Genomic DNA, 57,671 nt, shown 5'->3' on the forward strand with positions numbered 1-57,671 from the left:
TCGTACCAGCTGTCCTGCCATTGACCGTCCACTAAAAGTCCCATGTGCGCTGCTCCTGGTGATTTCGTTCGACGCATCCGCGTCGCCATAACGACATAGTGGACTCGCCGCCGCGCTTTGCCGTACCATTTTCCCGATGAACTCGTTCGAAGGAATAGAACATGTTGTCGGAAGACGAACTTGCGTTGCTCGAGGCCATTCGCGAAACCGGCAGCCTGTCGCGTGCGGCGGCGCGGCTGGGCCGTGCACCATCCACGATATCGCACGCCGCGCGGCAACTGGAGACGCGGTTCGACGCCTTGCTGTTCGATCGGCGTCGCTACCGTTTGCAGCTTACGCCGGCCGGGCAGTTACTCGCCGACGAAGCCGCGCGCCTGATGCTCGACATGTCGCGCATGAGTCAGCGCGTGCGGCAGATTGCGAGCGGCTGGGAAGACCGGCTCTGGGTCGTCACGGACGAGATTCTGGAGTTCGAATTGCTGATGCCCGTGGTGCGCGCCTTCGATGCGCTCGATTCCGGCGTCAAGCTGCGCTTCACGCACGAGGTGCTGAGCGGCACGTGGGAAGCGCTACGCGATGGTCGGGCCGATCTGATCGTCGGCGCGACCAACGAGCCGCCGTCGATACCCGGCTTGCGCTGGTTCGAACTCGGCGTCATGGAGTGGGTATTCGCGGTTTCGCCGCGCCATCCGCTGGCCGCGATCGACGGGCCGCTCAGGCGCGAACGGATTCTCGAACATCGCGCGGTGGTGGTGGCCGATTCATCGCGCACCACGGCGGGTCGCGCCTACGGCGTGATCGGCGGTCAGGCGTCGCTCGCCGTGCCGAGCATGCGCGCCAAGATACTCGCGCAACGCGACGGCCTTGGCGTGGGATGGCTGCCGCGTCAGCGGGTTGCGTCGTTATTGAAGAGCGGCGAACTCATCGAAAAGACGACCGCCGATCCACGCGAGCCGAACGTGTTGTACGTCGCCTGGCGCGGCGATCATGAGGGGCGCGCGTTGCAGTGGTGGCTGGAGCAACTGAAGCAGCCGCGTCTTGCGAAGCGCCTCGTGCGCGGCGTGGATATGGTCGTCGGCGGGTAGCGGGATTCGATGAGTGTGGGTGAGTTCCGCTTAACGTGGGATCATGCGGCTGGTGCGAGGCAATATGGTTTTGCACGAAGAGCGGATTAGAGGAGCAGGGCGATGATCGATGGACTGGTGGGCGGACGGTTGTATGGCGAGGCGCAGATTCGCACGGGGCAGAACGGCAAACGGTTTGTGACGTGCAAGGTGCGGGCGACCACCAACGATGGCGACACGATTTTCGTCAACGTCATTGCATTTGATGATGATGTGCAGAGTGCTTTGCTGTCCTTGGCGGATGCCGATAGTGTGGCGTTGAGTGGGGCGTTGACGCCCAAGGTGTGGACTGACAAGAATGGGTTGATTAAGGCTGCTATGGATATGGTGGCTGTTAGGGTTTTGAGCGCTGGCGCTTGATGTTGTTTGCCTGCGGCGGCGGTGTTTCTTTTGTTTGTGGTTTATTAGTGTTGCCCCTGTGCGGGGCGGCACTTACTTTCTTTGCCGCGGCAAAGAAAGGTAAGCAAAGAAAGCCGCTCACACCGCTAACCCTAAGCGGGCACCTCTCATAACGACACGGAGTGGCAGCCGATAGGGCCGACCGTGGATCGTCATTGCCAGTGGTACAGCAGTCATCCGTTCCGGCGACGCTGCGCGCGCCGGAGCGGTACTTCATCCAACCAATCACTTCGTTTTTTGCTTTACCAGCCGTCGGCTTTGCCTCGGCGAAAAGCTTAATTGGAAACCTTCGGTTTCCCTTTATGTGCCCCTCGGCGCGCGAAGCGCCGCCGGAACTGATGACGGCCTTGTCACTCACGCGGAGTGCGCGACGCGCCGGACGCTCCGGGGCCACTGCCGTAGAGAAGCGCCGCTGATAACGAATAGCATTAGCGGTTTGAGCGGCTTTCTTTGCTTAGCTTTCTTTGCCGCGGCAAAGAAAGTAAGTGCCGCCCCGCACAGGGGCGACGCTAATAAACCAATAAGAAAAGAGACACCCCCGCCCGCAGGCAAACAAAAAAAACCAGCCACCCGACACTAGTACAAAATCCAATCCCCAAACTAAAAATTCCCCCCTAATATCACTGCAAACTCGAAATCCGACCAGGGAAGTCATCATCATGCATCGCTATCGTTCGCTAGGTATCGTGACGGGCGCGGCGCCGCTCGCGAGCGCCGATGTCCTGAGCAAGATGACAACGGCTTGCCGGCAGTCGTCGCCGATGCAAACCTTCGACTTCGCCATGGAGTCGAAATCCTGGCAAGGCGCGCCCGACGAAAGCCAGGTGAGCGTGCCATTCAAGCTGCACGTGTTCGATGCGATGCGCGCGTTCGAACGTCGTGAAGTCGAGGCGATCGTGCTGCCTTGCTTTCTCAGTCACACCTTCCTCGCCGAACTCGAAGCGAACCTGGCGCTGCCGGTCGTCAATATCATGACGGCGCTCGGCACGCATGTGCGGCAGGCGTTTCCCTCGGTGCGGCGCATCGGTGTGCTGACCTCGGACGCGATCCGTCAGAACGGCCTCTTCGAACGCTATTTCGATGCGGCTCGCTACGAGGTGCTGCATCCCCGCAACAACGCCGGCGTGGATTGCGTGACGAGCGCGGTGTATGCGCAGAACGGCATCAAAAACGGCTTCCTGTTCGGCCGGCCAATCGAACTGCTGCGCGCGGCCTGCGCAGATTTGATCGCGCAGGGCGCGGACATCATTGTGCCCGGTCTCGCCGAAATCGGACTCGTGGCGCGGGCACTGGGGCCGCTGGAAGTGCCGCTCGTCGATTCCAACCTGGTTTATGCGCGATACGTCGCCGCTGCGCCGTTTCCGTCGTTGCGACGGCCGTTCAAGGTGGGCGTGGTGGGCGGCGTCGGCCCGGCGGCGACGGTCGATTTCATGGGCAAGCTCGTGCGCAATACGCCGGCCGCGCGCGATCAGGATCATCTCAAGGTGCTGGTCGAACAGAATCCGCAGATCCCGGATCGCACCGACGCGTTGATTGGCCACGGCGACGACCCGACGCTCGCGCTGTACGCGGCCTGCAAGGCGCTCGAAGAGCGCGGCGCGGACATCGTCGCGATTCCGTGCAATACGGCGCATGCATTCGTCGACGCCATTCAGCCGTCGCTCGGCGTGCCTGTCGTCAATATGCCGGACTGCACCGCCGATTCTTTGCGCGAATCGTTCCCGGGTTTGCGTGAAGTGGGCGTGCTCGCCACCACGGGCACGCTGGCGAGCCGCGTCTATGAAAAAGCGCTCGGCTCTCACGGCTTTGCGCAGATCGTGCCGGGCGCGGCCGCTCAGACTCGCCTGATGAACGCGATCTACGGACCGCGCGGCGCCAAGGCCGGCCACACTTCCGGCGAGTGCCTCGACGACCTCTACGCCGCAGTGGACGACCTGGTCGCGCAGGGCGTGCGGGTGATCGTGCTCGGCTGCAGCGAACTGCCCATGCTGTTGCGCGAGTCGACGCTCGTGCGACCCGGCGGCGTGATCGTGCGGCTGGTCGACCCGACCGACGTGCTGGCAAAACGCTGCGTGGCCCATGCGCTGGGCGCCGCCCAGACGCGCGAGGCCGAAGCTCCACGAGCGATCGCTTCAGTTTCCGACCGGGTCGGCGCGCAAAGCGCCTACAGCTGACGCGTGGGATCTTTGCACGCTTCCGCCACGATCTGCCAGTTTCCTATCCGCCTTGCTGCCGGCCTGCTACGACTGAAAGGCAGATGGCAGTAACGGTCGCTGTGACTGCGAGTAATGCCGAGTGCGTGCTCATTGGCACTGCGTTGTCGTTTTTGAAGTCAATCGTGATTTGCTACAATTCACGTGGGAGAGCTGCCGGACAGGAGTTGAAGGACGGTTCCCGGAGTCTCCCGATTTCCCTTTACGGGGAGTCGAAAGCATTGGGGCGATGCCGCATAGGCCAGAGTAAAGAAAATGCAGTGGAACATCAGCTTCGGCTGCGTTGATTCGTTCTTGGTCGACGTTTTCGACATTCAAGTGCTAGCTTGAATTTCTTGGCCAAAGCCCCTCGTGCTGAAGCCAGATCCAAGGTGTTGCTAGGCTCCCAACGGCGCATGATCTGCCCAGGTGCGTCGCGATGGTTTTGCGCTTTCGCAACAACGGCGTTGCGCCTTATCTCCATCAAAGCCCCCTCTAAACCGTCACCCCGCCTCGCCTATACGACAGTTATGTCAAGACGCTTTCCGAGCGCTTCGAATGCGTCGGAGATCGTGTCGATTTTGGTGGTGTGACTGAGAGTCATGATGCGGTTTACGTCTTGCGGCCGCGTATTGAGTCGGCGCGCCAGCTCGGACGGTGTGACCTTTTGCGCGAGCATTTCGTTCAGCAACAGGATTTTCGCTGACACACTCGCCGGCAGGGAGATCAATTCCTCTCCCTTTTTTGCCGTCGACGGCGTTGGAACCGGTCGCTTGTCTTCAAAGTAGAAATCCATTGCCGTTAGCAATGCATCAGCGCCCAAAGAACGAGCCCCATCGAGGGAATCGCCCTGCGTGATCGCCTCCGGGATATCACGGAACGTGACTACAAACCCATCGCCATCGCGTCTAAAAACCGCGGGATACCGCAACATATTGCACTCCATTGCTTGAGGAACGGTGCGAGGGAATGCCTCCCAATACCGCCTCTCATTTCAGACCAAGTTGTTTGAGAATCTCCGATTTGGTCCCTGGCTTCTGTTCTTTCGGTAGGTTCAGTGGAAGGGCGGTTGCTCACCGTTCAAGTAGGCCTTCAGGCGATTCGATTCGTCTTCCAATCTCGCTCCCCGTTTGGCCGGCCACCTTTTAAATTCACTTTGTTGCAGAGTCTGTCCGTGCTGTTGAGGACGCGACTATATTAAAACAATAATGTTTAATTTTGAGGCATAAAACATTTATGTTTATAAAGCGCCAAGCAAGCTCTCAGCCAGGTGCCACGCCGGTTATTGGCAGTGGGTGTCGACGGTGTTGCCGTATTTGGTGGCCACGCAGTTGATAGCCGGTGGCCTTTGCGACATCGAAGCGGCAAGCGCACCGAGGGCAGCATTTCTGTTTGTCGCGGCGCGCCGGGCTGTGTCGTCGAGGTCGTTGCTCAGAGCCGTCTGGATCGATGCCGCGTTCTCAGGTTGCTGCTGCATGGCGCCGCAGTATCGGATAATGCGATTCTTTTCCTCGCTCATGCGCTCGAAATGAGGAAGGACTGCATTACACCAATCCGCATACCACGCGCCGTCGCGCGCGCCTTGATGCAATACCACGTAGTCGTTTCCGTCGCGCGCCGCATTCTGATAGGCGTTCATTCGCCCGTCCATACCAATGCCTTCGATCGCGCACGCACCCAGCGCAAGGCAAGCCCCGACAGCCAGAAGAATTGACTTCATTTTAAGTTTTTGAAAGTTGGTCCTGCTGGAATTGTGCCCGATTTGCTTGACGCGCAGGGCGTCCGCTGATTCGTCATCGGCGCCCGTCGCAAGCAGCCAGTAGAGGTACCCGCGCGCGGACGACGCTCGCCCCTGTCGCTGGTTTCGACGGACACTCAGAGCGCGCGATCCGCCGGCAATGTCGCCCTCCCAATGCATCGCAACCGATGCACGACTGGTCATCTGTCCGCGGCTCGAAGTGAGACGTGAAAAACACCGAATACTGTATGGGTGTACAGTGTAGGATTCGAAGGCGCCTGATCCTAAACCCCTCATAAGTATGTGATTTTGCTAGTGTGCGATTGTGAGTTTCAGGGGAGAAAATCGGCGTGAAATTTCACATCAACTAACTGATCTGAAAGCAAAAATTGGCTTCCAATAATTTAATCCGCATTCGCGGCGCGCGTCAGCACAATCTGAAGAACGTCGATCTCGACGTACGAACCGGCGAGATGACGGTTGTCACCGGGCCGTCGGGCTCGGGTAAATCGAGTCTCGTGTTCGACACGCTTTACGCGGAAGGGCAGCGGCGCTACGTCGAGACCTTCAGCGCCTACGCACGGCAGTTTCTGGATCGCATGGACCGTCCGCAAGTCGACCGGGTCGACGGCGTGCCGCCCGCTATCGCGATCGACCAGACCAATCCGGTGCGCAGTTCGCGTTCCACCGTCGGCACCATGACGGAACTCAACGATCACCTGAAGCTGCTCTACGCACGCGCAGCCGAGCTGTTCGATCGGCAGACCGCGCGGCAGGTCCGTCATGACACACCGGAAACCATTTACGCCGAGTTGCTCGAACGCGCGGCGCAAGACGACCCGCGGCTGGTCGTCACGTTTCCGGTCGAACTGCCCGAGTCCGCGTCCGAACAGGAAGTGGAGCAGTGGCTGTCGGCCAGCGGCTATACGCGCGTGCAGGCGCAGCGCGAGGTCGATTCGCCCACGGGGCGGCGCAAGCTGCTCGACGTGGTGGCCGACCGTTTCCGGCTGAGTTCGGCGGATAAGCAGCGCGTGGTCGAGGCCATCGAGGCGTCGCTCAAGCGAGGTGGCGGGCGCGTCAATATTTATGTGCTGCCCGCCGCGCCCGAGGCGCCCGAAGCGAAAGAGGCCGAGCCGGAAATCTGGCGTTTTTCCACCGGTTTGCATAGCCCGGAAAGCGATCTGCGGTATGCCGATCCGCAGCCGGCGCTGTTCTCGTTCAACTCGGCCTACGGCGCGTGCGAAGTCTGCCGCGGTTTTGGCCGTGTCATCGGCGTCGATCTCGGGCTCGTCATTCCCGACGCGCGCAAGACGCTGCGCGACGGCGCGATCAAGCCGATGCAAACGCCCGCCTGGAAAGAATGTCAGGACGACCTGATGCGCTATGCGGCGAAAGCCGATATCCGTCGCGGCACGCCCTGGGGCGAGTTGACCGACGCCGAGCGCGACTGGGTCATCAACGGTTCGCCGGACTGGAACGGCAAGTGGCAGACGCATTGGTACGGTGTGAAGCGCTTCTTCGAGTATCTCGAATCGAAAGCGTACAAGATGCATATCCGCGTGCTGCTGTCGAAGTATCGCAGCTACACGCCTTGCGAAACATGCGGCGGCGCGCGCCTGAAAACCGAGTCGCTGCTGTGGCGTCTGGGCAGCAGGCAGAACGCAGACGACGTGCTGGAGCCGGCTAAACGCTTCATGCCGCGCGGTGTCGAGTGGCAACGCGCGCAACTGGAAGCGTTGCCGGGGCTGACGGTGCACGACCTGATGCTGTTGCCGATCGAGCGTATCCGGCGTTTCTTCGACGAAATCAGCCTGCCGAGTGCGCTGCTCGACGACGCGCTCAAACTGCTGCTCGCCGAAGTGCGCACGCGCCTCAAATATCTGTGCGACGTCGGCCTCGGCTATCTCACACTCGACCGCCAGAGCCGCACGCTGTCGGGCGGGGAGGTGCAGCGTATCAACCTCACCACGGCACTCGGCACGTCGCTGACCAAAACGCTATTCGTGCTCGACGAGCCGAGCATCGGGCTGCATCCGCGCGACCTCAACCGGATCGTCGAAGCCATGCATCGTCTGCGCGACGCGGGCAACACACTGGTGGTCGTCGAGCACGACCCATCGGTCATGCTCGCGGCCGACCGGCTGATCGACATGGGGCCGGGTCCCGGCGAGCGCGGCGGCGCCATCATTTACGACGGCGCGCCGGAAGCGATTCGCTCGTCGGGCACGCTCACGGGTGAATATCTCGGCGGCCGCCGCCACGTCGCGGACGCGGCGCACTGGTCGCAGCGTCCCGTCGATGCCGGCACGCCGCGCATCGTGCTCGCGGGCGCGACCGAGCACAACCTGCGCGACGTCACCGTCGAGATTCCGTTGGAACGGCTGGTGGTGGTCACGGGTGTGTCGGGCTCGGGCAAGTCCACGTTGCTGCAAGACGTGCTGTATCCGGCCATGGCGCGGCACTTCGGTCTCGCCACCGAATCCCCCGGCGCGTTCCGCAGCCTGACTGGCGCAGATCAGGTAACGGACGTCGTGTTCGTCGACCAGTCGCCGATCGGCAAAACGGCGCGCTCCAATCCCGCGAGTTACGTGGGCGCGTTCGACGAAATCCGCAAGCTGTTCGCCAAGGCGCCGCTCGCGCAGCAACGCGGCTACGGTCCCGGCATGTTCAGCTTCAACTCGGGCGACGGCCGTTGTCCGACTTGCGGCGGCTCGGGCTTCGAGCACATCGAAATGCAGTTCCTGAGCGACGTCTATCTGCGTTGCCCGGATTGCGACGGACGCCGTTATCGTGCCGAACTGCTCGAAGTGAAAATCGAGCGTGGCGAACCGGCGCGCGCGTTGAGCATTGCCGACGTGCTGGAACTCACTGTGAGCGAGGCCGCGGCCTATTTCTCCAAAGACGCCGAAGTGCTGCGAGTGCTGCAGCCTATCGTCGACGTCGGTCTCGAATACGTGAAGCTCGGTCAGCCGGTGCCCACGTTATCGGGCGGCGAGGCGCAGCGTCTGAAACTCGCCGGCTTCCTCGCGGAAGCGGCGCAGGCGCGCAGCGCGCGCAATTCGAAACAGCCGGTGGCCAAGCGTCTTTTCATGTTCGACGAGCCGACCACCGGGCTGCATTTCGACGACATCGCCAAATTGATGCAGGCGTTTGCCAAGCTGCTGGCGGGCGGTCATTCGCTGATCGTGATCGAACACAATCTCGACGTGATCCGCGCGGCCGACTGGATCATCGACCTCGGCCCCGAAGGCGGTGACGGCGGTGGGCGTGTGCTGTGCGCCGGCACGCCGGAACAGGTCAAGCAGTGTGCAGGATCGCATACCGGCGAAGCGCTGCTGCAATACGACCGCGCCATGAACACGGCGCTCGAACCCGAGTCGCAAGGTCTGCCATTGCAGAAAGCCTTGAGCGCGGCGCGTGCGCGCCGAGCCATCGAAGGCGAAGACGTGGTGCGCATCGTCAACGCGCGCGAGCACAATCTGAAATCGCTCGACGTCGATATTCCGCACGGCAAATTCAACGTGATCACGGGCGTGTCCGGTTCGGGCAAGTCCACGCTGGCGTTCGACATCCTGTTTCATGAAGGTCAGCGCCGCTATCTGGAATCGCTCAACGCCTATGCGCGTTCCATCGTGCAGCCGGCAGGGCGTCCCGAGGTCGATGCCGTGTACGGCATTCCGCCGACGGTCGCGATCGAGCAACGCCTGTCACGCGGCGGCCGCAAGAGTACCGTCGCGACCACTTCGGAAGTCTGGCACTTTCTGCGGCTGCTTTATGTGAAGCTGGGTTTGCAGCATTGCATCCACGACGGCACGCCGGTGACATCGCAGAGCACCGAATCCATCGCCGCGCAGTTGTTGCGCGATCACAAGGGCCAGCACGTCGGTTTCCTCGCGCCGCTGGTGGTGAACCGCAAGGGTGTCTATACCGATCTGGCGAAATGGGCGAAGGCACGCGGTAATACCCATTTGCGTGTCGACGGCGAATTTGTGCCGGTGGACCCGTGGCCCAAGCTCGACCGCTTCCGCGAACACACGATCGAGTTGCCGGTGGCGGACCTCGTCGTGTCGGCGAATAACGAAGCCGAACTGCGCGCGGCGCTCGACCAGACGCTGGAAATCGGCAAGGGCGTCATGCATCTGCTCGCGCCGCTCGACGGTCTGCACGACGCGATCAGCGGCGGCAAGGCAACCGCGAAGCTCGGCACCGTCAAGGTGCTGTCGACCAAGCGTGCCTGTCCGATGTGCGGCACGAGTTATCCCGAACTCGATCCCCGCATGTTCTCGTATAACAGCAAGCACGGCTGGTGCACGACCTGCGTGGGCACGGGCCTCGCCCTGACGCGCGAGCAACGCGCAGCTTACGACGACACGATCGTGGTCGAAGACAATCGCGGCCGCGAACAGAGTTTGCCGTCCGAGGAGCAGGAGCCGGAAGGTCTCGCCGATGAACCGTGTCCGGATTGCGCCGGTACGCGTCTGAATCCCACGGCGCGCGCGGTCACGTTCAACGCGCAGGCCATCGTCGATGTGGCGCAATGGACCGTCTCCGATACGCGCAAGTGGATCGAGACGTTGAAAATGAGCGGCCGCGACGCGGAAATCGCACGCGACGTGGTGAGCGAAATCGGCAGCCGTTTGCAGTTCCTGGAAGAAGTCGGCCTGGGTTATCTGAGTCTGGATCGCGCGGCCCCGAGTCTCTCGGGCGGCGAAGCTCAGCGCATCCGGCTGGCGGCACAACTCGGCAGCAATCTGCAAGGCGTCTGTTACGTGCTGGACGAGCCCACCATCGGTTTGCATCCGCGCGACAACCAGATCCTGCTCAATGCATTGCGCAAGCTCGGCGAGAAGGGCAACACGCTGGTGGTGGTCGAGCACGACGAAGACACCATCCGCCGCGCCGACCACATCATCGACATCGGGCCGGGCGCGGGCAAGCGCGGCGGCACGCTGATCGCGCAAGGCAGCGTGGCCGACCTGTCCGCGCAACCGGATTCGCTCACGGGCCAGTTCCTGGCTTCGCCGATCGTGCATCCGCTGCAAGCGCGCCGCAAAGTCGTGGCGCCGGGCAAACGCGCGGCCGCCGTGCCGGAAAACTGGCTGACGGTGCACGGTGGCAATCTGCACAATCTGCGCAACGTGACGGTCGGCATTCCTTTATCGCGGCTCGTCGCCGTGACCGGCGTGAGCGGCTCGGGCAAATCCACGCTGGCGCGTGATGTGTTGATGGCGAATCTGCTGGACGCAGTGGGGCGCTCGGTGCTGTCGTCGCCGGCCACGCGGCGCGCGCGCGCGGCGGCGGAAGAAAAGCCGGCGGCGAACCGTCGTTCGAGTGTACTGGCGCGCACCGCGCCGCGTGCACCGCTCAACGTCACGCATGCATGGCAGGGCTGCGAGTCGATCACCGGTTGGGAGACCATCGACCGCGTGCTCGAAGTGGACCAGACGCCGATCGGCAAAACGCCGCGCTCGTGTCCGGCAACTTATATCGGCGTGTGGGACGCGATCCGCAAGTTGTTCGCCGGTACGCTCGAAGCGCGTGCGCGTGGGTACACGGCGTCGCGCTTCTCGTTCAATACCGGCGAAGGACGTTGCCCCGCGTGTGAAGGGCAAGGCGTGCGAACCATCGGCATGAGCTTCCTGCCCGACGTCAAGGTGCCGTGCGACGTGTGTCACGGGCAGCGCTTCAATCCGGAAACGCTCGCGGTCACCTGGCGCGGCAAGAATATCGGCGACGTGCTCACCATGGAGATCGACGAAGCCGTGGAGTTCTTCGCGCCCATCTCCAACATCGCGCATCCTTTGCAATTGATGAAAGATGTCGGCCTCGGCTATCTCACGCTGGGTCAGCCGTCGCCTACGCTGTCCGGTGGCGAAGCACAGCGCATCAAACTGGTCACCGAATTGAGCAAGGTGCGCGACGACATCACACGTCGTGGTCAGAAGCCGCCGCACACGCTCTATGTGCTCGACGAGCCCACGGTCGGTTTGCACATGGCCGACGTCGCTAAATTGATACGCGTACTGCATCGTCTCGCGGACGGCGGCCATAGTGTCGTCGTCATCGAACACGATCTGGATGTGATCGCCGAAGCCGACTGGATCATCGACCTGGGTCCCGAAGGTGGTGTAGGAGGCGGCTCGATCGTCGCGGCTACCCATCCCGAAGGACTCGTGCAGGTGCGAGCAAGTCACACTGGCGCCGCATTGAAACCGGTACTCGCGCGCACTGAAAATGTTCGCGTTGCACCAGTCGAAGCAAATGAAGGCACCAATGGATAGCATGCGCGAATAAATCATTCACCATTAAAAGGCACGGCCTGCATTGCAATGAAGCAATGCAGGCCGTTTGCATTTCCGCTATTCGAATTGTTTAGCGACTTATAGCGAATTTGTTTAGTTCTCCATGTTCTGGCCATGCGTGCCTTATGAACAACACAGGCGCAATCTAGAGCGAAACATCTAATAGGAGAGGGCGTTCGAAATAAGTATGTTTTGATCAAAAAAAGTTTGACGCCCGTTTTTGTTTTGATATTGTCCTCATCCATTACGCGCTCTTACAACGATTAGCGCGCGGCCGGCGAGACATGCCGCGCTCTGTCATCGGGGCGCGCTCTACAGTCTTTGGGCCTTCCACGTCGATTCGAAAAGACAGTGACCACTTTGGTGGCCACGGCTTTCGCTCGCGTCGAAGTTCTCGCCGTCGTAGAGCGGTGCAGATGCGGTGCTGGTCTGCGTCGCTCGCGAGCGCCGTTCATTTCATACAAGTCTCTCTCGAGGTACTTCGCGCCGGATGAAACAATATTTGCTTATATCAAACAAATTTTGACTACACGATTCTGTCTTGCTATGTTTCCGCCACCCGATAACAAGGAACAAGCCGCGGTTGCAACGCGGGCCATAGGTAGAAAGATTCGCGCATTGCGCCACAGGCTCAAGCGCACGTTGGAAGACACGGCAACGGCAGCTGGCATTTCGAAGCCGTTTCTGTCGCAGGTGGAACGTGGACAGGCCGCACCGTCGATCACTTCTCTCGTCGGCATTGCGCGCGCATTGGGTGTGACAGTGCAGTACTTCGTCGACACGCCGACTGAAGCCGGTTCGGTCTGTCGAGGCAACGAGTTGAAGTACTTTGGATTTGCCGATTCGACCAACCTGTTCGGCAGGCTGACGAATCTGTCGGACAGCAGGAAGCTGGAAGCGATTCTCGTGAAGATGCCGGCGGGCCAGCAGCCCTCGGAAGTCACGACGCATGCCGGCGAAGAATTTTTGTACGTGATGAGCGGGGAGATTTCCCTCACGCTCGAAGGTACGACCTTTGTGTTGCAAGCGGGTGACACCGCGCATTACGAGTCGACGGTTCCACACGCGTGGGCCAACACCGCAGGTGAAGAGACTGTGCTTGTCTGGGTCGGTACGCCGAGATTGTTCTAGACAGATAGACGCATAGACACAGCGAAAGTTGCAAAGCAATCAGTAAATAAACATTAGGTGTACATAGCATCGATCTTTGCGTTGCTGCAGAGAAGCGCTTGATGGAAGTCGCATGCCGGTGAGTGTCGCAATCGATCCGGTGTGAAATGGTTTCGAAAGAAACTCTCTGGTTTATTGCAAGAAATTAGGACTGCTTTTTTATAAAGCCGGATTGCCCGTGCACGCCCGGATCGTTTATGCGTGATTTGAACGGAAAGGCATTAATGCACGGATACGGGGCAAGTCTGGCAATACGTGGTGCGTCGTGTTTGTAAATCGAGCGGAGAAGTTCACAAGACTTTTCTTTGCACAACAGGGTGTGGGTCTTACTGACGAGTGAGAAGGGGAAAATGAAACAAAGGGCATTGGCGTTGGCCATCAAAAGAATACTTTGGGCAGAACTCGCGTTGTCGGCCGCTATTGCCGCGCCGGTTTTCGCACAAAGCCCGCCGGCCACGACCGGTAGTTCCGCATCGACGTCCGAAGCGACGCCGGCCGCCACGTCCACGACGCCGGCCGCCGGTGCAGCGGACGCGGGCAGCGTGACGAAGCTTCAGCGCGTGGAAGTGACGGGCTCGCTGATCCGCACGTCGGACAAGGTGGGCAACACGGAAGTGCAGACCATCACGCCAAAGGAAATCGAGCAGAGCGGCTACACGACCGTGGCTGACTTCCTGCGCGGCACGTCGGCGAACTCGGGCAGCAGCTGGAGCCAATCGACCATGAACAGCTCGGCCCAAGGCGGCGGCGGTATCGCGCTGCGCGGTCTGAGCGAGAAGTACACGCTGGTGCTGGTGGACGGACAACGGGTGGCGAACTACGGCAAGGCGGTGAACTTCACCGACACCTTCTTCGACGTCAACTCGATCCCGTTGAATATGGTCGATCACATCGACATCGTGAAGACCGGCGCGGTTTCCGTGTACGGTTCCGATGCGATCGCGGGCGTGGTCAACATCATCACGAAGAAAAATTTCCAGGGCTTGCAGATCGACGGCCAGCTCGGCAAGGCGCAGCATCCCGGCGACGCGCAAGGCAACTTCGGCGTACTCGGCGGCTTCGGCGATCTGAACGCCGACCGCTTCAACATTACGGCCGCAGCCAGCTATTACCGCGACAGCGGTTCGTCGCTCGCCGACCGCTCGATGACGGCCGGCCAGGACTTCAGCCAGTTCCCGGGCGGTCTCGCGGGTCCGCTGGGTCCGAACCAGCAGTCGTACTGGACCGCGCCGGACGGCACCAAGACCGCGCTCAGCCCGTGTCCTCCGGGCAGCGTGTCGGCCGACGGCGGTGCGGAGTGCAAGTCAAATCCGGCTAGCCAGACCTCGCTGATTCCTTCGACGACGCGCCTGAACGCGAAGGTGCACGGCACCTTCAAGATCAACGACGACGTGCAGGCCTACGGCGACTTGTGGGTGAGCCGCAACGAGACCCTGCAGAACGAAGGTCCCGCTTCGCTGAGCAGCACGACCAACGCGTTCAATCCGCTGACGGGCTCGGCATTGCCGATCAACCGCACGGTGTCGGCGGCCAATCCGTACAACCCGTTCGGCGTGGCGGCGCCGATCAACTACACGTTCCCGAACACGGTGTCGGCGGATACGGTATCGACTTTCTGGCGCGCGTCGACCGGCGTGAAGGGTTCGTACACCACGGCGAAGTTCGGTGACTGGGACTGGTCCGCGGACTACGGCCACTCGCAGAGCACGGTCGACACCACGTACAAGAACATCCTGAACGTGGCGGGTGTCGAGAACATCCTGCAAAACGGCGTGTTCGATTTCTCGAACCCGTCGGCCACGCCGAACGGTTTGAACGGCGTGTTCCAGAACGACTACGAGCAGGCCATCTCCAAGCTCGACAGCGTGACGGCGAAAACCTCCACGGGCAATCTGTTCAACCTGCCCGGCGGTCCGGTCGGTCTCGGCTTCGGTACGGAATTCCGTCACGAGAGCAACCTGATCAACTCGCGCACCTACAGCGCGCAGGGCATCACCGCGCCGGCCAACGTGCAGACCGTGGACGGCGAGCGCAACGTGGCGGCCGTGTACTACCAGGTCGACATTCCGATCATCCGCAACCTGACGTTCACGCAAGCCGGCCGTTACGACCACTACAGCGATTTCGGCGGCGCGTTCTCGCCGAGCTTCGCCCTGCGTTTCCAGCCGGTCCAGGCGCTGACGACGTTCGCGTCGTATAGCCGTGGCTTCCGCGCGCCGACGCTGGTGGAGAACTCGCAGGCCACGTATCTGGCGCACCAGAATCTGGTGGATCCGAACGATCCGAGCGGCACGCCGACCAAGCGCTTCACGACCGAGCAGGTCAACGGCAATCCGAATCTGCAGCCCGAGCACACCAAGAACTACAACATCGGCTTCCAGCTTTCACCGGATTCGTCGTCGGATATCGGCGCGGCGTTCTACAAGATTCACATCGACGGCGTGATCGGCACCAACGATCCGAACGCGGTGCTGGACGCCAACGATCCGTCGTCGGTGGTCCGCAATCCGGACGGCACCGTTGCCTACCTGAAGGAGCAGTTCATCAACCTCGGCTCGCTGGACACCGACGGTTTCGACATGAACTTCCGCAAGTCGGTCGGCACGAAATACGGCACGTTCACGCTGGCAGGCGACTGGGCCTACGTGTGGCACTTCAAGCTGAACAGCCCGGGTGCGCCGACGCAGGACTTCGCCGGCAACAACCTCGCGCTGCTGCAGCCGTTCGGTGCAAGTAATCCGCGCTGGAAGGGCAACACGAGCCTGAGCTGGGACTACCGCAAGCTGACCACGACGCTGACCTGGCAATACACCGGTCCGTACACCAATGCAGTGGCAACGGAATTCGGCGACGGCGGCACGCTGTCGGTGGCCTCGTATAGCCAGTTCAATCTCGTCGCCACGTATCGCGGCTTCAAGAACTGGACGATCTACGGCGGCATCAACAACCTGTTCGACCGCAAGCCGCCGTTCGACGTCGAGTGGCAAGCCACGCCGGACATCACGGGTTACGACCAGTCGCTCTATACCAACATCGGCCGCTTCTTCCAGGTCGGTGCCACGTATCGCTTCTGATGTCGTGATGTCGTGATGTCGTGACATGCCGCTGTTGGTGATTTACCCGCAGTCTGTTTAGTCGGTCGGCCGCTCCGGCTTCCGGTATCCGAAACCGGAGCGGCTCAACTTTGTTAGAGACGTACTTTGGAGTTCCCCGTGCTCAATACCCTTATCAACTATTCAGTTCAATCGATGGGCCTGATTCCGCTTCTGGCCTTCATCTTCCTGCTGGGCATCTCGATCATCGTCGAGCGCTTCATGTTCTTCTCGCGAGCGGTCAAGGCGGGCAAGACGCTCGAACATGATCTGAAGATGGTCGAGCCGGCCAATCTCTCCGACGCGCAGAAGGTTGCCGAGCACTACAAGCAGACCGTGCAGGGCGAGCTCGTCAAGAGCGCGCTGAAAGTGCAGGGCAAGCCGGAAGCGGTGGTGGAGCGCGAGCTCGAAGAAACCATCATGTTCCAGATGCCGCGCCTCGACCGCAATCTGTGGATTCTCGATACGGCCGTGACGCTCGGTCCGCTGCTGGGTCTGCTCGGCACGATCATCGGCATGGTGGAGTCGTTCAACGTGCTCGGCACGAGCGGCACCGCGAACCCGAACGGCGTGACCGGCGGTATCGGCCATGCACTCACGGCTACAGCCTGCGGCCTGACCATCGCGATCATCTGCGTGATCTTCCTGAATTACTTCAACAAGCGCATCCGCATGACGGTCAACCAGTTCGACCTCATCAAGTCGCTGCTCGTGTCGCGGTTCGCCGCCTGATAACCGCTTCGAAGGAGAAGGATCATGCGTAACCATCGCAGCCATTACCTGGGCGCGGAAGAGAAGGCGCGCATCGAGATCATTCCGATGATCGACATCATGATGTTCCTGCTGGTGTTCTTCATGCTCGCCACGCTGAAGATGATTCAGGGCGCGGGCATCAAGCTCGATCTGCCGCAATCGAGCACGGCCGAACAGTTGCAGCAGACCGTGAAGGTGTCGATCGGCGTCACCAAGACCGACGAGATCTATCTGGACGCCAAGCCCGTCACCGCGACCGAACTCACCGCGCACCTGCAGGGGCTCGTGCATGATTCGAAGAAGGTGGACGTGGCGATCGCCGGCGACGAAGGCACCAGCTACAAGAACATCGTGAAGGTGATGGATCTGGTGCGCGCGGCGGGCATCAGCTCGGTTGCACTGGCGACCAATCCGACGACATGAGCTCTCCGGTACTCGACATGAAAGACCCGCAAAGTCGCCTGAACGGCGCACTCTGGGCATCGTCCACGCCGGCGCATCATGGCCGCATGTCCATGAAGACGGCCGTCGGGATCGCGATCGTGGTCGAGCTGCTGATCGTCGCCGGACTGTCGCAGGTGAGCTTCAAACAGCCGCCGCCGCCCGAGCGCAAAGTGATGCAGGTGGAGATGGCGCCCCCGCCGCCGCCTCCGCCGCCACCCGAGGTGAAGAAGCTCGAGCCGCCGCCCGCGCCGAAGCCGGACAAGCCGGTGCCGAAGCAGGTCCAGCCGAAACCGCTGCCGACGCCCAAGCCGCCGCCAGCCGTGCCGTCGCCCACGCCGAAAGCGGCCAATATCGCGCCGGCCGCGAATCCGAACGCGAACGCGCCGGCGCTCGCCACCGAAAACGCGGCGCCGGGTCCGGCGACCGCGGCAGCCGCGCCGGCACAGCCTGCGCCGCCGCCCGCGCTGCATGGCGTGGTGGACGGTCGCGGCCACTGTCAGGCCGTGCAGCCGCAGATTCCGCGGCGCGCGTTGCAGGACGGCATCTCGGCCACGGTGATCGCGCATCTGACCATCGGCACGGACGGCAGCGTGAGCGACGTGAAGATCGTGCGCGTGACGCCGCCGACCTCGGTGTTCAACGAAGCCGTCACCACGGCGGCCAAGGCGTATCGTTGCGAGAAGAACGCGGAGCCGTACGTGGGCGAAGTGGCGTTTTCGTTCAAGACCGCACCGAGCGACGACGACCAGTAAGCGCGTCGACGGGCGCGGCGGCCAGCGCGGCAGTGTCGCGCTCGTGGCGGCGCTCGTCGATGCTCATGTGGTTGCGCTGATGGCAAGGAACGCGAGCGGCGGCACGGCCTGCCGCTCGCGCCGATTTCGACGTACCGTGCGCCGGCTTGCCGCCGGCGCGCGTCTTCCCGCATTTCGACGATGAGACTTGTGAAGTTTCGCTGGCCGCGCGCCGCTCGGACGAACGCGCGCGTGTCCGCTCCGTTGCCGGTTTCGGCCTTGCGCGCCATACCGTTGCTGGCGTTGGCGGCTGGAGCGAGCCTCGCTTTCACGGCGCTGCCCGTGCAGGCACGGCCGTCCATCTCGCAGTACGACGAGCCCAAATATCCCGCGAATTTCACGCATTTCGATTACGCGGATCCCACGGCGCCCACCGACGGCTCGCTCAGTTTTCAGAACTTCGATGAACTGCAGAGCTACGATTCGCTCAACCCGTTTCTGGTGCGCGGCGCGCCCGCGCCGGACGTCAAGCATCTGATGTTCGATACGCTGATGCAGCGCAGCTGGGACGAACTGGCCAGCGAATATCCGTTGATCGCGGACGACGTGGAAGTCGCACCAGACCTGAGTTCGGCGACGTTCCACATCAATCCGGCTGCGCGCTTTTCGAACGGCGATCCGATCACGGCGGCCGACGTCAAGTATTCCTTCGACACGCTTGCCAGCGCGCAGGCCTCGCCGGTCTACAACGCCGAGTTTTCGGTCATCAGGCGTGCCGTGGTGGTCGACCGATCGACGGTACGTTTCGAGTTCAAACATGCGGAACGCGACGCGCCGCTGATCGCCGGCGACCTGCCGGTTTTCTCGCCGAAGTGGGGCATGCGCGCCGACGGCACGCGCGCGCCGTTCGATCAGATCGCGACGCAGGCGCCGATTGCGAGCGGCCCGTATCTGGTCGAATCGCGCAAGAACGACAAGCAGATCACGTATCGGCGCAATCCTGACTACTGGGCCGAGAATCTGCCGTCGCGGCGCGGCATGTACCGCTTCGCGAGCATCACGTTCAAGCTGTATCACGATCACTACACGCAGCTCGAAGCGTTCAAGGCGGGCGACGCGGACGTGATCGTCGAGTACAGCGCCACGCAGTGGGCGCGCAAATACGTCGGCAAGAACTTCGATAACGGCCTGCTCAAAAAAGGCAATTTCGCGGATGGTCCCGCGCAGATGCAGGGCCTGTTGATGAACCTGCGCAAGCCGATGTTCCAGGACGCGCGCGTGCGTCACGCGCTCACCATGGCGTTCGACTACGACTGGATGAACCGCATGATGTTCTATGGCCAGTACCGCCGCACCAACAGTTATTTCGACGCCAGCCCGTTCGGCGCGAAAGGCATGCCGGGGCCAAAGGAACTCGCGCTGCTCGAACCGTATCGCGACAGCCTGCCGGCGGAGGTGTTCGGTCCGATGCTCAAGCAGCCCGATACGATCGCGCCGAACTCGCTGCGCGGCAATCTGCGCATCGCGCGCGATCTGCTGGCGCAAGCTGGCTGGACCTATCGCGACGGCGCACTGCGCGACGCGAACGGCACGCCCATGACCATCGAGATCATCGACGACCAGCCCGGCATGGACCGTCTGATCCTGCCGTACATGCAGGCGCTCGGCACGCTGGGGATTCAGGCGCATATGCGCGAGATCGACAGCGCGTTGTACGAGAAGCGCATGGACAACTTCGAGTACGACATGACCACCTTCATCTATCCGCCGGTGACGATTCCCGGTGCGGAGCTGGAGCGCCGCTTCGGCAGCGCGGCCGCGTCACAGGTCGGCTCGGAGAACTATCCCGGTATCCGCTCGAAAGCCGTCGATTCGCTGATTCACGCCGCGCTCGCCGCCGGCACCATCGACGATCTGCAGGCGGCCACGCGCGCGCTCGATCGCGTGCTGATCAACTCGTTCTATCTCGTGCCGGAGTACTACGCGCCGGGCGCGCGCATCGGCTACAAGACCACGCTCGGCTTTCCCGACATCGTGCCGACGTCGTATCAGTACGAGGACTGGGTCATCAGCTACTGGTACGCGAAGCCGTCTGCGAAGACCGTTGCGACCGCGGCCCACTGAGTTCATGGAGGGATGGCATGCTCGCCTACATTCTTAGACGTTTGCTGTTGATGGTGCCCACGCTGCTCGGCGTGGTCACGCTGACTTTTGTCGTCACGCAGTTCGTGCCGGGTGGGCCGGTCGAACAGGTGATGACGCAACTCCGCCACGGCGCTGGCCGTGGCGGAGAAGCGGGGGCGGGTGCCGGCGGCTATCACGGCAGTCAGGGCGTGGACCCGCAGCAGCTCGAACAGATCAAGAAGCAGTTCGGCTTCGACAAGCCGCCGCTCGAACGCTATCTGCTGATGCTCAGACACTACGCGACGTTCGATCTCGGTCAGTCGTATTTCCAGCACGACAGCGTGTGGGCGGTGATCCGCTCCAAGCTGCCTGTTTCGATCACGCTCGGCGTGTGGACGGTGATGCTGACGTATCTGATATCGGTGCCTTTGGGTATCGCGAAAGCGGTGCGCAACGGCTCGCGTTTCGACACCGTCACGAGCGTGCTGGTGCTGACCGGCTACGCGATCCCGGGTTTCGTGCTGGGCGTGCTGCTGCTGATGCTGTTCGGCGGCGGCACGTTCTGGCAGGTGTTTCCCATGCGCGGCCTCACGTCGGATAACTTCGGCGAACTGAGCGCATTCGGCAAGGTGCTCGACTACCTCTGGCATATCGTGCTGCCGGTGGCCGCGTCGGTGGTCGGCAACTTCGCGATCGTCACGATACTGACCAAGAACACCTTCCTCGAGGAAATCGGCCGGCAGTACGTGCTGACCGCTCGCGCGAAGGGCGCACCGCAGCGAGACGTGTTGTGGAAGCACGTGCTGCGCAATGCCGCGATTCCCTTGCTCACCGGCTTGCCCGCCGCCTTCGTGGGGGCCTTTCTGAACGGCAACCTGCTGATCGAAACCCTGTTCTCGCTCGACGGCATGGGCCAACTCTCGTACGACTCCGTGATCCGCCGCGATTACCCGGTCGTGCTCGGTTCGCTCTTTCTGTTCACGCTGATCGGCCTCGTAACCAAACTCATTGCTGACGTCTGCTATGTCCTCGTCGACCCCCGCATCCAATTCAACCGCCTGGACCGCTGAGGCGGCCGGCGTGGCGCACGCGGCGTCGCTATCGCCGTGGCGTCGCACGTGGCTGCGCTTCCGGCGCCAGCGGCTCGGCTACTGGAGCCTCGTGATTTTCGTCACGCTATTCGTGATCAGCCTGCTCGGCGAAGTGCTCGCGAACGATCGCCCGCTCGTGGTGCGCTACGACGGCCACTACTATTTCCCGATCGTGAAGGACTATTCGGAGAAACTGTTCGGCGGCGATTTTCCGGCGCGCGCCAATTATCTCGACCCGTATATCCGGTCGCGGCTCGAATCGAACGGCAACTTCGCGATCTATCCGCCGAATCATTTTCACTACGACACCATCGACTATTTCGCCGCGCATCCGTATCCGGCGCCGCCGTCCGCGAACAACTGGCTCGGCACCGATCAATACGGACGGGACGTGCTATCACGGCTTCTGTACGGCTTCCGCCTGTCGGTGCTGATGGCGCTCGCGCTGACCGTGTCGGGCGTCGTGATCGGCGTACTTACCGGCGCCGTGCAGGGTTTTTACGGCGGCCGCACCGATCTGGTCGGACAGCGTCTGATCGAAATCTGGAGTTCGATGCCCGACCTGTACCTGCTCATCATCTTCGCGTCGATTTTCGAGCCCACCCTGTGGCTGCTCTTTATCCTGCTGTCGATGTTCGGCTGGCTGGTGTTGTCGGACTACGTGCGCGCCGAATTTCTGCGCAACCGTTCGCTCGATTACGTGAAAGCCGCCCGCACGATGGGCCTGTCGAACTGGCAGATCATGTGGCGCCATGTGCTGCCCAATAGCCTCACGCCGGTGATCACGTTTCTGCCGTTCCGCATGAGCGCGGCGATTCTTTCGCTCACGAGTCTCGACTTCCTCGGTCTGGGCGTGCCGCCGCCGACGCCGAGCCTCGGCGAGTTGCTGCAGGAGGGCAAGAACAATCTCGACGCGTGGTGGATTTCGATTTCCGCTTTCGCTGCGCTGGTCGTCACGCTGCTGCTGTTGACCTTCATGGGCGACGCGCTGCGCAATGCGCTCGACACGCGCTCGCGTGGTTCGGCCTTCGGCGGAGGTCCGCGATGAGCGTCATCAAGGCGGCGAAACCGCTGCTGGAAATCGAGCGCTTTTCCGTGCGCTTCGGCGAAAAAGTCGCGGTGCAGGAATTGAGCCTTTCGATTGCGCGCGGCGAACGCGTGGCGCTCGTGGGCGAGTCGGGCTCGGGCAAGAGCGTGACCGCGCTATCCATTCTGCGTCTGGTCGAGCAGGCCGAGTTGAGCGGACGCATGCTGCTCGACGGTGAAGACCTGTTGCAGAAAACCGAGCAGCAGATGCGCGGCATTCGCGGCGCCGATGTCGCGATGGTGTTTCAGGAACCGATGACGGCGCTCAATCCGCTCTTCACCATCGGCAAGCAGATTGCCGAGAGTCTGCGGCTGCACGAAGGTCTGCGGCCGAATGCGGCGCGCGAGCGCGGTATCGAACTGCTGCGGCGCACCGGCATTCCCGAACCGGAGCGGCGTATCGACAGCTTTCCGCATCAACTGTCCGGCGGTCAGCGTCAGCGTGCGATGATCGCCATGGCGCTGGCCTGCCGTCCGCGTCTGCTGCTCGCGGACGAACCCACCACCGCGCTCGACGTGACCGTGCGCCAGCAGATCGTCGATCTGCTGATCGAGTTGCAGGAGCAGGAAGCGGCCGAACGCGGCATGGCCGTGCTGCTGATTACGCACGACCTGAATCTCGTCAGGCGGTTCGCGCAACGCGTGGCGGTGATGGAAAAGGGCGTGCTGGTCGAAACCAACACCACCGAGGCGCTGTTCGCCGCGCCCCGGCATCCGTACACGCAGCGTCTGCTCGACAGCGAACCGCAGCGCACGATCGAACCGGTTGCGCCGGGCGCGCGACGTCTGCTCGAAGTGCAGGGACTCGCGGTCGATTATCGTACGGCGGAAAAAGGCTGGCGCGCGATGTTCAAACGCTCCACGTTCCGCGCGGTTCACGACGTCGATCTGAGCGTGCGGCGCGGCGAGACGCTCGGCATCGTCGGCGAATCGGGTTCGGGTAAATCGACCCTGGCGGCCACCGTGCTCGGCTTGCAGCAACCCGCTGCCGGTCATATCCATATCGACGGCATGCCTTTGTCGACCCTGAAAACCGCGCAGTCGCGCCGGGCCCTGTACGCGCGCATGCAGGTGGTGTTTCAGGACCCGTTCGGCTCGCTGTCGCCGCGCATGACCGTCGAGCAGATCGTCGGCGAAGGGCTCGCCATGCATCGGCCGGAAATCGACAGCCGCGCGCGCGGTGCTCGCGTGGCGCGTCTGCTGGAAGAAGTCGGCATGCCGGCCGATTCGATGCAGCGCTATCCGCACGAGTTTTCCGGCGGACAGCGTCAACGGATCGCGATTGCGCGCGCCCTTGCCGTCGAACCCGAACTGCTGGTGCTCGACGAGCCGACCAGCGCGCTCGACGTGTCGATCCAGAAGCAGGTGCTGAATCTGCTGACAGAGCTTCAGAAAAAGTACAAGCTGAGCTATCTTTTCATCACGCACGATCTGGCGGTCATGCGAGCCATGGCGCATCGCGTGATCGTGATGAAGTCGGGCCGCATCGTGGAAGCCGGCGACACGATCGACGTGTTGCACGCGCCGTCGCATCCTTACACGCAGTCGCTGCTGGCGTCGTCGCTGATGTTTCCGCCGCCCATGCGGCCGGTTGCGGCAGACCCTGAACAGCTAATCTCGCAGAGAGCCTCGAATGATTGACGAACGTTGGGCGCAGGCCGCCCGCTCGCTGACAAGCCGCGCGGCCTTCTGGTCTCTGCGCATCGTAGACGAACAGATCGACGACCACGAGGTGCGCAACGATATCGCGCAACCGCTGCGCACGGTGCGCGATCGCGGCGCCATGCTGATCGCGTGGGTCGGCGCCGGTGCGGGCTATGCGGCCACGGCCAATCTCTCGGCGGCCGGTTTGCAGGCTGCGCTCGACATCGCCACGGCGCGGGCCGAGGCGAGCGCGTCGCTGTCGCTGATCGACCATCGTGAAGTGGCGCGGCCGCAGGCCAGCGGACAGTACGCGTCGCCGAATGTGTCGCAGGCGTTGCCTTCGCGCGCCGAATGGCTCGATCTGCTCGGCCGCGAATGCGCGAATGCGAATCTCGATGCACGCATCGTCGAACGGGTGGCGGGTGTGCAGATCACGCAGACCGACCAGTTCTACATGACCGGCGACGGCGTGCGGATCGACCAGCAGTTCCGCTTCGTGATGCCGCAACTGAGCGTCGCGGCGCACGCCGGCGGCGACACCCAGGTGCGCACGCTCGGCGGCAATTACGGCACGCTCGGGCAGGGCGGCATGGAAGTGCTGGCGCGCTTCGGCTTCGAAGGCTCCGGCGTGCGTGTCGCGAACGAGGCGCTGCAATTGCTGGCCGCGCCGAATTGCCCTTCCGGCAAGCGCGATCTGCTGCTGATGCCCGATCAGATGATGCTGCAGATTCACGAGTCGATCGGTCATCCGCTCGAACTCGATCGCATTCTCGGCGACGAACGCAATTTCGCGGGCTGGAGTTTCGTCAAGCAGGAGATGTTCGGTTCCTATCAGTACGGCTCGCCGCTGCTGAACGTGACCTTCGACCCGGACCTGCGCGAAGAAGCCGCCGCCTATGCGTTCGACGACGACGGCACCGCCGCGCACAAACAGTATCTGATTCGCCATGGCGTGCTGGAGCGGCCGCTCGGCGGCGCGCTCTCGCAGCAACGCGCGCATATGCCGGGCGTGGCCAACTCGCGTGCCTCGAACTGGAACCGTCCGCCCATCGACCGGATGGCGAACCTGAACATCGAACCCGGAACGAGTTCGCTCGACGAGATGATCGCCAACATCGAACACGGCATTCTGATGCGCACCAATACGTCCTGGTCGATCGACGACCATCGCAACAAATTCCAGTTCGGTTGCGAGTTCGGGCAACTGATCGAAAACGGCAAGCTCGGGCAGATCGTCAAACAGCCGAATTACCGTGGCATTTCCGCGAATTTCTGGCGCAGCCTGAGCGCGGTAGGCAATGCAAGCACGCGCGAGGTCTACGGCACCTCGATGTGCGGCAAGGGCGAACCGGCGCAGATCATTCGCGTGGGCCATGCGTCGCCGGCCTGCGTGTTCAGCAACATCGACGTGTTCGGAGGCGCATGATGAGCCAGTTCATGTCTTCGCGCGCCGCTGCATCGTTCGACTGGCAGACGCATTTCACGTCGCTCGCCGACGCGATCGAGCGCTCGCAGCAAGGCTCCGAAATCACGCTGAGTTCGTTTGCGGGCGAACAGTCCGACTTCATCCGCTTCAACGCCGGCAAGGTGCGGCAGACCGGCAGCGTCTCGCAGGGCAAGCTGACCTTGCGTCTGATCGACGGGCCGCGTCAGGCGTATTCCACGCTGACCGTGTGCGGCGATCTGCAACAGGATCTCGATGAAGTGAGCGCCGCGCTCGCCACCTTGCGTGAAGGTTTGCGCGACGCCGCCGACGATCCGCATCTGCTTTACGACACGACCCAATGGCAGCGCGCCACGCAGCGATCCGGCCGTCTGCCCGAACCGGAAGCGTTCTTGCGCACCGTGGCCGACTGCGCGCGCGGACTCGATTTCGTCGGCTTCTATGCGGGCGGCACGATCGTGCGCGGTTTCGCGTCGACCGGCGGCAGCCGTGGCTGGTACGAAGTCGACAACTTCAATTTCAGCTGGTCTCTTTACGACCCGAGCGGCCGCGCGATCAAGACCACGTACGCGGGCGACGACTGGAGCGACGCCGTGTTCGCGCGCAAGGTGGAGCAGGCCGCCGCGCAACTCGCCGTGCTGGCACGCACGCCGCGCGCGCTGGCGCCCGGACGCTACCGTTCGTATCTTGCGCCCGCCGCCTTGGCCGAATTGCTGGGCGTGGCCGCCTGGAGCGGTTTTTCCGCGCGCGCGCAGGCCACGTCGCGCAGCGAGTTGTACCGGCTGCATACCGGCGAAGTCTCGCTCGACCCGCGCGTGAGCCTCAGCGAAGACCTGAATCTCGGCATCACGCCCGGTTTCAACGACGACGGCTATCTGCGCGAAAGCGTGCCGCTCATCGACGCCGGCCGCAGCGTGCAACGTCTCACCAATGCGCGCAGCGCGCGTGAATACGGGTTGACGCCCAACGGTGCGCTGTCGAACGAATCGCCCGCCGCGCTCGCGATGAATGCGGGCGATCTGCCCGACGAGCAGATTCTGTCGACCCTCGGCACGGGCCTCTACATCGGCAATCTCTGGTACGTGAATTTCTCCGACCGCATGAACTGCCGCCTCACCGGCATGACCCGCTTTGCGACGTTCTGGGTGGAAGACGGCGAGATCGTCGCGCCGCTTGAAGCCATGCGTTTCGACGACAGTTTGTACCGTCTGCTGGGCAGTGAACTGGAACGGCTCGGCGCGCAAGCCGAACTGCTGCTGAGCGACTCCACCTGGGGCGAGCGCGCCACGGGCGGCATGCAATTGCCGGGCATTCTGACGCGGTCGTTCGAACTGACGTTGTGAGAGCGCGGGAGCGTCTTGGGTCTCGCCCCGCCGCGCGCATGCCGCGGGGTTGGGCGCCGCCGTTTCCGGCGCGTATCATGAACGCGGCGTGCGTGCCGACGCGCCACGCTTCGCGGCCACCTGAACGGAATTTCGAGTGCCATTCTTTTTCATCGACCGCCCGGTCTTCGCGTGGATCGTCGCGCTCGCCATCGTCGTGGCGGGCGCGCTCGCTATTCCGCAACTGCCGGTGGCGCAGTATCCGCGACTGGCGCCGCCGCGCATCGTCATCAGCGCCAGTTATCCGGGCGCGTCCACGGAAATCGTGGATGCGAACGTGGCCAGCATCATCGAAGAAAGTCTCGATGGCGCCGACAACATGCTGTATTACGAAACCGGCAGCGACAGCCTCGGCGAACTCGAAATCGACGCCATTTTCGCGCCGGGCACCAATCCCGATCTGGCGCTGGTGGATATCCAGAATCGTCTCAAGCAGGTCGAGCCGCGTTTGCCGCAGCAGGTCGTGCAGCAGGGCATTTCCACCTTCAAGTCCGCCAACACGTTTCTGATGCTGGTCGCGCTGACGTCCACCGACGGTACGCGCGACTCCGTGCAATTGAGCGACTATCTGAGCCGCTACGTGTTGCGCGAACTCAAACGTGCGCCGGGCGTCGGCTCCGCGCAACTGTGGGACGCCGACGAAGCGCTGCGCATCTGGCTCGATCCGATGAAGCTGCGCGAGTACGGCCTCGGCGCGGCGGACGTGAACGCCGCCATCTCCGCGCAGAACGCGTCGGTCACGGCCGGCACGCTCGGCGACGCGCCCTTCGTGCCGGGCCAGCAACTCACCGCATCGGTGAGCGTGAAAGGGCAGTTGATCTCGCCCGACGAATTCGGCCAGATCGTGCTAAAGGCGCGGCCCGACGGCTCGGCGGTGCGTCTGCGCGACGTGGCCCGCGTCGAACTCGGGCGCGACAATTACTCGTACTATTCGCGCCTGAACGGCAAGTCGGCGGCCACCGTCGGCATTCAGCTCGGCCCGCGCGGCAATGCGCTCGAAACCTCGAATGCGATTCGCGCGCGGCTTGCCGAACTGTCCAAGGGTTTGCCGCCCGGCGTCGCCGTCGAGATTCCGTTCGACAACGCCCACTTCGTCAAGATCGCGATTCAGGAAGTGCTCGTCACGCTGGCCGAAGCGGTGGTGCTGGTGTTCTTCGTGATGTGGCTGTTTCTGCGCGATCTGCGCTACACGCTCGTGCCCACCGTGGTGATTCCCGTCACGCTGATGGGCGCGTTTCTCGCGCTTTACGTGTGCGGCCTGTCCATCAACGTGTTCACGCTATTCGGGCTGGTGCTGGCAATCGGCATTCTGGTGGACGATGCGATCGTGGTGGTGGAGAGCGTGCACCGCGTGATGGAAGACGAGGGCTTGCCGCCGCGCGAAGCCACCCGCAAGGCGCTATCGCAGATCGGCGGGGCGATCGTGGGCGTGACGGCCGTGTTGACGGCGGTGTTCGTGCCGATGGCGTTTTTCCCCGGCGGGGTGGGCGGCATCTACCGGCAGTTCGCAGTGGCGATGATCGCGTCGATGCTGGTGTCGTCGTTCATGGCGTTGTCGCTCACGCCCGCGTTGTGCGCGAACCTGCTCAAGCCGCACCGGCATCCGGTGCGCGAACGCGACGCGCGACGCGGTTTGCTGGGCCTGGCCGCGCGTGGCGCGAGCCGCTTCTCGGCGGGCTTCGACCGGGCCGCGTCCGGTTATCGCGGCTTCACTGCCCGCAGCCTGCGCCGCATCGGCACGGTTCTGGGCGTCTACGCCGTGCTGGTGGGCGCGTGCGGTCTGCTGTACTGGCATATGCCGGGCGGCTTTCTGCCGAGCGAAGACGAAGGTCAGTTGCAGGTGATGATCCAGCTGCCCGCCGGCGCGACCCAGGCGCGCACGCTCGCCGTGGTGCAGCGCATGGAAAAGATCCTGCACGACGAGCCGGCCATCGCCAACGTGACGAGCGTGATCGGCTGGAGCTTTACCGGCAGCGGCCAGAACGTGGCGATGGGCTTCGTCGAACTGAAAGACTGGAACAAGCGCCATAGCGACGCGCTCGCGCTGCGCGATCGCCTGAACGCCGAATTCGGCAAGATTCTCGACGGCAACGTGGAAGCGCAATTGCCGCCTTCCGTGCCGGGTCTCGGCCATTCGGACGGCTTTGTGTTCCGCCTCGAAGATCGCGGCGGGATCGGTCTCGCGGCCCTGAAGGCGGCGCGCGAACAACTCTTCGCGCAGGCGAAGGCGAGTCCGGTGCTGGCTTCGGTGCACTCCGAAGATCTGCCCGACGCGCCGCGCGTCGAACTGGTGATCGACCGCGCGAAGGCGTACGCGCTCGGCGTGCCGTTCGAGCGCGTCGCCGAATTGCTCGGCAGCACCTTCGGCGCGACCTATATCGACGACTTTCCGGCCGGTGGCCGCATGCGTCGCGTGATGATCGCCGCCGACGCCGCCACGCGCATGAACGAAGACGATCTGATGGCGCTGTCGGTGCCGAATTCGTCGGGCGGCATGGTGCCGCTCTCGGCGATCGCCACGCGCCACTGGACCATCGGTCCGGTCATGCTGAGCCGCTACAACGGCTATCCGTCGCTCGACGTGAGCGGTCACGCGGCGCCGGGCTACAGTTCCGGCGCGGCGATGGCGGAAATGGAGCGGCTCGCGGCCACGCTGCCGGTCGGCATCGGTTACGACTGGGTGGACGCGGCGCGCGAGGAAACCGCGGCGGCGCGGCAGACGCCGCTGCTGATCGCCTTGTCGCTGCTCGCTGTATTCATGGCGCTCGCCGCGCTTTACGAAAGCTGGACGGTGCCGCTCGCGGTGCTGATGGTGGTGCCGCTCGGCGTGATCGGCGCCATCGTCGCGGTGCTGTTGCGCGGCATGCCGAACGACGTGTACTTCAAGGTCGGCATGATTACGGTGATCGGCCTCGCGGCCAAAAACGCGATTCTGATCGTGCAGTTCGCGCGCGATCTGTACCGGCGCGGTCTGCCGTTGACGCGCGCCGTCACCGAAGCCGCGGCGGCGCGTTTCAGGCCGATCGTGATGACCTCGGCGGCGTTTCTGCTCGGCGTCGTGCCGCTGGTGGTGTCGAGCGGCGCGGGCGCGGAAAGCCGGCGCTCGATCGGCACCGGCGTGTTCGGCGGCGTGCTGGCCGCGACCTTGTTCGGACTCGTGTTCGCGCCCGCCGCTTTCTATGCAGTGGCGTCGCTGACGCACGGCAGGCGGCGGCTCGCGGAGTTGCGTCGCAAGCGCGAGGCGCGTCGGGCGAGGCGCGCGGCCGGCAAGGGCGCGGCGCATCTCACGAATGGGCGCTAAGGGCTTAAGAAGGGACGGCTGAGGGCCGCTTGATTGGCCGACGTTGGAACGGGCCGGCCGCGCTGTGCGCTTGCGCTTTGCGCCTCAGTTGAGCAGGCCGTGCACTTCCGTCGACGCTTTCAGTTGCAACGTCCGCGCATGATGCAGCCGTGCGAGGCTTTCCGTCGGCAACGCGAAGCCGGCCCAACCGAGCCCCGAATGCCGCAGAAACAGCATCGCGCCGTCGAGTAGCGGATGCTTTTCGGCGTGCCAGCACGGGTCCACTTCGATGACGTACTGATGCGAGCGCGACGGCGCCTTGGGAATCTCGGGCCGCATCGCGGCGCGCAGCATGGCGAGGTGTTCGATCACGGCGTCGAGGTCGCTCGCGTCGAGCATCACGGCGTCGTGGCCGACGGCGATGCGTACCGCGTTGTTTCCGTATTCGTTGACCTTCTCGATGCTCATCGGGCGCGTCATGGCGAGGCTCCTTGCTGCTATCACGATGGGCAAATTATGGCGCCGCGACTCTTAGGTGAATCTTAAAGCGGGCGCTACGACCGTAACGGTCAGTAACCGGTAATCATCTGAGTAATGCAATATCGCACCGCTTCGCAAAATAAGCGGGTGATTAAATCATACTAAATAGGGTTTTGATGTTTCAGAATAGAAACGTTTTTGATTGCCGTCGCGGGGTGGCGCAAACGTTTAATCCAATTCAATGAGTCGGGATTATGATTGCACCCGGCCATGCGGCCGTGAATTCCCGGATTGCGAATAAATTCCGCAATTGGATCTTCGTTATTTGCGATGTTCGATTTCATGTTTGAAACACTTTTATCCGTAATGCCGCCGGAAGCTGCATTGAGCCGCGCGCAAGGCGGCTTTCGGGTGGCCTGCGCGTCGTTGCCCGCAGAGGCAGTCTGTGTGCGCTTCTTAACACTGACACACGGAAATGTTCCGATATGCTCGATTGGCAAGCTCGCCCATGCGATGATTGTCATATGAAACGCGAGATAATGCTTTTCGTCATACGTTGAAATTCGCAATAAGCATTTGTTTTTCAAATTTACTATAGCGGTTCGTTCCGTTAGCATTAAGTCTATTCCGGCAGGACGGCGTCGCCAGCGGTTTTCCGGGCGCCGATAAATCAATTCGAACAATACAGGCCGGCCAATGGGTCAGCGGGGTCCACAACTTACGATAGTTTGGGGAAAGATCATGCCGCACATGCACCTGGATACCGCGAGAGTCACCTGGTTACACACGCCCACCTTGAACGTGCGCAGCGCCTCGCGTCGCATTGGCGTGCTGCTGTTCGACGGCTTCTGGCTGCTCGGGCCAGGCACGGTGGTCGAGATGTTCCAGACCGCCAATGAGTTCGCCACCTCGCGAACCGGCGAAGAGCCGCCTTACGAAATACAGTTTCTTTCCATGGACGGCGGCAGTGTCGCGAGTTCGTCGTCGGCACGCATCTGGACCGACCGGATCGACTCGCGCTACAGCAGCGGCTTCGATGTGCTGTTCATTGCCGGGGGTCACGGTGCGCATGTCGCCGCGCGCGACGAGCGCACGCTGAACTGGCTGCGCTCGGTGCAGGCGCGTACGCGGACCATCGAAACCATCGGCGAAGGCCGTCTGGTGCTGGAGGCCGCGGGTCCCACCGACCACGACGAATTGCAAGCCAACCGTTTTCTGAACAGCGTCACGAGCGAGGCCGCGCTGAGCGCCGCCGCCGATCGCAACGATTGCGCGCGCAGCGCGCTCATGTTCATCAAACGCGATCTCGGCGCGGAACTGGCGCGCAGTGTCGCCGACCGCGTCATGCCCGGCATGGCGGCAACGTGGGTGCCGTTGCCCGCGGAAGGCGGCACGCTCAGCGTGGCCGAAAAGATTCGCGCCGCCGCGCGCTGGATGGAGGCGAACTGCGACCGCCAGGTGTCGGTGGCGGACGCCGCGCAGGTCGCGGCCATGAGCGAGCGTAATTTCCTGCGGCGCTTCAAGCATGAAATGCAGGTCACGCCGTCGGACTATCTGCTGCAGGTGCGCTTGCGTATCGCCTGCAACTTCCTGACCGAAACCGAGTTGCCGGTCGACAAGATCGCGCGGCGCAGCGGGACGGGCAACGGCGACCGTCTGGCGAAGATTTTCCGCAAACGCATGGCGCTATCGCCCACGGAATATCGCGCACGCAGTCGCGTGGCAACCGAAGCGTAAGCGACGGCACGAGACACGGGCGTAAGCGAAGGGCGTAAGAGAAGGGCGCAACACGAGCGCGCCGGCGTCGGGCCGACGGCGCGCGGCGGGTTGATTCGACGCGGTCGCGTGGCGGCCGTGCCGGTGCTGGCGGGCTAATGACGAGTATGACGAGCGTAGCGGTATGGGCAACAAGGTAACGGCGACGGCTTTGCCGGATGTGAAAATCATCGAGCCCGAAGTGTTTTGCGACGAGTTTGGTTTCTGCTTCGAAACCTTCAGTGCGGACGAGTTTGCCGAAGACGTCTTCGCCGGTTTCGACTTCGTTCAGGATCGTCATTTGCGCGCCATGCGCGGTGTGCTGCGCGGCTTGCACTATCAGGTGCATCGTCCGCAGGGCAGGCTCGTGCGCGTGGTGGTGGGCGAGGTGTTCGATGTCGCGGTGGACGTGCGGCTGAACTCGCCGAACTTCGGCAAGTGGTGCGGCACGTATCTGAGCGCGGCCAACCAGCGGCAGGTCTGGGTGCCGCCGGGCTTCGCGCACGGTTTCGTGGTGTTGTCCGAGGCCGCGGAATGTTTGTGGAAGACCACCGAATACTGGTTCCCCGAGCTGGAGCGCTGCATTCTCTGGAACGATCCGGACATCGGCATCGACTGGCCGATCGATTTCATTCCGGTACTCGGCAACAAAGACGCGGCGGGCCGGCGTCTCTACGAAGCGGAAAACATCGCCTGACAGCGCGCGGATCTGGCGCGCTGCACGGCAGCTGCACTTCATTCAGCCCGTCATTCAGCGCGCCGCGACCACCGCGCCCACGCTGGCGCTGACCACCAGCAGCGTGCCCAGAATCTGCAGCATGCCCATCGGCTGATGCAGCACGATGAAGCCGGCCAGTGCGCCGATTGCCGGCTCGACACTCATCAGGATGCCGAACGAAGCCGACGGCATGTGCCGTAGCGCGATCATTTCGAGCGCGTAGGGCAGCAGCGGCACCAGCAAGGCGAGACCCGCCGTGGCGGCGATCTGCGCCGGCGCGATGTGCACGCCGCTATTGGCGAGCCCGAACGGCGTCGCCACCAGCGCAGCGGCGATCAGCGACACCGACAATCCTTCCAGTCCTTTGAACAGCGTGCCGGTTTTCTTCATGAGCAGGATATAGCTGCCCCAGCCGAGCGCCGCGCCGCACGCCATCAATACGCCGACCGGTTCGCCGATCCAGCCGCCGCCGTCGCGCGACAGCAGCACCACGCCGGCGATGGCCAGCAGCGGCCACAGCATCGCGCGGGCGCGGCGCACCGCGAGCGTGGCGACGGTCAGCGGGCCGAGAAAGTCGATCGCGACCGCGAGGCCCAGCGGAATCCGCTGCAGCGCCGAGAAAAAGCACAGTGTCATGCCGGCCATGGTCGCGCCGAGCGCGCCCGCCGCGAGCCAGTGCGCGCGCGAGTAGCTGAACAGACGCGGTCGAACCACGACCGCAAGCACCAGCGCCGCCCAGCACAGACGCAGCCACGTGGTGCTCAGCGCGCCGTAGGTGGCCATGGTCGGCGCGGACAGCGCCGCGCCGAACTGCACGCTCGACATCGACAGCACGCATAGCAGCGCGGCGCCGGCCACTGCGCTGGCCGGCTGGATGGCGGGGGACGAATCGGCGGATCGATGGGGCGGCTTGATGGCGGTGTCCTGCATGTCGGTGTCTGCGTGCTTTGCGGATAGGGTGATCGCTATCTTATCGGTGCAATCGCGCTTAAGATAAGTTGATATTTCTTATGTCGGCATCAAGAACGCTGATGATACGAGACCTCGATACCAGCCTGCTGCGCGCCTTCGTCACCGTGGCCGAGACCGGCGCGGTGGGTGTGGCGGCTACGCGGCTGGCGCGCACTCAGGCGGCGGTCAGCATGCAACTGCGACGGCTCGAAGAAGACCTCGGGCAGCGGCTGCTCGACCGTTCGCCGCGCGGCGTGCAACTCACCGAAGCGGGCCACCTGCTGCTGCCCTACGCGCACACCATTCTCGGCGCGGGCGCCGACGCGCGTCGCGCGCTGGGCGCGGGCCAGGTGTCGGGCACGGTGCGGCTCGGCATGCTCGAAGATATCGCCGTCGGACGACTCCCGCGCGCCTTGCGGCGTTTTTCGATTGCGTATCCACAGGTGGCGCTGGAGATCGTCGTCGATACGAGCGTGGCGCTGTCGAATCGTCTGGCGGAAGGGCAACTCGATCTCGTGGTCGGCGATCCGTCGCTGGTCGACGCGTCGCCTTTGCTGACCTGGACGCAACCGCTTTTCTGGGTCGGCGCGCGCGGTTTTGTCCGCAACGTCGAGGCGCCGCTGCCGGTCGTCGCGTTCGGCGGTGCGTGTCTGTGGCAGCAGCAGGTGCTGACGGCGTTGCGGCGCGCCGCGATCGCGTGGCGGATCGTCTGCACCAGCACGAGTTTGCCGGCGGTGCAGTCGGCGGTCGAGGCGGGACTCGGCGTGTCGGTGCTGCTCGAAGGCAATATCCGTCACGAGTCGATGAGGGTGCTCGGCGCGGCCGATGGTTTGCCCGATGCGCCTGGCGCGGATTTCGGCCTTTTCATGCGGACGGTTGCCGGCGCGCAGGCGGCGGCCGTGCAAACCTTGCAAACTTTTCTGTGTGAAGAACTGCATCTCGGCCTTCGCGAGAGCGAGCCGGTGGCGTGATTTCATGCCGCGTCACGGCGGCGCGTTTCAAGCGGCATCCATCAAGTGCCGTTTCGCGAGCGGCAATGAAACCCCCGCGCAGTAAAAAGCCCCGGCTCGATCAGCAAGTATTGCAATACGGTGCGGCAAGTATTGCAATCACCCACTGAGCTTCGCCGGGGCTGGCCGTCGTTCGACGCGCCGATGCGGTGGTCAGCGTCGCATCACGCCCATCAACAGGGTCACGAGGAAGATCACCACGAAGATGAAGAACAGGACCTTGGCGATTTCAGTCGCGCCTGCGGCAATGCCGCCGAAGCCGAATACCGCGGCGATGATCGCGATGATGAAGAAGATTGCAGCGTAACGAAGCATGGGGCCTCCCACCGATGGATTGCTGGATTGAATCTGAAAACGGCTGAGACTCGCTGTGGCACCGCGTGCCCGACGGGTTTTTTGCCGGCGAGCGGAATTCAGCAATAGGTGTGCCTGTGATTCCTGCTCATGACGTTGCGGGTCCTTCAGCATCGAATCTGGTCGATCCAACCGCTCAAAAAACCCCTCCTGACCGCCGACGGTTGGATCCCGCAAGAACGCTGGCGCGCCCGAAATCCGCAGGCGAATGAAAGCGCGGCCATTCAATCCACTGTCGTCTAACCCTGCAGATTGTCGGCACCGATAAGAAATCCCGACAAAGCGCGCGGACACGTGCAACCAGCGAGTCGGTAAAAGAGACGCATTCTATTGACGGCAGTCGGTCGTTTATACGCAATTAATAGTTGAATTCGGCCGAAAATATGGCGGAAACGCGCGCTAGAATGCGCATGGCTTCCTATTCATGCTGCGGTGTTCCCAAGGGCTCCAACTCGACGCCGGCCCTGTCGGTGCATTGGTTCAACCGCACCCGCATCGTGGATTCAGCGAGCCATATCGGCGGTGAACGGGTTCGATGTTTCAAGCCGGCGCGCGGTTTCATGTTCGCGCACTGCGACGCCCGTCATCGATAAATCAATCCGGAAGATTCAGGACACATGGCAACGAAGATTCTGTCGATTTTCGGCACGCGGCCGGAAGCCATCAAAATGGCGCCGCTGGTCAAACAACTGGAAGCCGATCCGGCTATCGAATCGGTGGTGTGCGTGACGGGGCAGCATCAGCAGATGCTCGACCAGGTGCTCGATCTGTTCAGGATCGAACCGCATCACAATCTTGCGTTGATGACGGGCAACCAGACGCTTAACGAACTGGCCGCGCGCCTGATCGCCTCGCTCGACGACGTGCTCGCGGCCGTGCGCCCCGACCGCGTGCTGGTGCACGGCGACACCACGACGGCTTCGGCGGCGGCGCTGGCGTCGTTTCATCGTCGCATTCCGATTGGTCACGTGGAAGCGGGGCTGCGCACCGGCAATCTGATGCAACCGTGGCCGGAAGAAATGAACCGCCGTGTCGTGGACGTGATGAGCGACCTGATGTTCGCGCCCACCGCCAGCTCGAAAGCGAATCTGGCGCGCGAAGCGTTGCACGGCAAGGTCATCGTGACCGGCAATACGGTCATCGACGCATTGACTCTCACCACCGCGCGCATCGACAGCGACGCGGCATTGCGCGCCGAACTCGACGCACGTCTGCCGTTCCTCGACGGCGCGCTGCCGGTGCTGCTGGTCACGGGGCATCGCCGCGAAAGTTTCGGCGCGGGGTTCGCCAACATCTGCGCGGCGCTGGGCGATCTGGCGCGAACCGACAAGGTACAGATCGTCTATCCGGTCCATCTGAATCCGAACGTGCGCGGGCCGGTGCAGCAGAGTCTCGGCGGCGCGCGCAACGTTCATCTGATCGACCCGTTGGACTATCTCGGCTTCGTGCGTCTGATGCAGCGCGCGTCGATCATTCTCACGGACTCCGGCGGCGTGCAGGAAGAAGCGCCCGCGCTCGGCAAACCGGTACTGGTGATGCGTGACGTCACCGAGCGGCCGGAAGCGGTCGAAGCCGGCACCGTGCGGCTTGTCGGCACGGAGCGCGGCGCTATCGTGCGTGCCGTCACTGCCTTGCTCGACAACGTCGCCGAACGCGAAAGCTTCGCACGCCGTATCAATCCATACGGCGACGGCCATGCCTCGCAGCGGATCGTCGCGGCGCTGACCAAGCGGCCGTTCGCCGAGTTCGAGGCTGCTGTCAGCGCGGATTCGGGCGTGAGCGCGGACGCCTCGACGCAGAGCGTCGACGCGGTTTCGCGGTGACGCGCGGCACGCCTTCGGCCCGGCCATCCGAGCACGGCGACATCATGATGGCGCGCGGCGTGATGACCGCGGCTGCGCTGAACGCTGCGATCCAGGCGCGGAGTCTGGCGCGCGAGAGCGGGGGACTGGCGACATGACGCATCGTGTTTTCGCTACTGCCGGTTCGCGTGCCGCTCGGCGTATCGGTATCGGTATCGGTCTCTGCCGCGCTCTACTGGCCGCCTCGCTGATGGCGCTCGCGGGCTGCCAGTCGCCGCCGGCGGTGCAGGGCATCGCGTGGCAGCCCGATAACGCGCATGTCGAGCCGCGCGGCGACTGGCAGCGTCTAGGCGTGACCGATCTGCTGGTCCAGTGGACCGAGGTGGACGGCACGGCTTTCGTTGCCGGTACGCCCCAGCCGCAGGCGCCGCGTTTGCCGGACTGGCCGCGCATCGCGCAGGAGCCGTGGGCGAGTCATGTGTTGCTCGGACTCGCGGGCCGCTTCGACGAAAGCGCGGCGCGCGCGCATGCCGCCGAACTCGTCGATCAGTCGTTGCAACTGGTGGCCGCCGTGCCGCCGTCGCTGAAAGTGGAAGGCTGGTATTTCCCGGTCGAAGTCGATCCGACCTGGCAGGACGCGCGCAGCCTCGCGCCCCTGCTGCAACGTCTGCCGCGGCCGTTATGGATCAGCGTGTACGACCGCTCGAACATCGGCGGCAAGGCGCTCGCCGACTGGCTCGACAGCTGGCTGCCGCGCGACGTCGGCGTGCTGTTCCAGGACGGTGTCGGCGTGTATGCGCGCGAGCCGCAAGTCGCGCGTGGCTATGCCGATGCGCTGTCGGCGAAGCTCGGTCCCGGTCGCGTGCGGATCATCGCCGAAGCATTCCGGCCCGCCGGCGCGCAGACCTTCCGTCCGGCGAACGCGGCGGAACTGCGCCCGCAACTCGACGCGTATCGCGGCTACCGCACTTATCTTTTCGATGGTCCTCACTACGTGCCGCCCAAACTCGTGGAAGAACTGCTGAAGTGATCGAACGTCTTCCACACGGTTTGAAGCGGCATGCCATGCCTGCGCAGTACTTCATGGTCGGCTTTGCCGCAGCAAGTTGAGCGTCGCGCTCGCGCGTTGAACGGGCGCCCCGCACATTGCATTCGCGTTTGCGTTCGGACTGCAAACGCGCACACAACGCCGGGCTCGTCACGATTGCATTAGCGCAACTGGGTGACGGCCAGCAGCAACACCATGCTGCCGATCGCGCCATCCAGCACACGCCACGCGTTCGCGCGGCGAAACAGCGGCGCGAGAGCACGCGCGCCGTATCCCAATCCGATGAACCAGATTCCGCTCACCGCCATGGCGCCGAGCGCGAAGGCCACACGCGCACCGTCCGGCTCGCGCGCACCGGCCGTGCCGATCAGCAGGAACGTGTCGAGATACACGTGCGGATTGAGCCACGTGAAGGCGAGCGTCATCAGGATGATCGGCATGGCGCGCTGGACTGGCGGCGTGACGGTGCCGCCGGCATTCACGTCGAGCACCGCATGCCCCGGCCGCACGGCACGACGCAGCGCGTTGAAGCCGAACCACGCCAGATAGGCGAGCCCCACGTACAGCATGGCGTGCACGAACACCGGATAGCGTTCGACCAGCACCGACGCGCCACCCACACCCGCGCCGATCAGGATGAAGTCGGAAATCGCGCACAGGGCGACGATCTTGCCGACGTGCGAGCGCATGATGCCTTGACGCAGGACGAAGGCGTTCTGCGCGCCGATCGTGACGATCAGCGAGGCGCACAAGGCGGCGCCGTGAGAGAAGGACAGCCAGTTCATAAATCGATCCAGTAGACGGGAGAAGCGAACGAGGCTAGTCTGCGGCTTGGTGGCTCATAAGAGAAGCTAATTTACCTAACTCCAATTAAGGAACGCTAATGCTCGACTATGCCTTGCTCGACGCGCTGGCCGCCGTGGTGCGTCAGGGATCGTTCGACCGTGCGGCCAGTGAGCTGAATGTGACGCCCTCGGCGGTGTCGCAACGAATCAAGCTGCTGGAGGAGCGGGTGGGGAGCGTGCTGGTCAAACGTGGCCAACCCTGCGTGGCGACCACTTCGGGTGCGCTGCTGTGCCGCCATACCGAGCGCGTGCAACTGCTCGAGTCGGAGCTGACCGGCCGCCTGCCGGCGCTGCCGGGCGCGCTCGTCGAACCGTGGCCGACGCTGCGCGTGGCCGTCAACGACGACAGCGTCGGCACCTGGTTCATCGACGCAGTAGCGCCGTTCTGCGTGGAGCGGGAGATGCTGCTCGATCTGGTGATCGACGATCAGGATCACACCGCGCAGCGGATTCGCGACGGCAGCGTGCAGGGTGCGGTGACTACCCAGGCGGAACCGGTGCAGGGCTGCCGCTCGGTGCGCCTTGGCCGCATGCGTTACCGGGCGGTTTGCACGCCGGTGTTTCGCGAGCGTCATTTTGCCGAGGGCGTGACCCGCGAGTCGTTACGGCGCGCGCCATGCGTCGATTTCAATCCGAAAGACCAGTTGCAAAAGCGCTTCATGCGACGCATCTCGCGGGCTGAAATCGATCCGCCCGTGCACTGGATTCCGCACGTTGCCGGTTTTCTGCGGGCCTGCGTATCGGGCCTCGGCTGGGGCATGTGTCCCGAGCGGATGATCGCGCCGCATCTGGCAAGCGGCGAGCTGATCGACATCGCGCCGGCCAGGCATCTCGACGTCGACCTGTACTGGCAAAGCTGGCGCCTGTCGATCGGCTGGCTCGACGATTTCGGCAGCGAACTGCGCAAACGGGCGGCCGAGTTTCTCGACTGAGCGCGCCCATCTGTGACTTTGCGAAGTTGCGATCTTGCGGCCGTCAATGCAGACGGATCACGGGATGCACGCGCCGGCGCAGCCAGTGGCTCGCCGAATCGAGCGCCATGCGTGCAAAGCCCGTGAGCGTCATGACGTGACGGCGATAGATCAGCTTGTAGACTACCGTCGCGAACCAGCCGTCGACGAATAGTGGCTGTGTCAGCAGGCCATTGCTCAAACTTCCGATGGTGCCTTCGCGGCCGAAGCCGACCAGCGTGCCGGCGTCGCGATAGACGAACTCCGGCAGTGCTTCGCCCGCGATGCGCCGCTTGAGCGCGCGCGCCAGAAACTGCGCCTGCTGATGCGCAACCTGCGCGCGCGGCGCGAGAATCGCGCCTTCCGCATGCGCGGGGCAGGCCGCGCAATCACCGAGCCCGAAGACGTTCGCGTCGTGGGTGGACTGCAGCGTGCGATCGACGAGCAACTGCGCGTTACGGTTCACGGCGATGCCGTCGAGCGAGCGCAACACGGGTGGTCCCGCGATGCCGGCAGTCCAGATCGCGATGTCGCTCGGTAGGCTTGCGCCGGTGTGAGTGAGTACCGCGTCGGGACGCACTTCGGTGACACGCGTGCCGCTCAATACATCGACGCCGAGCCTGGCGAGCATCCACTGCGCCCGCGCCGAAATCGCGCCCGACAACGCGGGCAGCACACGCTCGCCGCTTTCGATCAGGCGGATGCGGAAGTCGTGCACCGGGTCGAGCGAAAACGGACTGTAGCGGTTCAGCAAACGCACCGTATCGCGCACGGCCGCCGCGAGTTCGACGCCGGTCGCGCCCGCACCGATGATATTGATCGACACCGGCGTTTGCGCGTCCGGCGAACCCGTGCGGCGTGCGTGACTGGCCCGCAGACACGCGTCGAGCAGCTTGCGGCGGAACGCTTCCGCATGGGCGACCGATTCGAGCGGCAGCGCATGGTCCGCCGCGCCGGGCACGCCGAAATACTGCGTGACGCTGCCCATTGCGAGCACCAGGGTATCGAAGGCGATTTGCCGCGTCGGCAGGATTTCGCGGCCGTCCGCATCGAGCAGCGCATTGACGGTGATATGCCGGTTCGCGCGATCGAGCGCGGCGAGTTCGCCCTGCTCGAATTCGAAACCGTGACGTTGCGCCTGCACGGCGTATTGCAACTGATGCGTGGCCGGGTCCAGCTGACCCGAAGCGGCTTCATGCAGCAGCGGCTTCCAGAAATGCGTCGGCCAGCGATCGACCAGCACCACCTGCGCGAGCCCGTCGCGCCCGAGCGTGTCGGACAGACGCGTCGCGAGCCCAAGACCACCGACTCCGCCGCCCACGATCACGATACGATGCGCGGCTTTTTGCCGGGGCGCCCGATGTTGCTCGCGCAGCGGAGTGTCGGTGCCTTGCCGGTCGATTGCATTCATGGTCGCGTTCCTCCTGATGGGTATCGTTCGAAAGCCGCTCGTACGGCTCATCTGTCGGGCCAGTATAGAATCCGCTAAATCAGCAGCACAATTTAATATTTGTACGGAACATATAGGTTTTTACTTATGTTGAAAGCGGCGACGTTTCGGCAGTTGAAGGCCCTGCATACCATCGCGAAACTCGGCAGCGTGTCGCGCGCCGCGGAGGAATTGAAGCTCACGCAGCCGGCCGTGTCGCTGCAGGTGCGTCTGCTCGAAGAAGCGGCGGGCGCGCCGCTTTTGCAACGGGTCGGACGCGGCGTGCAACTCACGGCCGCGGGCGAAATCCTCGCGCGTTATGCGCTCGAAATTCTCGATCTGTGGAACGGCGCGGCGGACGATCTCGCAGCCTTGCACGGCGAGCAGGGCGGCACCTTGCGCATCGGCGCGATCACCACGGCCGAGTATCTGATTCCGCCGTTTCTGGTGCGCTTTACCGAGGCGCGTCCGCAGGTCAAAGTGCAGTTCAAGGTGGGCAATCGCGCCGACATCATCCGCATGCTGGCCACGCACGAGATCGACCTTGCGGTCATGGGCAGCGCGCCGCGCGAATTGCGCACGGTGTCCACGGCTTTCGCCAAACATCCGATGGCCTTCGTCGCCTCGCCCGCCCACGCGCTGATGAAGAAAAAGCGCCTCTCGCTCGACGACCTGCAAAGCGCAAATCTCTTCGTGCGCGAGCGGGGCTCGGGCACCCGTTCCACTGTCGAGAATCTGTTCCGGATGGCGGGTCACAAGCTGCATATCGGCTCCGAGCTGTCGAGCAACGAGGCGATCAAGCAACTCGTGGAAGCCGGGCTCGGCATCGCGTTCCTGTCCTTGCACGCCTGCTCGCTGGAGTTTCAGGCGGGCCTGCTCGCGTTGTTGCCCTTGCCGGCCAATCCGATCGAACGCGACTGGTTCGTCATGCATGTGTCCGACAAGCGTTTGCCGCACGTCGCCAGTCTGTTCCGCGACTTTCTGATCGAGCACGGCATGTCCGGCGACGTGCCCGTGCCGCTGCCGACTCTCGCGGCCGCAAAGCGGCGGCGCGTCGCGCGGCCGGCGGGGCGGACCTGACGGGTTGACCTGACCTGAGCCTAGGCGCGCGCGATTCTCGCGATTCGCTTCGACGTTTGCCCGTTTCGCGGACCGGCGGCGGAACCTTCGACGGCTTTCAATCTGCCCGAAAAGCCTTATTCCACGGGCGTTTCAGGTTACATCGCCGGAAATCGAAGTGAAGGTTGGGCTGCCGATATTTTTGCGCGCCCCGATTGTCTTTACAGTGGCGACCAGACATCAGAGAAAAGTGGACGCCGCAGCCCCGCGGCGAGCCATGGTGATTGACCTGGCCGTACAGGAGTTGGAGACAATGAGCAGCGATAGCATCACTCAAGTCGAAACATTCGGTTTCGAGCGCATTCCCGATCGATCGCGCTACGCGCGCCCCATCGATCTGTTCCGCCTGCTGTTCGGCGGTTGCAATACTTTTTCGACCTCGGTGCTGGGCAGCTTTCCCGTGCTGCTTGGTTTGTCTTTCAAGGCGGGCGTGTGGTCGATCGTACTCGGCGTGCTGATCGGCTCGTGCATTCTCGCGCCCATGAGTCTGTTCGGACCGCGTAACGGCACCAGCGACCCGGTTTCCTCCGGCGCGCATTTCGGCATTCATGGCCGGATCGTCGGGTCCTTTCTCGCCGTGCTGACGGCCGTGGCCTTTTTCTCGCTGGCCGTGTGGAGTTCCGGCGACGCGCTGGTGGGCGGCGCGAATCATCTGCTCGGTTTGCCCGTCAACTGGATGACGCTGAGCTTCGCCTACGGCCTGTTCGCCGTGCTGGTGCTCACGGTTTGCGTGTACGGGTTTCGCTTCATGCTGTGGGTCAACAAGATCGCGGTGTGGGCGGCGAGCCTGCTGTTCGTAGTCGGCCTGTTCGCCTTTACGAAATCGTTCGACAGCGCCTACGCCGGCAAGGTCGCGCTCGGTTCGGTCGGATTCTGGCCGGCCTTCGTGAGCGCGGTGCTGGTCGCCATGAGCAATCCCGTTTCGTTTGCCTGCACGCTCGGCGACTGGGCTCGCTATATTCCGGAGAACACGCCGAGAAAGCGCACCATCCTCGCCGTGATGCTCGCGCAACTGGCAACCTTCGTGCCGTTTTTCTTCGGTCTCGCCACCGCAACGATCATCGCGGGCAAGGCGCCGGATTTCATCGCGTCTAACAATTACGTGGGTGGCTTGCTGGCGATTTCGCCGAACTGGTTCTTCCTGCCGGTGTGCCTGATCGCGATCATCGGCGGCATGTCGACGGGCACCACGGCGCTGTACGGCACGGGGCTCGACATGTCGAGCATGTTCCCGAAGTTTTTGAACCGGGTGCGCGCCACGCTGCTGATCGGCAGCCTCGCCATCGGCTTCATCTTTCTCGGCCGTTTCGCGTTCAATCTGGTCGAAAGCGTGTCGACGTTCTCGGTGCTGATCAACGTGTGCAGTTGCCCGTGGATGGTCATCATGATCATCGGCTTCGTGACGCGCCGCGGCTACTATCTCTCCGACGATCTGCAGGTGTTCAATCGCGGCGGACGCGGCGGCCACTACTGGTTCTCGCACGGCTGGAACTGGCGCGCGATGGGTGCGTGGATTCCGAGCGCGGCGATCAGCCTGTGCTTCGTCAATCTGCCGGATCAGTTCGTCGGTCCGCTCGGCCAGCTCGCAGGCGGTCTGGACATCAGCATGCCGGTTTCGCTGATTCTCGCCGGTGCGCTGTATATCGCGTTGCTGCAATGTTTCCCGGAACCGGACGGCGTGTACGGTCCGCTCGGACGGCGCTGGCTGCGCGGCGGTTCGCAACGCAATGTGGTCGTGCAACCCGTCGTTCCGGCGGCTAAGCTGAAAGAGGCGCGCGTGGCGGCGAAAACCGCGGCCCGTCAGGTGAATTCGCAACCTGCCGCACAGCGGGAGCGGGAAGAAGCGCTGGATGCGCAGGACGCCGGTTAAAGCGTGGAAGTATTCCGTCGATTCTGGCGGTCGTGCAGAATCGACGGACACGCGAAGGCGCAGTAAGAGAGCAATGGTATTCAAGTCAATCAGGCAATCAAGATGAGCGAGTCAGTAAAGCGCGCGTTTGAAGGTGTAAAGCTGTTTCCGTTCTGGCTGGACAATCCGCGCGCACCGGCTGTCGAACGGGAACTGATCGGGCCGACCTCGGCGGATCTGGTCGTGGTGGGCGGCGGCTTCACCGGTTTGTGGGCCGCGATCCAGGCCAAGGAAGCGGACCCGTCGCTCGACGTGGTGCTGGTGGAAGCGGGCAAGGTCGCGTACGGCGCGTCGGGCCGGCCCGGCGGCATCATTTCCACGTCGGTCATGCACGGTTTGCCGAACGCGACCCGCGTGTTTCCGCAGGATCTCGACGTGCTGGAAAAGCTCGGTCAGGAAAACCTCGACGGCTTCAAGGAATCGCTCACGCGCTACGACATCGAGGCCGATGTCGAGTGGAACGGCGAAATGACGGTCGCGGTCGATCCGGGTCATCTCGATCACCTGAAGGGCGATTACGAACTGCACGTGTCGCACGGTCACGACGTCGTGCTGCTCGACAGCCAGGCCGCGCGCGAACAACTCGATTCGCCGCTGTTCGCGGGCGCCATGTGGTCGCGTAACCGTAGCGGCACGATTCATCCCGCCAAGCTCGCGTGGGGGCTCAAGGCCGCCGCACTGAAACTCGGTGTGCGCCTGCACGAACACTCGCCGATCACGCGTCTCGAAGACCGTGGCGCCACGATGATCGTGCACACGCAGGCGGGCCGAATCGAAACGCCGCGCGTGCTGCTCGGCACCGGCACCGCCGATGTCGGCGTGACCGATATCAAGCGGCGCGTGATGCAGGTGCGCGATCACATCATCGCAACCGCGCCCTTGAGCGAGGAGCAGATGGCGCGGATCGGCTGGCAGAACCGTCAGGGCATTTACGACACGCGCACGCAGCTGAATTATTTCCGCCTCACGAAAGACAACCGCATCATCTTCGGCGGCCGCGTGAGCTATCACTTCGGCGGCAATCCGAATCCCGCGGCGGATCGCGACGAGAGCACGTATTACAAGCTCGCCGAGGCGTTCTATCGCACCTTCCCGCAACTCGACGACGTGCGTTTCACGCATGCCTGGGGCGGCCCGATCGACTACTGTTCGCGCGGTGCCGTGTTCGCGCGCCGCTATCACGGCGGCAAGAGCGTATTCGTGGCGGGTTATACGGGCTTCGGCGTGGCAGGCAGCCGCTTCGGTGCGAAGATGGGTCTCGACATGCTGTGGAATCGCGACACGGTCATCACCTCGCTGGATATCTCGCGCAAGGGACCGTCGTATATTCCGCCGGAGCCGGTGCGCTGGATCGCCGCGAAGATCACCTTCAACGCGTTCGACGGCGCCGACGATCGCGGCGGCTGGCGGCGTCTGTGGATCAATTCGATCAAGGCGCTTGGTTTTCCGATGTAATAAAAAAACCGCACCTTATCGGGTGCGGTTTTTCCTGAACCAGAAGCAGGTAGTGCGTTTTATCCGCAGTACACGATGCTGTATTTCTTGGTGGCCACCGGCATGTGCCACGTGCCCGAGAAGCCCTTGTGCAGGATGAAGGCGTCGCCGGGTGCATAGCGTTCGCTGCGGCCGTCGTCGCTGGTAATCACGACTTCGCCTTCGATCAGCACGCACACTTCGTGAATCGGCAGGTCGGCCAGCTTCAGCGTGCCGGCGTCGCATTGCCAGACACCGGCGGAGAGCATGTTGGTCGCGTCCGAGAAAGCGTTCAGCGCGTGCGGGGCCTTGGCGCCTTCGAGGATGACGTCGGCGGGATCGTGCAGGGCCGGGTTCAGGCCGGAAGCGCCGGGACCTTTAGCGTCGATGCGGGTGAAAGTGATGTTGCTCATGTTTATCTCCTGAGTTGATCGAGGCCGATGTTCGTATCGACGTGAAACCGGAGTCTGAGCCAAAGCCGCGTAGCGATGAATTTCGATTTGAAGACATTCAGATTGAGCGGCGTAGATGTAAGGCGTCCAGTGCCGCCGCGAGTCTGATCCCACCATTCATGTAAAGGACAATCCATGCAACACGCCACGCAGTTTTATATCGACGGACAATGGGTCGAGCCGCTCGAATCGCGCAAGCTCGACGTGATCGATCCGTCCACCGCGAAAGCATTCACGCAGATTTCGCTGGGCAGCGCGGCCGATGTCGATCGCGCCGTGGCGGCCGCGAAGCGCGCTTTTACCGCGTACAGCGAGACCACGATCGCGCAGCGTACCGATCTGCTGCAAGCCATCCTCGACGTCTATCGCAAACGCTACGACGACATGGTTCACGCGATCAGCCGCGAAATGGGCGCGCCGCGCCAATACGCCAACGACGCACAGGCGTGGACCGGCGTCGCGCATCTTGAAACCATGATCCGCACGCTCGACACCTTCGAGTTCGAATACGTGAAAAGCGGCATCCTGATCCGCAAGGAAGCGGTCGGCGCGTGCGGCCTCATTACGCCGTGGAACTGGCCCGCGCTGCAGATCGCCACCAAGGTGATCCCGGCGCTGGCGGCGGGTTGCACGATGGTGCTCAAGCCGTCGGAACTGGCGCCGCTCTCGGGCATCGTGTTCGCCGAAGTGCTCGCCGAGGCCGGCGTGCCGGCAGGCGTGTTCAATCTCGTGAACGGTGAAGGCACGGTGGTCGGCGAGGCCATGTCGCGTCATCCGGATATCGACATGATGTCGTTCACGGGCTCGACGCGTGCGGGCGTGCAGGTCGCGAAAGCGTCGGCGGATACGGTCAAGCGTGTGCATCAGGAACTCGGCGGCAAGTCGGCCAACCTGATTCTCGAGGACGCGAATCTCGAAGAAGCGGTGAGGCGCGGCACGCGCGCCTGTTTCGACAACAGCGGGCAATCCTGCGACGCGCCCACGCGCATGTTCGTGCCGCGTGCGCGCATGGACGAAGCGCTGAAGTATGCGAAGGACGCCGCGCAATCGCTCGTGGTCGGCGCGGCCGATGCCGACGGTGTCGATCTCGGTCCGGTGATCAGCGAGCAGCAGTTCGACAAGATCCAGCGGCTGATCGGCGTGGGCGTGGAGGAGGGCGCAACGCTCGTGGCGGGCGGTTTGGGTCGTCCGGAAGGCTTGAGCGACGGCTACTTCGTGCGTCCCACGGTGTTCGGTCACGTCACGCCGGACATGACGATCGCGCGCGAAGAAATCTTCGGCCCGGTGCTGTCCATTCTCGGCTACGACTCCGAAGACGAGGCCATCGCCATGGCCAACGACAGCCTCTACGGCCTCGCCGGCTACGTGCAGTCCGCTTCGCTCGAACGCGCGCGCGCGGTGGCCAGACGGCTGCGCACCGGCACGATCTATCTGAATTATGCGGACTACAATCCGGAAGCGCCGTTCGGCGGTTTCAAGCAGTCGGGCAATGGCCGCGAGTACGGCGAGTTCGGTCTCGAAGACTTCCTGGAGATCAAGGGCGTGGTCGGCTACGAGGGCTGAGACCGGCGCGCGTTGCCGAGGCTACAGCAGCAGTTCGATCGAATGAAACAGGCGGCGCTGCTCGGGATCGGCCGAGCGTGCGCCTTCGTCGATCACTTCGCGCAGACAATCGAGAAAACACGTGGCCGCCGGACTCGTCGGCGCGCCACGGCGTGAGGTGATGCTCACGATGGTCTCGTCCACCGTTTCGCGCAAGGGCAAGGCCCACAGGTTTTCTTTGGCGATGCTCACTTCCACCAGCGGCCACGGGAAGATGCTCAGCATGTCCGTTTGCGCGAGCAGGCCAAGCACGACGGCAAGCGAGTGCGCCAGATGGATGGTGTGCGGCACGCGCATGCCGCGCTTGCGAAACAGATTGTCCGAGATGGACTCGCGGCTGGCCGGGTCCCAGTTCAACACCCATTCGGCGTCTTCCAGTTCGAGCAGCGTGCGGCAACCGGCTTTCGGATGATCGCGCCGCGCGACCACCGCCGAGTGCGTCGAAAACAGCGGCACGTTATGAAACTCCGACTGCGGCGAAGCAGGCGGCGGACGGCCGATCGAAAAATCCAGACTACCGTCGCGCAGACGCGGTTGCACCACCGCCAGCAAACCCTCGAAAAATTCCAGTTGCACTTCCGGCATGCGTTGCCGGAATCGCTGCACGGTCGGCGGCAGAAACGTCAGCGCGACCCAGGGCGTGACGCCGATCGACAACTTGCCGGCCGCCGCGCCGCGCATCGCTTCGATCTCCGCTTCCGCGCGTTGCAACTGCCCGAGCACCAGTCGCGCATGCACGACCAGCGCGCGGCCGAACTCGGTAAACGCGACGCCGCTCGCGCCGCGCACCACCAGCGGCGCGTGCAGATCGGCTTCCAGTTCCCGCATGGCCTTGGTGACGGCGGCCGGCGACAACCCGAGCGAGCGCGCCGCAGCCCGGATACTGCCGGTATCCGCGATGGCCGCTAAGGTGCTGAGCTGATGGAGTTTCATCGATAAAGTACGCAGAAAAGTGGCAACCACTGGTTGCCGCCGCAACGATTCTACGCCTGCCCGTGGAATTTCGTCGTCGCTATGCTGGGTTCACGCTTTCAAATACGGAGACGAGACGTGAACACCATGGTCATCCCGGCGGGAATCGCCGAACTCGAAGACGAAATGATCGCGCTGCGCCGCCGCATTCACGCGCAGCCGGAACTGGCCTACGAGGAATTCGCCACCGCCGATCTGGTCGCGGAACGTCTGCAGGAGTGGGGCTACACCGTGCATCGCGGACTCGCGCAAACCGGCGTGGTCGGTCAGTTGAAACTGGGCGACGGCACGCGCAAGCTCGGTCTGCGCGCCGACATGGATGCGCTGCCGATTCAGGAAACCACCGGCTTGCCGTATGCGAGCACGGTTCCCGGCAAGATGCACGCGTGCGGTCACGACGGCCATACGGCCATGCTGCTCGCCGCCGCAAAACATCTCGCCCGCGAGAAGTCTTTCGACGGCACGCTGAACGTGATTTTTCAGCCCGCCGAGGAAGGCCAGGCCGGCGCGCGCCGGATGCTCGAAGAAGGACTTTTCGAACGTTTTCCGTGTGACGCCGTTTTCGCGATGCACAACATGCCGGGCTTTCCCACCGGTAAGTTCGGTTTTCTGCCGGGCTCGTTCATGGCGTCGTCGGATACGGTCATCATCACGGTGACCGGGCGCGGCGGCCACGGCGCGGTGCCGCACAAAGCGGTCGATCCCGTCGTGGTGTGCGCGCAGATCGTGCTGGCCTTGCAGACCATCGTTTCGCGCAACGTCGCGCCGCTCGACATGGCGATCATCACCGTCGGCGCGATTCATGCGGGTGAAGCACCGAACGTGATTCCGGAAACCGCCGAAATGCGCCTCTCCGTGCGTGCGCTGAAGCCCGAGGTGCGCGACCATCTGCAGGAGCGCATTACGGCGGTGGCGCAGGGGCAGGCCGCCGTGTTCGGTGCGAGCGCGCAGGTCGACTATCAGCGCCGTTATCCCGTGCTCATGAACGACGCGGACATGACCCGGCTCGCTCGCGACGTCGCGCTCGACTGGCTCGGCGAAGACGGTCTGATTCCCAACATGCAGCCGCTGACCGGCAGCGAAGATTTCGCCTTCCTGCTCGAACGGTGTCCGGGCAGCTATCTCATCATCGGCAATGGCGACGGCGAGGGCGGCTGCATGGTGCACAACCCCGGCTACGACTTCAACGACGACTGCCTCGCCACCGGCGCGGCCTATTGGGTGCGGCTCGCGCAGACGTTCCTCGTCTGAGGTGTGCCGTTCGATGTTCCGCGACGATGCCGGGCGCGACTTGCGTCGTGCTTTGTTTACGTCGTCGCCACATAGTCACGTCAGTGCTGGAAGTGCACCAGGAGACGCAGATGGACTTTTCCGCCACACCGCAATCCGCAGACGCCGACGCCTTGCAGCGCAACGGCGTAGCGTCACAATCGTTGCAACCGGCTGAACGCGCGACTCGCGTGAGTCATGCGAAGGCGATCGCCGCGATCACGCTCGGCAACGGACTCGAGTTTTTCGATTTCACGATCTACAGTTTCTTCGCGACGATCATCGGCAAGCTGTACTTCCCCGTGGAAGGACAACTCGCGCAACTGATGCTGGCGGCGGGTACGTTCGGCGTCGGCTTCATCATGCGTCCGGTGGGCGGGATCGTGCTCGGTGCCTATGCCGACCGCGCCGGCCGCAAGGCGGCCATGAGCCTCACGCTCTGGCTGATGACGCTCGGCTCGGCGATCATCGCCTTCGCGCCCACCTACGCGGCAATCGGCCTCGCCGCGCCTTTGCTGGTGATTCTCGCGCGGCTGATTCAGGGCTTTGCGTTGGGCGGCGAGATCGGCGCTTCCACTTCGTTGCTGATGGAATACGGCAGCGACAAAACGCGCGGCTTCTACGGCAGCTGGCAGTTCGTGAGCCAGGGCTTGAATACCGTATGCGGGTCGCTGCTCGGTGTCGCGCTGGCGGCCGCGTTGTCGACGGCCGAGCTGGAGAGTTGGGGATGGCGCGTGCCGTTCGTGATCGGCATGGCGATGGGGCCGATCGGCATCTACATCCGGCGACATCTGGACGAAACGCTGCCCGGTGTGGAGGAGGGCGCGGGTCAATCGGCTGGCGCCGTCAAGCCGGCTTCGCAGCCCGTGCGCAAGCTGTTCCGCGAACACTCGCGCGTGATTGCGACGGGCGTGCTGACCACCATCGGCGGCACCGCGGCAAACTATATCGTGCTGTTCTATCTGTCGACGTACGCCATCCGCATTCTGCATTTGCCGATGTCGTCGGCCTTGTGGGCCGCGTGGACGGCGGCAGTCGTCACGGTGATCTGCTCGCCGTTCGCCGGCGCATTGTCCGATCGCGTCGGGCGCAAGCGCGTGTTGTTCATCTCGCGCGTGATGTTGATCGTGGCCGTTTATCCCGCCTTCGCGATCATCAATGCCGCGCCGACCGTCCCCGTTCTATTGAGCGTGGTGGCCGTGCTCGCGGTGTTCGTCGCCTTCACGGCGGTGCCGAACATCGTGATGTTGCCTGAGATGTTTCCGCGAGAGATTCGCGCGACGGGGATGTCGGTTGTGTATTGCCTGGGCGTGTCGATTTTCGGTGGGTTTGCGCAGTTTTTTGCTACCTGGCTCATACAGGTGTCGGGGAGTAATCTTGCGCCGGCTTGGTATCTGATCGGGTGTGGCGTGGTGTCGGTTTTGGCGTTGCCGTTTATGGGGGAGACGGCTGGGAGGGCTATTGATTGAGTAGGTATGCGGTGGGGTTGTTTTTTTTGTTTGCCTTCGCGTGGCGTTCTTTCTTTGTGTTAGTGGTTTATTGGTGTTGCCCCTGTGCGGGGCGGCACTTACTTTCTTTGCTGCGGCAAAGAAAGGTAAGCAAAGAAAGCCGCTCACACCGCTAATGCTATTCGTTATCGGTGGCGCTTCTTTGCGGCGGTGGCCCCGGAGCGTCCGGCGCGTCGCGCACTCCGCGTGAGTGACAAGGCCGTCATCAGTTCCGGCGGCGCTTCGCGCGCCGAGCGGTATGCTGGGGAAACCGGAGGTTTCTCCTGTGCTTTTCGCCAAGACGAAGGCGATGGCCCCGCTAACGAAAAACGAAGTGGGTGGTTTGGTGAGGTACCGTTCCGGCGCGTAGCGTCCTCGGAACGGATGACTGCTGTATCACTGGCAATTGCGATCAACGGCCAGCCCACTGGTCGGAACTCGGTGTCGTTATAAGAGGTGGCCGCTTGGGGTTAGCGGCTTAAGCGACTTTCTTTGCCGCTGAGCGGCGCGCGCAGCGAGTAGATCCCGCCCGGCTGAATCACCTTGCTTACGGATACGCCGTCAGCGCGCTTTGCGGTCGATGTTTTCCATGGCGAGAGATGCCGCTACGCCGTCCGTAACCGAAAAGCCCGCCGTACAGAAGGTTCGGACAAGGTTCGAAGTGTGACGGCACGTAGCTGTAGACGTCAGAAATTGACGGTTGCTAAGAAAGACTAACGAAATGCAGCAGCCGTCCGCTTTTCGAGATAGGAGGTGGAGGCGCGGTGCTAGGATTTCGGCGCCAAAACTTCGGATATTTCCCATGGAGAAACAGGAATTTGCGCTAAGAATTCTGGTTGGCGTGATGGGCGCGTTTATGCTTGTTCTGGTTGTGCGGCTGGCTGAAGGCACGACGGATCACTTCTGGAATGTTCTGTCGGGGATTGGAACATTCTCTGCAGCAGTCATTGCATTGTTCTTCGGCTTGGGCCAACAGGTCAGCGCGAACAGGATCGCGGACGATCAGGCAAAACTCACTGCAGCGATACTTCACCCGCGTCTGCTCGCTGCGCAGGAGGCCATGACCACACTGGCGCTCACGCTGAACGAACACGACACGTGCAACGTGGAATCGGGTTCACGGATGCGATGGTTTGATCGCTGTAACAGCTACGCCCGCAACGCCGTGTTCAAGGTTCCGCTCGACGAACTGATCGCATTGGCACCGCTTACTGGTGACTGCGCAATGAACGTTGCCAGGGCGTCAGCCCTCATCGACACCATTGTCCAGAATCTATCCGGCTTTAACGCCGAACTCTGGACATTGTCCCCAGACGACGTCCGAGCCAAGGTCGTAACAAGTATCTCCCGCCGAACCGCAGACGCCGTCGATGTAATGGCGAGCGCCATAAAAATCTGCAAGACCATCATCGAAGGGGAGAGGTAGACGCTGCACGCGCCGGAGCGCTACTTCACCTAACCACACTTCATTTTAGTTAGCGAAGCCATCGGCTTCGCCCGGCGAAACGCTCAACAGAAACCTCCGGTTTCCCCAGCATACCGCTCGGCGCGCGAAGCGTCGCCGGAACTGATGACGGCCTTGTCACTCACGCGGAGTGCGCGACGCGCCGGACGCTCCGGGGCCACCGCCGCAGAGAAGCGCCACCGATAACGAATAGCATTAGCGGTGTGAGCGGCTTTCTTTGCTTACCTTTCTTTGCCGCAGCAAAGAAAGTAAGTGCCGCCCCGCACAGGGGCAACACTAATAGACCAATAAGAAAATAAGAAACCGCCACCACAAGCAAGGCAAACAACAAAACGCACGCCGCAGGCAAACAAACACCACAGGCAACCGCCTCAAGGCATCGCCGACTCTCCCCCCTTCGCCACCGCGTCCCCCTCCACTGGCTCTCGCGTCTCCGGCATCGCCGCCCACACCAGCAGCACGGCCAGCGCGCCCGCCGCAGCCAACCCAAAGAAACTCACCGCATTGCCGAAGTGATCGGCAACGAACCCCGCGGCAGTCGTGCTCAAGGTCGCGCCAATGCCGGCCGCCAGGCCGAACAGGCCGATACACAGGTTGTATCGTCCCTTGCCGCCCGCCACGTCGGCGGCAATCAGCGGCAGCATCACGCCGAACACGGCGGCGCTCAGGCCGTCGAGCATCTGCACCGGCACCAGCAGGTACGGGCTGCTGATTCCCGCGAACAGCAGGGCGCGGATCGGCAGGGCCGAGAACCCCAGCAGCAGGATCGGGCGGCGTCCCCAGCGCTCGGCGGAGCGGCCTACCCATGGCGACATCATCGCGACGATTGCCTGCGGCACGATGATGCACGCGGCAATCACGAGCTGCACGTTGTCGCCCATGCCGGCAGTCACTTCGCCGGCGGCCAGATTCAACATGGCGGCGTTCGACAGGTGGAACAGCACGATGCACGCCGCGAACAGCAGCATGCGCTTGTCGCGCAGCAGTTCGCGCAGGCTCTCGCGCCGCTCGATCTGCGCAGGCGTCGGGCCGGTTTTGGGCAACTCGATCGTGTCGGTGCGCTGGATCATTGCCAGGGCGAAAAGTGCCGGCACGGCCAGTGCCGCGGTCAGCCAGAACACGGCGCGCGGTGAGTAGTATTCGCCGAAGACGCCCATCAAGCCGGCCGCCACCGCGCTGCCGATCGACGCCCATCGCGCGTTGCGCCCGAGCCGGTCGCCAAGATTGGCACGCCCGACGAGTGCGAACGAAATGGCGGCCAGCGCCGGGGTCAGCATGCAGCTCGCGAAACCGTGGAAGACCTCGGCCGCGATCACCGGCAGCACGGTCGGACTCACGGCCAGCAACACGGCGCTCAGGATGATCGCGAAGATCGCCCAGGCGGCCGCGCCTTTCTTGTTGCGCAAGGCGTCGACGGCGGCGCCGCCCGGCACCTGGCTCACCATCGCGCTGATGGTGCCGACGGAAAGCGCCATGCCGATCTCGCCCTGCGTCCACTTGTGCGAGGCCAGATAAGACGCGATGAACGGCCCGAATCCCGTCTGCACGTTGGCGACGAAAAAATTCATCCAGTCGAGCGCGCGCAAGCTGCGCGCGGTAACCATCGTGCGGCCTGTCATCGGGCCGCCCGTGCGTTGGAGCCCGCGGCGGCGGGCGTGGCCGCAGCCGGCGCCGACGTGGCGGCCGGCGCAGCGGGTGGCGCGGGCGAGACGGCACGGATCGGCTTGTCGCTCGCGTAGGGCGGCGTGGCATTGATCTGCGCGTCGGTCAGGTCGATCAGCGGATGCAGTTCCTTGTCTTTCGTGACGAAATGCAACGCCGACCAGTTCGCGGCAATCGTGCGCCGCTCGGTGCTGACCATGCCGTTGACGTCGAGCACCACGGCTTGCGGCTGCGCGTTCGCGTCGATCAGCACGTCGATCACGCGACCGACCTTGGCGCCATTGGAGCGTTCGACGGTCGCGTCGAGCAAGGGCAGTTCGATCACGTTCGACTTCGCGGCCGGCGCCGGCGCGCCCGGCGTGGTGAGTGTGATCGGCGCGGTTTTCGCGGTCGGCGTGAAGCGGAAAATGCCCCACGGGAAATTCACTTTGCGGTCGCCGACGCCAAGGAAACCCTGCAGATTGACGACCATTTCGCGCGGTTTGCCGCTCGCATCGGTGACCATATCGACGGCGCGGCCCACGACCTTGCCATCGGGTTTCTGCACCGGGCTATCGAGCAGCGCGCGCGCCTCGTTGCGCTCGATCGTGCGCAACACGATCAGCGGCGGGGGCGGCGGCGGAGGCGGCGGCGCCACCACGACCGGCGGCGCGGGCTCGACCTTGTGCGGTTTGACGACCGGCTTCTTCGGCCGCTTGGGCTGTTCGGGACCGGCCGTTTCGGTTTCGGGCGGCTCTTCCGGCTCGGACGCCGCCACGGGCGCGCTCGCCGGTTCGACGGGCATCACCGTGGCATCGACGATCGGCGCCTGTTGCGGTCCCCACAGCAAGCTGCATCCGGACAGCGCGCACAGCGCGATCAACGCGAAGAATGCGAGAACCGGCTGACGCCAGGCAGGAAGCGAGAAACCGCCACTCATCAAAAAGCACTCCATGTCGCGGCGCACGCTCGCGTGCCGTCGCAGTTAAGTTACGTAACGAAACATGCCGCCGGGCAAGGCCGCCAACCCTGTTCTTGCGATCGCATTCGAGCCGCCCCGTTACGCTGGCTGAGGGCCAGAGTGTAACCCGTGGCAAAAGCCCGACCCGGTTTCGCGGGTGTCGCGCCGAGGTCAGCCCACGCACGCGCCGTGCCGCGTCGCGCAGATCGATGCGGCGAATTTCGCACTTTCTTGCCCCTGAAAGCCTGGAAAACCCTTTCATCTGCGCATGATGGGCCGTAGGTGTAAACACGCGGCTCGCGACGCGTATTGCCGTCCCCGCAACGATATAAGCGTCACGACATGTCTGGCATGCCATTCATGCGATGGGAGACATATTTGTGTTGGCCTACATTTCGAGACAGCAAAAGAAGAACGGAGCGTGCGAGTGGTCCGGACGCATCGCAAACCGACGTTCATACCTTGCCACACCCACATTAAATCAACGTAACGAGACGAACCTGACGGCAGCCGTATCGACGGCTGTTTCAGCACGCTGATAAAGGAGGCACTCATCATGATGGAACCCCAAGCCCAACCGATTTCCGAAATCGGCGCCGAATCTTTCGACGGAAAGGGCTTTCTCGACCGCTATTTCGAAATCTCCTCGCGCGGCAGTTCGCAACGCCAGGAAATCGTCGCCGGCATCACGACCTTCCTCGCCATGGTCTATTCCGTGTTCGTCGTGCCGGGCATGTTCGGCAAGGCGGGCTTCGATACCAGCGCGGTATTCGTTGCCGTGTGTCTGACAACGGCATTCGGTTCGCTGCTGATGGGTGTGTGGGCGCGTCTGCCGATCGCAATCGGCTGCGCGATTTCGCTGACCGCCTTCACGGCCTTCGGCCTCGTGCTCGGCAAGGGTCTGCATCCGAACGTGGCGCTCGGCGCAGTGTTCCTGATGGGCGTGGTGTTCACCGCGATCTCGGTAACGGGCGTGCGGTCGTGGATTCTGCGCAATCTGCCCACGGGCATCGCGCACGGCACGGGTATCGGCATCGGCCTCTTTCTGCTGCTGATCGCCGCCAACGACGTGGGTCTCGTCGTGAAGAATCCGGGCGCCGGTCTGCCGGTGGCACTCGGCAAGATCACGGCGCTGCCGGCGATCATGTCGGTGGCGGGGCTCGCGGCGATTTTCGGGCTGGTGCGCCGGCGCGTGCCGGGCTCGATCCTGATCGTGATTGTCGCGATCTCGGCGGTCTCGCTTGCCATCGATCCCGCTGTCGCGTTTCATGGCGTATTCGCGTTGCCTTCGCTGAGCGCGCCGGGTCACGCGTCGCTGATCGGCGCGATGGACATCAAAGGTGCGTTGTCGATGGCGGTGCTGCCGAGCGTGCTCGCGCTGGTGATGACCGCCGTGTTCGATGCGACCGGCACGATTCGCGCCGTCGCCGGACAAGCGGGTCAACTCGACGAAAACGGCCGCATCATCAACGGCGGCCGCGCCCTGACCGCCGATTCGCTGAGCTCGATCTTCTCGGGTCTGCTCGGCGGCGCACCGGCTGCCGCGTACATCGAATCGACGGTCGGCGTGGCCGCCGGCGCGAAAACAGGGATGGCCGCCGCGGTGGTCGGTCTGCTGTTTCTCGTCGTGATGTTCTTCTCGCCGCTGGCGAGCCTCGTGCCGTCCTATGCGACCGCGCCGGCGCTGATGTACGTTGGTCTGCTGATGCTCTCGAACGTCAGCAAGCTGCATATGGACGATATGGTCGACGCGATGTCGGGCCTCATGTGCGCGGTGTTTATCGTGCTGACCGCGAACATCGTGACGGGCATCATGCTCGGCTTCGCGACGCTCGTGATCGGCCGCGTGGTGAGCGGCGAGTATCGCAAGCTGAACGTGGGCACAGTGGCGATCGCGATCGTGCTGGTCGGCTTTTACCTCGGCGGCTGGGCGATCTGATCGCTTGCACGGCAAGTCGTGTGTCTGTTTTATTTGCTGTAGCG

44 protein-coding genes (1 of these 44 cut by a window edge) are annotated in these 57,671 nt (G+C 63.3%); 30 read left to right on the forward strand and 14 right to left on the reverse strand.

Translation table 11 applies throughout. The features are described 5' to 3' along the window. A protein-coding gene (locus P3T18_RS17245; RefSeq protein WP_429301178.1) for a glutathione S-transferase family protein crosses the window boundary here: on the reverse strand, positions 1-44 show its 5' end (the start). Its footprint begins 958 nt before the window's first position; the window shows 44 of its 1,002 coding nt (coding positions 1-44); it begins with the start codon at positions 42-44; its stop codon lies off the left edge, out of view. Positions 45-161: 117 nt separating this feature from the next. Here P3T18_RS17245 and P3T18_RS17250 point away from each other — a divergent pair, with 117 nt between their 5' ends. The 3 genes from P3T18_RS17250 (at position 162) to P3T18_RS17260 (ending at position 3,697) form a co-directional block, all read left to right on the forward strand. Continuing rightward, positions 162-1,085, forward strand: coding sequence for a LysR family transcriptional regulator (locus P3T18_RS17250; protein ID WP_429301179.1), 924 nt, complete (start codon positions 162-164; stop codon positions 1,083-1,085). A gap of 102 nt (positions 1,086-1,187) precedes the next feature. Further along, positions 1,188-1,484: a single-stranded DNA-binding protein gene (locus P3T18_RS17255; RefSeq protein ID WP_429301180.1), complete on the forward strand. Its 297-nt coding sequence runs from the start codon at positions 1,188-1,190 to the stop codon at positions 1,482-1,484. Positions 1,485-2,182: 698 nt separating this feature from the next. After that, positions 2,183-3,697, forward strand: coding sequence for an amino acid racemase (locus P3T18_RS17260; protein WP_429301181.1), 1,515 nt, complete (start codon positions 2,183-2,185; stop codon positions 3,695-3,697). 535 nt (positions 3,698-4,232) lie between these two features. Here P3T18_RS17260 and P3T18_RS17265 read toward each other — a convergent pair. Beyond that, on the reverse strand, positions 4,233-4,649 hold the full coding sequence (locus P3T18_RS17265; protein ID WP_429301182.1) for a type II toxin-antitoxin system HicB family antitoxin: 417 nt from the start codon (positions 4,647-4,649) through the stop codon (positions 4,233-4,235). Between the two features lie 348 nt (positions 4,650-4,997). Further along, on the reverse strand, positions 4,998-5,657 hold the full coding sequence (locus P3T18_RS17270; protein ID WP_429301183.1) for a hypothetical protein: 660 nt from the start codon (positions 5,655-5,657) through the stop codon (positions 4,998-5,000). Positions 5,658-5,842: 185 nt separating this feature from the next. Here P3T18_RS17270 and uvrA point away from each other — a divergent pair, with 185 nt between their 5' ends. Next, the gene (gene uvrA / locus P3T18_RS17275) at positions 5,843-11,734 is read left to right on the forward strand and encodes an excinuclease ABC subunit UvrA (protein ID WP_429301184.1); all 5,892 of its coding nucleotides are present in this window, start codon (positions 5,843-5,845) and stop codon (positions 11,732-11,734) included. A 567-nt stretch (positions 11,735-12,301) separates the two neighbouring features. Next, positions 12,302-12,886, forward strand: coding sequence for a helix-turn-helix domain-containing protein (locus tag P3T18_RS17280; protein WP_429301582.1), 585 nt, complete (start codon positions 12,302-12,304; stop codon positions 12,884-12,886). A gap of 184 nt (positions 12,887-13,070) precedes the next feature. On the opposite strand, the gene P3T18_RS17285 is transcribed toward P3T18_RS17280, so the two are convergent. Next, positions 13,071-13,433, reverse strand: a complete 363-nt coding sequence (locus P3T18_RS17285) for a hypothetical protein (RefSeq protein WP_429301185.1) — start codon at positions 13,431-13,433, stop codon at positions 13,071-13,073. A gap of 34 nt (positions 13,434-13,467) precedes the next feature. On the opposite strand from P3T18_RS17285, the gene P3T18_RS17290 reads away from it, so the two are divergent. The 11 genes from P3T18_RS17290 to P3T18_RS17340 all read left to right on the forward strand — a co-directional run bounded on the left by P3T18_RS17290 (position 13,468) and on the right by P3T18_RS17340 (position 30,017). Then, positions 13,468-15,999 (forward strand): TonB-dependent receptor, encoded by a 2,532-nt coding sequence (locus P3T18_RS17290; RefSeq protein ID WP_429301186.1) that lies wholly within the window; start codon positions 13,468-13,470, stop codon positions 15,997-15,999. 138 nt (positions 16,000-16,137) lie between these two features. Then, the gene (locus P3T18_RS17295) at positions 16,138-16,749 is read left to right on the forward strand and encodes a MotA/TolQ/ExbB proton channel family protein (RefSeq protein WP_429301187.1); all 612 of its coding nucleotides are present in this window, start codon (positions 16,138-16,140) and stop codon (positions 16,747-16,749) included. A gap of 24 nt (positions 16,750-16,773) precedes the next feature. Then, complete coding sequence (locus P3T18_RS17300) at positions 16,774-17,193, forward strand: ExbD/TolR family protein (RefSeq protein ID WP_429301188.1); 420 nt, start codon at positions 16,774-16,776, stop codon at positions 17,191-17,193. Next, a complete protein-coding gene (locus tag P3T18_RS17305; protein ID WP_429301189.1) occupies positions 17,190-17,966 on the forward strand; it encodes an energy transducer TonB in 777 nt (258 codons plus the stop codon). Before P3T18_RS17300 ends, P3T18_RS17305 begins: the two co-directional genes overlap by 4 nt. A gap of 180 nt (positions 17,967-18,146) precedes the next feature. Next, complete coding sequence (locus P3T18_RS17310) at positions 18,147-20,069, forward strand: extracellular solute-binding protein (protein WP_429301190.1); 1,923 nt, start codon at positions 18,147-18,149, stop codon at positions 20,067-20,069. 17 nt (positions 20,070-20,086) lie between these two features. Beyond that, the gene (locus P3T18_RS17315; RefSeq protein ID WP_429301191.1) at positions 20,087-21,139 is read left to right on the forward strand and encodes a microcin C ABC transporter permease YejB; all 1,053 of its coding nucleotides are present in this window, start codon (positions 20,087-20,089) and stop codon (positions 21,137-21,139) included. After that, positions 21,093-22,208, forward strand: a complete 1,116-nt coding sequence (locus P3T18_RS17320) for an ABC transporter permease (protein ID WP_429301192.1) — start codon at positions 21,093-21,095, stop codon at positions 22,206-22,208. The genes P3T18_RS17315 and P3T18_RS17320 overlap by 47 nt, the downstream gene beginning before the upstream one ends. Beyond that, positions 22,205-23,887: an ABC transporter ATP-binding protein gene (locus tag P3T18_RS17325; RefSeq protein WP_429301193.1), complete on the forward strand. Its 1,683-nt coding sequence runs from the start codon at positions 22,205-22,207 to the stop codon at positions 23,885-23,887. The genes P3T18_RS17320 and P3T18_RS17325 overlap by 4 nt, the downstream gene beginning before the upstream one ends. Beyond that, positions 23,880-25,316, forward strand: a complete 1,437-nt coding sequence (locus P3T18_RS17330) for a TldD/PmbA family protein (protein ID WP_429301194.1) — start codon at positions 23,880-23,882, stop codon at positions 25,314-25,316. Before P3T18_RS17325 ends, P3T18_RS17330 begins: the two co-directional genes overlap by 8 nt. Further along, the gene (locus P3T18_RS17335) at positions 25,316-26,677 is read left to right on the forward strand and encodes a metallopeptidase TldD-related protein (protein WP_429301583.1); all 1,362 of its coding nucleotides are present in this window, start codon (positions 25,316-25,318) and stop codon (positions 26,675-26,677) included. The genes P3T18_RS17330 and P3T18_RS17335 overlap by 1 nt, the downstream gene beginning before the upstream one ends. 136 nt (positions 26,678-26,813) lie before the next feature. Next, the gene (locus P3T18_RS17340) at positions 26,814-30,017 is read left to right on the forward strand and encodes a multidrug efflux RND transporter permease subunit (RefSeq protein WP_429301195.1); all 3,204 of its coding nucleotides are present in this window, start codon (positions 26,814-26,816) and stop codon (positions 30,015-30,017) included. Between the two features lie 84 nt (positions 30,018-30,101). On the opposite strand, the gene P3T18_RS17345 is transcribed toward P3T18_RS17340, so the two are convergent. Together P3T18_RS17345 and P3T18_RS17350 are read right to left on the reverse strand one after the other, a co-directional pair. Beyond that, complete coding sequence (locus P3T18_RS17345) at positions 30,102-30,476, reverse strand: hypothetical protein (RefSeq protein ID WP_429301196.1); 375 nt, start codon at positions 30,474-30,476, stop codon at positions 30,102-30,104. A gap of 161 nt (positions 30,477-30,637) precedes the next feature. Beyond that, positions 30,638-31,000, reverse strand: a complete 363-nt coding sequence (locus P3T18_RS17350) for a hypothetical protein (protein WP_429301197.1) — start codon at positions 30,998-31,000, stop codon at positions 30,638-30,640. A gap of 217 nt (positions 31,001-31,217) precedes the next feature. Here P3T18_RS17350 and P3T18_RS17355 point away from each other — a divergent pair, with 217 nt between their 5' ends. Next, positions 31,218-32,213 carry a GlxA family transcriptional regulator gene (locus tag P3T18_RS17355; protein WP_429301198.1) on the forward strand — a complete coding sequence of 332 codons (996 nt, stop codon included), beginning with the start codon at positions 31,218-31,220 and terminating at the stop codon, positions 32,211-32,213. A 163-nt stretch (positions 32,214-32,376) separates the two neighbouring features. Then, positions 32,377-32,928: a dTDP-4-dehydrorhamnose 3,5-epimerase gene (gene rfbC / locus P3T18_RS17360; RefSeq protein ID WP_429301199.1), complete on the forward strand. Its 552-nt coding sequence runs from the start codon at positions 32,377-32,379 to the stop codon at positions 32,926-32,928. A gap of 54 nt (positions 32,929-32,982) precedes the next feature. On the opposite strand, the gene P3T18_RS17365 is transcribed toward rfbC, so the two are convergent. Further along, the gene (locus tag P3T18_RS17365) at positions 32,983-33,879 is read right to left on the reverse strand and encodes an EamA family transporter (protein ID WP_429301200.1); all 897 of its coding nucleotides are present in this window, start codon (positions 33,877-33,879) and stop codon (positions 32,983-32,985) included. 101 nt (positions 33,880-33,980) lie between these two features. On the opposite strand from P3T18_RS17365, the gene P3T18_RS17370 reads away from it, so the two are divergent. Further along, entirely contained in the window at positions 33,981-34,871 is an 891-nt protein-coding gene (locus tag P3T18_RS17370) for a LysR substrate-binding domain-containing protein (protein WP_429301201.1), read from the forward strand. A gap of 192 nt (positions 34,872-35,063) precedes the next feature. Here P3T18_RS17370 and P3T18_RS17375 read toward each other — a convergent pair whose 3' ends face one another. After that, positions 35,064-35,225, reverse strand: a complete 162-nt coding sequence (locus tag P3T18_RS17375) for a DUF1328 domain-containing protein (RefSeq protein WP_007182451.1) — start codon at positions 35,223-35,225, stop codon at positions 35,064-35,066. A 656-nt stretch (positions 35,226-35,881) separates the two neighbouring features. On the opposite strand from P3T18_RS17375, the gene wecB reads away from it, so the two are divergent. Continuing rightward, entirely contained in the window at positions 35,882-37,087 is a 1,206-nt protein-coding gene (wecB, locus tag P3T18_RS17380; protein WP_429301202.1) for a non-hydrolyzing UDP-N-acetylglucosamine 2-epimerase, read from the forward strand. 133 nt (positions 37,088-37,220) lie between these two features. Continuing rightward, positions 37,221-38,096: a hypothetical protein gene (locus P3T18_RS17385; protein WP_429301203.1), complete on the forward strand. Its 876-nt coding sequence runs from the start codon at positions 37,221-37,223 to the stop codon at positions 38,094-38,096. 179 nt (positions 38,097-38,275) lie between these two features. On the opposite strand, the gene P3T18_RS17390 is transcribed toward P3T18_RS17385, so the two are convergent. Next, entirely contained in the window at positions 38,276-38,899 is a 624-nt protein-coding gene (locus P3T18_RS17390) for a LysE/ArgO family amino acid transporter (protein WP_429301204.1), read from the reverse strand. Positions 38,900-38,997: 98 nt separating this feature from the next. On the opposite strand from P3T18_RS17390, the gene P3T18_RS17395 reads away from it, so the two are divergent. Further along, positions 38,998-39,891, forward strand: a complete 894-nt coding sequence (locus P3T18_RS17395; RefSeq protein WP_429301205.1) for a LysR family transcriptional regulator ArgP — start codon at positions 38,998-39,000, stop codon at positions 39,889-39,891. A gap of 43 nt (positions 39,892-39,934) precedes the next feature. Here P3T18_RS17395 and P3T18_RS17400 read toward each other — a convergent pair whose 3' ends face one another. Continuing rightward, a complete protein-coding gene (locus tag P3T18_RS17400) occupies positions 39,935-41,320 on the reverse strand; it encodes an NAD(P)/FAD-dependent oxidoreductase (RefSeq protein ID WP_429301206.1) in 1,386 nt (461 codons plus the stop codon). Between the two features lie 126 nt (positions 41,321-41,446). Here P3T18_RS17400 and P3T18_RS17405 point away from each other — a divergent pair, with 126 nt between their 5' ends. From P3T18_RS17405 to P3T18_RS17415, 3 genes are all read left to right on the forward strand, one after another. After that, the gene (locus tag P3T18_RS17405) at positions 41,447-42,418 is read left to right on the forward strand and encodes a LysR family transcriptional regulator (RefSeq protein WP_429301207.1); all 972 of its coding nucleotides are present in this window, start codon (positions 41,447-41,449) and stop codon (positions 42,416-42,418) included. A 292-nt stretch (positions 42,419-42,710) separates the two neighbouring features. Then, positions 42,711-44,327, forward strand: a complete 1,617-nt coding sequence (locus P3T18_RS17410) for a purine-cytosine permease family protein (protein WP_429301208.1) — start codon at positions 42,711-42,713, stop codon at positions 44,325-44,327. 102 nt (positions 44,328-44,429) lie between these two features. Continuing rightward, entirely contained in the window at positions 44,430-45,821 is a 1,392-nt protein-coding gene (locus tag P3T18_RS17415; RefSeq protein WP_429301209.1) for an NAD(P)/FAD-dependent oxidoreductase, read from the forward strand. A 59-nt stretch (positions 45,822-45,880) separates the two neighbouring features. Here P3T18_RS17415 and P3T18_RS17420 read toward each other — a convergent pair whose 3' ends face one another. Further along, positions 45,881-46,252, reverse strand: a complete 372-nt coding sequence (locus P3T18_RS17420) for a cupin domain-containing protein (RefSeq protein ID WP_429301210.1) — start codon at positions 46,250-46,252, stop codon at positions 45,881-45,883. 174 nt (positions 46,253-46,426) lie between these two features. Between P3T18_RS17420 and P3T18_RS17425 the strand changes: the two genes are divergently transcribed. After that, positions 46,427-47,854 carry an aldehyde dehydrogenase family protein gene (locus P3T18_RS17425; RefSeq protein ID WP_429301211.1) on the forward strand — a complete coding sequence of 476 codons (1,428 nt, stop codon included), beginning with the start codon at positions 46,427-46,429 and terminating at the stop codon, positions 47,852-47,854. A 21-nt stretch (positions 47,855-47,875) separates the two neighbouring features. On the opposite strand, the gene P3T18_RS17430 is transcribed toward P3T18_RS17425, so the two are convergent. Continuing rightward, positions 47,876-48,826 carry a LysR family transcriptional regulator gene (locus P3T18_RS17430; protein WP_429301212.1) on the reverse strand — a complete coding sequence of 317 codons (951 nt, stop codon included), beginning with the start codon at positions 48,824-48,826 and terminating at the stop codon, positions 47,876-47,878. A gap of 117 nt (positions 48,827-48,943) precedes the next feature. On the opposite strand from P3T18_RS17430, the gene P3T18_RS17435 reads away from it, so the two are divergent. From P3T18_RS17435 to P3T18_RS17445, 3 genes are all read left to right on the forward strand, one after another. Then, positions 48,944-50,116, forward strand: a complete 1,173-nt coding sequence (locus P3T18_RS17435) for a M20 aminoacylase family protein (protein WP_429301213.1) — start codon at positions 48,944-48,946, stop codon at positions 50,114-50,116. A 110-nt stretch (positions 50,117-50,226) separates the two neighbouring features. Further along, positions 50,227-51,603 (forward strand): MFS transporter, encoded by a 1,377-nt coding sequence (locus P3T18_RS17440; RefSeq protein WP_429301214.1) that lies wholly within the window; start codon positions 50,227-50,229, stop codon positions 51,601-51,603. Positions 51,604-52,423: 820 nt separating this feature from the next. Further along, positions 52,424-53,047 carry a hypothetical protein gene (locus tag P3T18_RS17445; RefSeq protein WP_429301215.1) on the forward strand — a complete coding sequence of 208 codons (624 nt, stop codon included), beginning with the start codon at positions 52,424-52,426 and terminating at the stop codon, positions 53,045-53,047. A gap of 410 nt (positions 53,048-53,457) precedes the next feature. Here P3T18_RS17445 and P3T18_RS17450 read toward each other — a convergent pair whose 3' ends face one another. Both P3T18_RS17450 and P3T18_RS17455 read right to left on the reverse strand, forming a co-directional pair. Next, positions 53,458-54,705, reverse strand: a complete 1,248-nt coding sequence (locus P3T18_RS17450; RefSeq protein WP_429301216.1) for an MFS transporter — start codon at positions 54,703-54,705, stop codon at positions 53,458-53,460. Continuing rightward, on the reverse strand, positions 54,702-55,667 hold the full coding sequence (locus tag P3T18_RS17455) for a PRC-barrel domain-containing protein (protein ID WP_429301217.1): 966 nt from the start codon (positions 55,665-55,667) through the stop codon (positions 54,702-54,704). The genes P3T18_RS17450 and P3T18_RS17455 overlap by 4 nt, the downstream gene beginning before the upstream one ends. A 577-nt stretch (positions 55,668-56,244) precedes the next feature. Between P3T18_RS17455 and P3T18_RS17460 the strand changes: the two genes are divergently transcribed. After that, entirely contained in the window at positions 56,245-57,627 is a 1,383-nt protein-coding gene (locus P3T18_RS17460) for an NCS2 family permease (RefSeq protein WP_429301218.1), read from the forward strand. Positions 57,628-57,671 lie beyond the last annotated feature (44 nt).

It is taken from the genome of Paraburkholderia sp. GAS199 (assembly GCF_050436585.1).
Lineage (GTDB): Bacteria > Pseudomonadota > Gammaproteobacteria > Burkholderiales > Burkholderiaceae > Paraburkholderia.

Bases quoted from the DNA above. Each gene is read 5' to 3' on its own strand.
- P3T18_RS17250 (WP_429301179.1), top strand. From the start codon at position 162: ATGTTGTCGGAAGACGAACTTGCGTTGCTCGAGGCCATTCGCGAAACC.
- P3T18_RS17255 (WP_429301180.1), top strand. From the start codon at position 1,188: ATGATCGATGGACTGGTGGGCGGACGGTTGTATGGCGAGGCGCAGATT.
- P3T18_RS17260 (WP_429301181.1), top strand. From the start codon at position 2,183: ATGCATCGCTATCGTTCGCTAGGTATCGTGACGGGCGCGGCGCCGCTC.
- P3T18_RS17265 (WP_429301182.1), bottom strand. From the start codon at position 4,649: ATGTTGCGGTATCCCGCGGTTTTTAGACGCGATGGCGATGGGTTTGTA.
- P3T18_RS17270 (WP_429301183.1), bottom strand. From the start codon at position 5,657: ATGACCAGTCGTGCATCGGTTGCGATGCATTGGGAGGGCGACATTGCC.
- P3T18_RS17280 (WP_429301582.1), top strand. From the start codon at position 12,302: ATGTTTCCGCCACCCGATAACAAGGAACAAGCCGCGGTTGCAACGCGG.
- P3T18_RS17300 (WP_429301188.1), top strand. From the start codon at position 16,774: ATGCGTAACCATCGCAGCCATTACCTGGGCGCGGAAGAGAAGGCGCGC.
- P3T18_RS17305 (WP_429301189.1), top strand. From the start codon at position 17,190: ATGAGCTCTCCGGTACTCGACATGAAAGACCCGCAAAGTCGCCTGAAC.
- P3T18_RS17310 (WP_429301190.1), top strand. From the start codon at position 18,147: ATGAGACTTGTGAAGTTTCGCTGGCCGCGCGCCGCTCGGACGAACGCG.
- P3T18_RS17315 (WP_429301191.1), top strand. From the start codon at position 20,087: ATGCTCGCCTACATTCTTAGACGTTTGCTGTTGATGGTGCCCACGCTG.
- P3T18_RS17320 (WP_429301192.1), top strand. From the start codon at position 21,093: ATGTCCTCGTCGACCCCCGCATCCAATTCAACCGCCTGGACCGCTGAG.
- P3T18_RS17325 (WP_429301193.1), top strand. From the start codon at position 22,205: ATGAGCGTCATCAAGGCGGCGAAACCGCTGCTGGAAATCGAGCGCTTT.
- P3T18_RS17330 (WP_429301194.1), top strand. From the start codon at position 23,880: ATGATTGACGAACGTTGGGCGCAGGCCGCCCGCTCGCTGACAAGCCGC.
- P3T18_RS17335 (WP_429301583.1), top strand. From the start codon at position 25,316: ATGAGCCAGTTCATGTCTTCGCGCGCCGCTGCATCGTTCGACTGGCAG.
- P3T18_RS17345 (WP_429301196.1), bottom strand. From the start codon at position 30,476: ATGACGCGCCCGATGAGCATCGAGAAGGTCAACGAATACGGAAACAAC.
- P3T18_RS17350 (WP_429301197.1), bottom strand. From the start codon at position 31,000: ATGACAATCATCGCATGGGCGAGCTTGCCAATCGAGCATATCGGAACA.
- P3T18_RS17355 (WP_429301198.1), top strand. From the start codon at position 31,218: ATGCCGCACATGCACCTGGATACCGCGAGAGTCACCTGGTTACACACG.
- rfbC (WP_429301199.1), top strand. From the start codon at position 32,377: ATGGGCAACAAGGTAACGGCGACGGCTTTGCCGGATGTGAAAATCATC.
- P3T18_RS17365 (WP_429301200.1), bottom strand. From the start codon at position 33,879: ATGCAGGACACCGCCATCAAGCCGCCCCATCGATCCGCCGATTCGTCC.
- P3T18_RS17370 (WP_429301201.1), top strand. From the start codon at position 33,981: ATGATACGAGACCTCGATACCAGCCTGCTGCGCGCCTTCGTCACCGTG.
- P3T18_RS17375 (WP_007182451.1), bottom strand. From the start codon at position 35,225: ATGCTTCGTTACGCTGCAATCTTCTTCATCATCGCGATCATCGCCGCG.
- wecB (WP_429301202.1), top strand. From the start codon at position 35,882: ATGGCAACGAAGATTCTGTCGATTTTCGGCACGCGGCCGGAAGCCATC.
- P3T18_RS17385 (WP_429301203.1), top strand. From the start codon at position 37,221: ATGACGCATCGTGTTTTCGCTACTGCCGGTTCGCGTGCCGCTCGGCGT.
- P3T18_RS17390 (WP_429301204.1), bottom strand. From the start codon at position 38,899: ATGAACTGGCTGTCCTTCTCTCACGGCGCCGCCTTGTGCGCCTCGCTG.
- P3T18_RS17395 (WP_429301205.1), top strand. From the start codon at position 38,998: ATGCTCGACTATGCCTTGCTCGACGCGCTGGCCGCCGTGGTGCGTCAG.
- P3T18_RS17400 (WP_429301206.1), bottom strand. From the start codon at position 41,320: ATGAATGCAATCGACCGGCAAGGCACCGACACTCCGCTGCGCGAGCAA.
- P3T18_RS17405 (WP_429301207.1), top strand. From the start codon at position 41,447: ATGTTGAAAGCGGCGACGTTTCGGCAGTTGAAGGCCCTGCATACCATC.
- P3T18_RS17410 (WP_429301208.1), top strand. From the start codon at position 42,711: ATGAGCAGCGATAGCATCACTCAAGTCGAAACATTCGGTTTCGAGCGC.
- P3T18_RS17415 (WP_429301209.1), top strand. From the start codon at position 44,430: ATGAGCGAGTCAGTAAAGCGCGCGTTTGAAGGTGTAAAGCTGTTTCCG.
- P3T18_RS17420 (WP_429301210.1), bottom strand. From the start codon at position 46,252: ATGAGCAACATCACTTTCACCCGCATCGACGCTAAAGGTCCCGGCGCT.
- P3T18_RS17425 (WP_429301211.1), top strand. From the start codon at position 46,427: ATGCAACACGCCACGCAGTTTTATATCGACGGACAATGGGTCGAGCCG.
- P3T18_RS17430 (WP_429301212.1), bottom strand. From the start codon at position 48,826: ATGAAACTCCATCAGCTCAGCACCTTAGCGGCCATCGCGGATACCGGC.
- P3T18_RS17440 (WP_429301214.1), top strand. From the start codon at position 50,227: ATGGACTTTTCCGCCACACCGCAATCCGCAGACGCCGACGCCTTGCAG.
- P3T18_RS17445 (WP_429301215.1), top strand. From the start codon at position 52,424: ATGGAGAAACAGGAATTTGCGCTAAGAATTCTGGTTGGCGTGATGGGC.
- P3T18_RS17450 (WP_429301216.1), bottom strand. From the start codon at position 54,705: ATGACAGGCCGCACGATGGTTACCGCGCGCAGCTTGCGCGCGCTCGAC.
- P3T18_RS17455 (WP_429301217.1), bottom strand. From the start codon at position 55,667: ATGAGTGGCGGTTTCTCGCTTCCTGCCTGGCGTCAGCCGGTTCTCGCA.
- P3T18_RS17460 (WP_429301218.1), top strand. From the start codon at position 56,245: ATGATGGAACCCCAAGCCCAACCGATTTCCGAAATCGGCGCCGAATCT.